57 protein-coding genes, 6 pseudogenes and 1 riboswitch (1 of these 64 only partly in view) are annotated in these 57,252 nt (G+C 39.6%); of the genes and pseudogenes, 41 read left to right on the top strand and 22 right to left on the bottom strand.

The window, feature by feature from the left end; translation table 11 throughout:
* Positions 1 to 80 carry the beginning of an S-layer homology domain-containing protein gene (locus ACZYRN_RS11220; protein ID WP_488911667.1) on the bottom strand. The gene continues 946 nt to the left of window position 1, outside the view, so the window shows 80 of its 1,026 coding nt (coding positions 1–80); it begins with the start codon at positions 78 to 80; its stop codon lies off the left edge, out of view.
* A gap of 284 nt (positions 81 to 364) precedes the next feature.
* On the opposite strand from ACZYRN_RS11220, the gene ACZYRN_RS11215 reads away from it, so the two are divergent.
* A complete protein-coding gene (locus tag ACZYRN_RS11215; RefSeq protein WP_488911666.1) occupies positions 365 to 1,321 on the top strand; it encodes an SH3 domain-containing protein in 957 nt (318 codons plus the stop codon).
* A 499-nt stretch (positions 1,322 to 1,820) separates the two neighbouring features.
* Positions 1,821 to 2,441, top strand: a complete 621-nt coding sequence (locus ACZYRN_RS11210; protein ID WP_488911665.1) for a DUF3298 and DUF4163 domain-containing protein — start codon at positions 1,821 to 1,823, stop codon at positions 2,439 to 2,441.
* Between the two features lie 99 nt (positions 2,442 to 2,540).
* On the opposite strand, the gene ACZYRN_RS11205 is transcribed toward ACZYRN_RS11210, so the two are convergent.
* From ACZYRN_RS11205 to tnpA, 5 genes and pseudogenes are all read right to left on the bottom strand, one after another.
* Entirely contained in the window at positions 2,541 to 2,960 is a 420-nt protein-coding gene (locus ACZYRN_RS11205; protein ID WP_488911664.1) for a cupin domain-containing protein, read from the bottom strand.
* Between the two features lie 84 nt (positions 2,961 to 3,044).
* Entirely contained in the window at positions 3,045 to 3,260 is a 216-nt protein-coding gene (locus tag ACZYRN_RS11200; protein ID WP_488911663.1) for a hypothetical protein, read from the bottom strand.
* Entirely contained in the window at positions 3,250 to 5,370 is a 2,121-nt protein-coding gene (locus ACZYRN_RS11195) for a sensor domain-containing protein (protein WP_488911662.1), read from the bottom strand. Before ACZYRN_RS11195 ends, ACZYRN_RS11200 begins: the two co-directional genes overlap by 11 nt.
* 427 nt (positions 5,371 to 5,797) lie before the next feature.
* Positions 5,798 to 7,282 carry a nuclease/transposase family protein gene (locus ACZYRN_RS11190; RefSeq protein ID WP_488911661.1) on the bottom strand — a complete coding sequence of 495 codons (1,485 nt, stop codon included), beginning with the start codon at positions 7,280 to 7,282 and terminating at the stop codon, positions 5,798 to 5,800.
* A gap of 16 nt (positions 7,283 to 7,298) precedes the next feature.
* Positions 7,299 to 7,628: pseudogene (gene tnpA, locus ACZYRN_RS11185) on the bottom strand (IS200/IS605 family transposase); the annotation flags it as partial.
* 398 nt (positions 7,629 to 8,026) lie between these two features.
* Between tnpA and ACZYRN_RS11180 the strand changes: the two are divergent.
* The 4 genes from ACZYRN_RS11180 (at position 8,027) to ACZYRN_RS11165 (ending at position 12,031) form a co-directional block, all read left to right on the top strand.
* A complete protein-coding gene (locus tag ACZYRN_RS11180; protein WP_488911660.1) occupies positions 8,027 to 9,580 on the top strand; it encodes a sensor domain-containing diguanylate cyclase in 1,554 nt (517 codons plus the stop codon).
* Between the two features lie 232 nt (positions 9,581 to 9,812).
* Positions 9,813 to 11,471 (top strand): ribulokinase, encoded by a 1,659-nt coding sequence (locus ACZYRN_RS11175; protein ID WP_488911659.1) that lies wholly within the window; start codon positions 9,813 to 9,815, stop codon positions 11,469 to 11,471.
* 106 nt (positions 11,472 to 11,577) lie between these two features.
* Positions 11,578 to 11,814, top strand: coding sequence for a hypothetical protein (locus tag ACZYRN_RS11170; RefSeq protein ID WP_488911658.1), 237 nt, complete (start codon positions 11,578 to 11,580; stop codon positions 11,812 to 11,814).
* Between the two features lie 10 nt (positions 11,815 to 11,824).
* Complete coding sequence (locus ACZYRN_RS11165) at positions 11,825 to 12,031, top strand: hypothetical protein (protein ID WP_488911657.1); 207 nt, start codon at positions 11,825 to 11,827, stop codon at positions 12,029 to 12,031.
* Positions 12,032 to 12,073: 42 nt separating this feature from the next.
* Here ACZYRN_RS11165 and ACZYRN_RS11160 read toward each other — a convergent pair whose 3' ends face one another.
* Both ACZYRN_RS11160 and ACZYRN_RS11155 read right to left on the bottom strand, forming a co-directional pair.
* Complete coding sequence (locus tag ACZYRN_RS11160; protein ID WP_488911656.1) at positions 12,074 to 13,072, bottom strand: SMI1/KNR4 family protein; 999 nt, start codon at positions 13,070 to 13,072, stop codon at positions 12,074 to 12,076.
* Between the two features lie 305 nt (positions 13,073 to 13,377).
* Positions 13,378 to 13,512: a hypothetical protein gene (locus ACZYRN_RS11155; RefSeq protein WP_280512828.1), complete on the bottom strand. Its 135-nt coding sequence runs from the start codon at positions 13,510 to 13,512 to the stop codon at positions 13,378 to 13,380.
* Between the two features lie 396 nt (positions 13,513 to 13,908).
* Between ACZYRN_RS11155 and ACZYRN_RS11150 the strand changes: the two genes are divergently transcribed.
* The 17 genes from ACZYRN_RS11150 to ACZYRN_RS11070 all read left to right on the top strand — a co-directional run bounded on the left by ACZYRN_RS11150 (position 13,909) and on the right by ACZYRN_RS11070 (position 30,154).
* Complete coding sequence (locus tag ACZYRN_RS11150; protein ID WP_488911655.1) at positions 13,909 to 14,217, top strand: nucleotide pyrophosphohydrolase; 309 nt, start codon at positions 13,909 to 13,911, stop codon at positions 14,215 to 14,217.
* Positions 14,218 to 14,359: 142 nt separating this feature from the next.
* On the top strand, positions 14,360 to 14,554 hold the full coding sequence (locus tag ACZYRN_RS11145) for a hypothetical protein (RefSeq protein WP_488911653.1): 195 nt from the start codon (positions 14,360 to 14,362) through the stop codon (positions 14,552 to 14,554).
* 92 nt (positions 14,555 to 14,646) lie between these two features.
* Positions 14,647 to 14,749: riboswitch (TPP riboswitch) on the top strand.
* 167 nt (positions 14,750 to 14,916) lie between these two features.
* Positions 14,917 to 15,603 carry a thiaminase II gene (gene tenA, locus ACZYRN_RS11140; protein ID WP_488911652.1) on the top strand — a complete coding sequence of 229 codons (687 nt, stop codon included), beginning with the start codon at positions 14,917 to 14,919 and terminating at the stop codon, positions 15,601 to 15,603.
* Positions 15,604 to 15,687: 84 nt separating this feature from the next.
* Complete coding sequence (locus ACZYRN_RS11135) at positions 15,688 to 16,299, top strand: ECF transporter S component (protein WP_488911651.1); 612 nt, start codon at positions 15,688 to 15,690, stop codon at positions 16,297 to 16,299.
* Positions 16,277 to 17,965, top strand: a complete 1,689-nt coding sequence (locus ACZYRN_RS11130) for an ABC transporter ATP-binding protein (protein WP_488911650.1) — start codon at positions 16,277 to 16,279, stop codon at positions 17,963 to 17,965. Before ACZYRN_RS11135 ends, ACZYRN_RS11130 begins: the two co-directional genes overlap by 23 nt.
* Entirely contained in the window at positions 17,959 to 18,738 is a 780-nt protein-coding gene (locus ACZYRN_RS11125) for an energy-coupling factor transporter transmembrane component T family protein (RefSeq protein WP_488911649.1), read from the top strand. The genes ACZYRN_RS11130 and ACZYRN_RS11125 overlap by 7 nt, the downstream gene beginning before the upstream one ends.
* A gap of 147 nt (positions 18,739 to 18,885) precedes the next feature.
* The gene (locus ACZYRN_RS11120) at positions 18,886 to 19,638 is read left to right on the top strand and encodes a 3-oxoacyl-ACP reductase (RefSeq protein ID WP_488911648.1); all 753 of its coding nucleotides are present in this window, start codon (positions 18,886 to 18,888) and stop codon (positions 19,636 to 19,638) included.
* A gap of 81 nt (positions 19,639 to 19,719) precedes the next feature.
* Positions 19,720 to 21,027 (top strand): LLM class flavin-dependent oxidoreductase, encoded by a 1,308-nt coding sequence (locus tag ACZYRN_RS11115; protein ID WP_488911647.1) that lies wholly within the window; start codon positions 19,720 to 19,722, stop codon positions 21,025 to 21,027.
* Positions 21,028 to 21,130: 103 nt separating this feature from the next.
* A protein-coding gene (locus ACZYRN_RS11110; protein WP_488911646.1) for an IS6 family transposase occupies positions 21,131 to 21,839 on the top strand; the annotation gives its coding sequence in 2 pieces (ribosomal slippage) (positions 21,131 to 21,262 and positions 21,264 to 21,839; 708 coding nt in all).
* Positions 21,840 to 22,129: 290 nt separating this feature from the next.
* Positions 22,130 to 22,657 carry a hypothetical protein gene (locus ACZYRN_RS11105; RefSeq protein WP_488911645.1) on the top strand — a complete coding sequence of 176 codons (528 nt, stop codon included), beginning with the start codon at positions 22,130 to 22,132 and terminating at the stop codon, positions 22,655 to 22,657.
* Positions 22,645 to 22,899 (top strand): hypothetical protein, encoded by a 255-nt coding sequence (locus ACZYRN_RS11100; protein WP_488911644.1) that lies wholly within the window; start codon positions 22,645 to 22,647, stop codon positions 22,897 to 22,899. The genes ACZYRN_RS11105 and ACZYRN_RS11100 overlap by 13 nt, the downstream gene beginning before the upstream one ends.
* 98 nt (positions 22,900 to 22,997) lie before the next feature.
* Complete coding sequence (locus ACZYRN_RS11095) at positions 22,998 to 23,168, top strand: hypothetical protein (RefSeq protein ID WP_488911643.1); 171 nt, start codon at positions 22,998 to 23,000, stop codon at positions 23,166 to 23,168.
* A gap of 258 nt (positions 23,169 to 23,426) precedes the next feature.
* Positions 23,427 to 24,014: a site-specific integrase gene (locus ACZYRN_RS11090; protein WP_488911642.1), complete on the top strand. Its 588-nt coding sequence runs from the start codon at positions 23,427 to 23,429 to the stop codon at positions 24,012 to 24,014.
* Positions 24,015 to 24,262: 248 nt separating this feature from the next.
* Complete coding sequence (locus ACZYRN_RS11085; protein ID WP_488911641.1) at positions 24,263 to 25,153, top strand: sulfurtransferase; 891 nt, start codon at positions 24,263 to 24,265, stop codon at positions 25,151 to 25,153.
* 318 nt (positions 25,154 to 25,471) lie between these two features.
* The gene (locus ACZYRN_RS11080) at positions 25,472 to 28,621 is read left to right on the top strand and encodes a choice-of-anchor I family protein (RefSeq protein WP_488911640.1); all 3,150 of its coding nucleotides are present in this window, start codon (positions 25,472 to 25,474) and stop codon (positions 28,619 to 28,621) included.
* A gap of 198 nt (positions 28,622 to 28,819) precedes the next feature.
* Positions 28,820 to 29,539, top strand: coding sequence for a 3-ketoacyl-ACP reductase (locus ACZYRN_RS11075; RefSeq protein ID WP_488911639.1), 720 nt, complete (start codon positions 28,820 to 28,822; stop codon positions 29,537 to 29,539).
* 114 nt (positions 29,540 to 29,653) lie between these two features.
* Positions 29,654 to 30,154, top strand: coding sequence for a thioredoxin domain-containing protein (locus ACZYRN_RS11070; RefSeq protein ID WP_488911638.1), 501 nt, complete (start codon positions 29,654 to 29,656; stop codon positions 30,152 to 30,154).
* Between the two features lie 77 nt (positions 30,155 to 30,231).
* Here ACZYRN_RS11070 and ACZYRN_RS11065 read toward each other — a convergent pair.
* The 3 genes and pseudogenes from ACZYRN_RS11065 to ACZYRN_RS11055 all read right to left on the bottom strand — a co-directional run.
* A pseudogene (locus tag ACZYRN_RS11065) lies at positions 30,232 to 30,462 on the bottom strand (methionine synthase); the annotation flags it as partial.
* Between the two features lie 22 nt (positions 30,463 to 30,484).
* Entirely contained in the window at positions 30,485 to 30,607 is a 123-nt protein-coding gene (locus ACZYRN_RS11060) for a hypothetical protein (RefSeq protein ID WP_488911637.1), read from the bottom strand.
* A gap of 104 nt (positions 30,608 to 30,711) precedes the next feature.
* Positions 30,712 to 31,626 (bottom strand): LysR family transcriptional regulator, encoded by a 915-nt coding sequence (locus ACZYRN_RS11055; RefSeq protein WP_488911636.1) that lies wholly within the window; start codon positions 31,624 to 31,626, stop codon positions 30,712 to 30,714.
* A gap of 611 nt (positions 31,627 to 32,237) precedes the next feature.
* Between ACZYRN_RS11055 and ACZYRN_RS11050 the strand changes: the two genes are divergently transcribed.
* Both ACZYRN_RS11050 and ACZYRN_RS11045 read left to right on the top strand, forming a co-directional pair.
* Positions 32,238 to 33,326, top strand: coding sequence for an N-acetyltransferase DgcN family protein (locus ACZYRN_RS11050; RefSeq protein ID WP_488911635.1), 1,089 nt, complete (start codon positions 32,238 to 32,240; stop codon positions 33,324 to 33,326).
* Complete coding sequence (locus ACZYRN_RS11045; RefSeq protein WP_488911634.1) at positions 33,323 to 34,441, top strand: alanine/ornithine racemase family PLP-dependent enzyme; 1,119 nt, start codon at positions 33,323 to 33,325, stop codon at positions 34,439 to 34,441. The genes ACZYRN_RS11050 and ACZYRN_RS11045 overlap by 4 nt, the downstream gene beginning before the upstream one ends.
* 296 nt (positions 34,442 to 34,737) lie before the next feature.
* On the opposite strand, the gene ACZYRN_RS11040 is transcribed toward ACZYRN_RS11045, so the two are convergent.
* Together ACZYRN_RS11040 and ACZYRN_RS11035 are read right to left on the bottom strand one after the other, a co-directional pair.
* Positions 34,738 to 36,159, bottom strand: a complete 1,422-nt coding sequence (locus ACZYRN_RS11040; RefSeq protein ID WP_488911633.1) for an FMN-binding glutamate synthase family protein — start codon at positions 36,157 to 36,159, stop codon at positions 34,738 to 34,740.
* A gap of 631 nt (positions 36,160 to 36,790) precedes the next feature.
* Positions 36,791 to 37,513, bottom strand: a complete 723-nt coding sequence (locus ACZYRN_RS11035; RefSeq protein ID WP_488911632.1) for a hypothetical protein — start codon at positions 37,511 to 37,513, stop codon at positions 36,791 to 36,793.
* Positions 37,514 to 37,662: 149 nt separating this feature from the next.
* On the opposite strand from ACZYRN_RS11035, the gene ACZYRN_RS11030 reads away from it, so the two are divergent.
* Both ACZYRN_RS11030 and ACZYRN_RS11025 read left to right on the top strand, forming a co-directional pair.
* Positions 37,663 to 37,815, top strand: a complete 153-nt coding sequence (locus tag ACZYRN_RS11030) for a hypothetical protein (protein WP_488911631.1) — start codon at positions 37,663 to 37,665, stop codon at positions 37,813 to 37,815.
* Positions 37,816 to 37,864: 49 nt separating this feature from the next.
* Positions 37,865 to 38,188 (top strand): hypothetical protein, encoded by a 324-nt coding sequence (locus ACZYRN_RS11025; protein ID WP_488911630.1) that lies wholly within the window; start codon positions 37,865 to 37,867, stop codon positions 38,186 to 38,188.
* Between the two features lie 85 nt (positions 38,189 to 38,273).
* Here ACZYRN_RS11025 and ACZYRN_RS11020 read toward each other — a convergent pair whose 3' ends face one another.
* Positions 38,274 to 38,462 carry an H-type small acid-soluble spore protein gene (locus ACZYRN_RS11020; RefSeq protein WP_488911629.1) on the bottom strand — a complete coding sequence of 63 codons (189 nt, stop codon included), beginning with the start codon at positions 38,460 to 38,462 and terminating at the stop codon, positions 38,274 to 38,276.
* Between the two features lie 29 nt (positions 38,463 to 38,491).
* Complete coding sequence (locus ACZYRN_RS11015) at positions 38,492 to 38,650, bottom strand: YfhD family protein (protein WP_488911628.1); 159 nt, start codon at positions 38,648 to 38,650, stop codon at positions 38,492 to 38,494.
* Positions 38,651 to 39,055: 405 nt separating this feature from the next.
* Between ACZYRN_RS11015 and ACZYRN_RS11010 the strand changes: the two genes are divergently transcribed.
* From ACZYRN_RS11010 to ACZYRN_RS11000, 3 genes and pseudogenes are all read left to right on the top strand, one after another.
* Positions 39,056 to 40,213 (top strand): glucose-1-phosphate adenylyltransferase, encoded by a 1,158-nt coding sequence (locus ACZYRN_RS11010; RefSeq protein WP_488911626.1) that lies wholly within the window; start codon positions 39,056 to 39,058, stop codon positions 40,211 to 40,213.
* A 148-nt stretch (positions 40,214 to 40,361) separates the two neighbouring features.
* Positions 40,362 to 40,565 carry a YozQ family protein gene (locus ACZYRN_RS11005; protein ID WP_488911625.1) on the top strand — a complete coding sequence of 68 codons (204 nt, stop codon included), beginning with the start codon at positions 40,362 to 40,364 and terminating at the stop codon, positions 40,563 to 40,565.
* 211 nt (positions 40,566 to 40,776) lie between these two features.
* A pseudogene (locus ACZYRN_RS11000) lies at positions 40,777 to 40,909 on the top strand (manganese catalase family protein); the annotation flags it as partial.
* A 355-nt stretch (positions 40,910 to 41,264) separates the two neighbouring features.
* Here the strand turns inward: ACZYRN_RS11000 and ACZYRN_RS10995 are convergent.
* Together ACZYRN_RS10995 and ACZYRN_RS10990 are read right to left on the bottom strand one after the other, a co-directional pair.
* Positions 41,265 to 41,411: pseudogene (locus ACZYRN_RS10995) on the bottom strand (thiol-disulfide oxidoreductase); the annotation flags it as partial.
* A gap of 302 nt (positions 41,412 to 41,713) precedes the next feature.
* A pseudogene (locus tag ACZYRN_RS10990) lies at positions 41,714 to 42,193 on the bottom strand (manganese catalase family protein); the annotation flags it as partial.
* Between ACZYRN_RS10990 and ACZYRN_RS10985 the strand changes: the two are divergent.
* Positions 42,192 to 42,422, top strand: a pseudogene (locus ACZYRN_RS10985) (cytochrome P450); the annotation flags it as partial. The pseudogenes ACZYRN_RS10990 and ACZYRN_RS10985 sit on opposite strands and share 2 nt — an antisense overlap.
* A gap of 118 nt (positions 42,423 to 42,540) precedes the next feature.
* Here the strand turns inward: ACZYRN_RS10985 and ACZYRN_RS10980 are convergent.
* Positions 42,541 to 43,050, bottom strand: a complete 510-nt coding sequence (locus ACZYRN_RS10980) for an immunoglobulin-like domain-containing protein (protein WP_488911624.1) — start codon at positions 43,048 to 43,050, stop codon at positions 42,541 to 42,543.
* 81 nt (positions 43,051 to 43,131) lie between these two features.
* Here ACZYRN_RS10980 and ACZYRN_RS10975 point away from each other — a divergent pair, with 81 nt between their 5' ends.
* Complete coding sequence (locus ACZYRN_RS10975; protein ID WP_488911623.1) at positions 43,132 to 43,758, top strand: LysE family transporter; 627 nt, start codon at positions 43,132 to 43,134, stop codon at positions 43,756 to 43,758.
* A 5-nt stretch (positions 43,759 to 43,763) separates the two neighbouring features.
* On the opposite strand, the gene ACZYRN_RS10970 is transcribed toward ACZYRN_RS10975, so the two are convergent.
* Positions 43,764 to 45,116, bottom strand: coding sequence for an amino acid permease (locus ACZYRN_RS10970; RefSeq protein ID WP_488911622.1), 1,353 nt, complete (start codon positions 45,114 to 45,116; stop codon positions 43,764 to 43,766).
* Positions 45,117 to 45,308: 192 nt separating this feature from the next.
* Here ACZYRN_RS10970 and ACZYRN_RS10965 point away from each other — a divergent pair, with 192 nt between their 5' ends.
* From ACZYRN_RS10965 to ACZYRN_RS10955, 3 genes are all read left to right on the top strand, one after another.
* Positions 45,309 to 46,526 carry an MFS transporter gene (locus ACZYRN_RS10965; RefSeq protein ID WP_488911621.1) on the top strand — a complete coding sequence of 406 codons (1,218 nt, stop codon included), beginning with the start codon at positions 45,309 to 45,311 and terminating at the stop codon, positions 46,524 to 46,526.
* Positions 46,527 to 46,724: 198 nt separating this feature from the next.
* Positions 46,725 to 47,567 (top strand): HAD family hydrolase, encoded by an 843-nt coding sequence (locus ACZYRN_RS10960; RefSeq protein ID WP_488911620.1) that lies wholly within the window; start codon positions 46,725 to 46,727, stop codon positions 47,565 to 47,567.
* Between the two features lie 144 nt (positions 47,568 to 47,711).
* Positions 47,712 to 48,461: an NADPH-dependent oxidoreductase gene (locus tag ACZYRN_RS10955; protein WP_488911619.1), complete on the top strand. Its 750-nt coding sequence runs from the start codon at positions 47,712 to 47,714 to the stop codon at positions 48,459 to 48,461.
* A gap of 117 nt (positions 48,462 to 48,578) precedes the next feature.
* Here ACZYRN_RS10955 and ACZYRN_RS10950 read toward each other — a convergent pair whose 3' ends face one another.
* The gene (locus ACZYRN_RS10950) at positions 48,579 to 48,905 is read right to left on the bottom strand and encodes a winged helix-turn-helix transcriptional regulator (protein ID WP_488911618.1); all 327 of its coding nucleotides are present in this window, start codon (positions 48,903 to 48,905) and stop codon (positions 48,579 to 48,581) included.
* A 132-nt stretch (positions 48,906 to 49,037) separates the two neighbouring features.
* Here ACZYRN_RS10950 and ACZYRN_RS10945 point away from each other — a divergent pair, with 132 nt between their 5' ends.
* The 4 genes from ACZYRN_RS10945 to ACZYRN_RS10930 all read left to right on the top strand — a co-directional run bounded on the left by ACZYRN_RS10945 (position 49,038) and on the right by ACZYRN_RS10930 (position 52,146).
* A complete protein-coding gene (locus tag ACZYRN_RS10945) occupies positions 49,038 to 49,448 on the top strand; it encodes a DoxX family protein (protein ID WP_488911617.1) in 411 nt (136 codons plus the stop codon).
* A gap of 17 nt (positions 49,449 to 49,465) precedes the next feature.
* Positions 49,466 to 50,314 (top strand): VOC family protein, encoded by an 849-nt coding sequence (locus tag ACZYRN_RS10940; protein WP_488911616.1) that lies wholly within the window; start codon positions 49,466 to 49,468, stop codon positions 50,312 to 50,314.
* A 23-nt stretch (positions 50,315 to 50,337) separates the two neighbouring features.
* A complete protein-coding gene (locus tag ACZYRN_RS10935; RefSeq protein WP_488911615.1) occupies positions 50,338 to 51,408 on the top strand; it encodes an LLM class flavin-dependent oxidoreductase in 1,071 nt (356 codons plus the stop codon).
* 324 nt (positions 51,409 to 51,732) lie between these two features.
* Positions 51,733 to 52,146, top strand: coding sequence for a hypothetical protein (locus ACZYRN_RS10930; RefSeq protein ID WP_488911614.1), 414 nt, complete (start codon positions 51,733 to 51,735; stop codon positions 52,144 to 52,146).
* A 253-nt stretch (positions 52,147 to 52,399) separates the two neighbouring features.
* On the opposite strand, the gene ACZYRN_RS10925 is transcribed toward ACZYRN_RS10930, so the two are convergent.
* On the bottom strand, positions 52,400 to 52,630 hold the full coding sequence (locus tag ACZYRN_RS10925; protein WP_488911613.1) for a hypothetical protein: 231 nt from the start codon (positions 52,628 to 52,630) through the stop codon (positions 52,400 to 52,402).
* Between the two features lie 268 nt (positions 52,631 to 52,898).
* Here ACZYRN_RS10925 and ACZYRN_RS10920 point away from each other — a divergent pair, with 268 nt between their 5' ends.
* Positions 52,899 to 53,684 carry an SDR family oxidoreductase gene (locus ACZYRN_RS10920; RefSeq protein ID WP_488911612.1) on the top strand — a complete coding sequence of 262 codons (786 nt, stop codon included), beginning with the start codon at positions 52,899 to 52,901 and terminating at the stop codon, positions 53,682 to 53,684.
* Positions 53,685 to 54,000: 316 nt separating this feature from the next.
* Complete coding sequence (locus ACZYRN_RS10915; protein ID WP_488911611.1) at positions 54,001 to 55,335, top strand: RNA-guided endonuclease InsQ/TnpB family protein; 1,335 nt, start codon at positions 54,001 to 54,003, stop codon at positions 55,333 to 55,335.
* A gap of 277 nt (positions 55,336 to 55,612) precedes the next feature.
* Here ACZYRN_RS10915 and ACZYRN_RS10910 read toward each other — a convergent pair whose 3' ends face one another.
* A complete protein-coding gene (locus tag ACZYRN_RS10910) occupies positions 55,613 to 56,491 on the bottom strand; it encodes an AraC family transcriptional regulator (protein WP_488911610.1) in 879 nt (292 codons plus the stop codon).
* Between the last annotated feature and the right edge of the window lie 761 nt (positions 56,492 to 57,252).

The following is a 57,252-nucleotide window of genomic DNA, read 5'->3' as shown; positions in this document are numbered from 1 at the left end:
GCAGCGGCTGACGTATCTGCGCCGAGTGTCGTGATGACCAATACAAAGGTCATCACAAAAGAAAAAATAATCTTCTTCACTAAATCTCCCTCTTTTCATATATATGGAAATAAAAATAGTTCTATATACATTGTACTATTATCCTTTTTAGCTTTCAATCCAGTTCTTTAAAGGGAATGACGTTAACAGAAGCTGCTAGTTAAGTAAACCGTTAAAATTGAACAGGACCGATGATGGAGAACCTTGAAGTCTTATAAAATAGAGGTAGTAGAGTAAATGACTTGAAAATAAAAGATGAATATAAAGGAAATAAGATATGGTATAATAGATGCTGTTATTTGAGAAATACAGTGGAGGGATATTTATGAAAAAAATGATGGGATGGATGATTGTTTTTCTTTTGTTGATCACCCTCATTCCCGTAAAGCAAGCCGAGGCAAGTACCGGACACCACACGGTCAATGTGAAGACGACATTAAACGTGCGTGAAAACCCAAGCCCGAGAGCAAAAGTAGTCGGTTCTCTCAAAAACGGAGCAGTTGTGTATGTATACAATATAGAACCGGGCGGCTGGTCCAAAATTAAATACAACAACAAAGCAGGTTATGTGGCATCCGGTTATTTAACGCCGAATGGATCGTCAAGCAATCCGGGTGGCGTACAAGCTACAGTGAAGACATCACCAAGCGTGGCTGTAAGAGCGAACCCGAGCCCGAAAGCCAAAATAATCGGTTCACTAAAAAAAGGTGCAAGTACATATGTGTATGGCAGCAAGCCAGGCGGCTGGTCTGAAATTCGTTACAATAATAAACCAGCCTATGTAGCGACTAGTGCTTTGGACATCAAACCGAATATGCCGTCCAGCTTCACAGCGAAATATCCAAAAGAAACGGTTTTAGATATAAAGCATATTGATTTGGATAAAGATCGTCAAAATGAAACCGTTATTTTATCAAAACAAGGAAACTTATTTTGGGTGAAGGGCAACACCGTCACACAAGCGGCGAAGGGCATTAAAAGTGACAACGGCTATCCGGCCGCGAAATTAACCATTTTTAACCCCGTCAAAAGTGAGTATCAAATTGTTACAACCTATGAATATGGCCCATCCAATACACAGGCCGCTGTATACAGAATGCAAAAAGGAAGTCTTGTAAGAATATTAAATGTAATGGGGGATCAAGGCATACGCCTTTCAACATCCGTTATTTATCAAGATTGGAAGAAGTACCGAAATGGAGGCGGATGGGATAAAGTGACCGCCGTTTATACGTGGGACAATAAAAAACAAAGATTTACGGCTTCTGGCGTTAGACCATAAAACGAGCATTCAACTAATATTTTAACAGATTACTCCGAAAGAAGTCTCCCTCTTCAATCGTGTGAAGGGTGTAGCCCAACGATAAGGGGGAGATGAATTTCGGGTAGGCGTTCGCCTGCGTTATTTCTCTAAGCCTTTACTCAATAATTCAAGAATTGTTACCGTTCTTGTAGCAATGCCATTTTCTTTTTTTGTCCAAGCATGGGCGCAAAAAACAATGGGCAGACTGATCTTTAACATTGACCCCCTGCAGCAGTTAACAAGTGCAGTAAAGTATGAAGAATTAAAAGAAAAAGTGGATAGGGTTATACGAGAGATGGGGAAAAAAGAATAGAAAAAGAAGACTCGTGTAGAAGTCTTTTGGTGGAGATTGCTAAAATTATCGTTAAAATAGAACTTTCAAGATCATCTATAATTGCGCTGGAACATAGTTTTCCTTTTGCACACCTTTCTCTTTTTAAGAATACGATGGGTTAAAAACAAAAAAGGATGGAGAAATGTGCCTAATACGTTACCAGTGAGCATCAAAACGATGAAAATCAACAGCGGGCCGGATAAAACCGTCTTTTATCCGAAGGTGACCGACATGCAAAATCAAGGATTAGAAAGATCCATTAACGGAATGATTGCTAATCAGACCAATCAGCTTATTCATCAGCAAGTTGGAAACATGCCGACAGCAGTCGTCCAAATGCTTGGTACTTATGAAATCAAAAATAACCAGCGCCAAGTTCTGAGTGTATCGCTGTCCAATTATGCGTACCACGATCATGCGGCCCACGGGATGACGTATATTAAGTCGTTGACGTTCGATTTGCAAAAAGGGAAGTTTTGTGAACTGAAAGACTTATTCAAACCGGGAAGTGATTATGTCAAAAAGCTCTCCACCATCATTCGCGCACAAATCAAACAACGTGATATTCAGCTTCTGGACGAATTTACCGACATTCAGCCCAATCAAGATTTTTACATTGCGGACAAAGCCCTGGTAATCTATTTTCAGTTGTATGACATCACCCCATATGTCTTTGGTTTCCCCATGTTTCCAATCTCCGTATATGATTTACAGGATATCATCGACGAAAACGGCCCCCTCGGACGGATGGCTGAGAATAATTAATGAGCTTTTCCTTGGAGATAAAACAGAAGCCATCAATCTTTCAGTAGAAAGGTTGATGGCTTCTGTTTTAAGTTCAATAAGAATAGAGAAGGGTTCCATTTACGGCTGTGTCTTTTCCCATAAGGCATCGAGTTCCGGGAGGAGAAGGACACTTTCTTGCTCACTTGGATCTGTACGAGCAATCAGTGCTGTACAAGATTCAAATTTATCGGGATTATAAGGAAGATGGGGCATGCCTGCTGGAATATATAAAAAGTCGCCTTCGTCCACGTTCATATGCTTCTCCAGTTTCTCCCCATACCACATGGCCGATTTCCCTTGAAGCATATAGATGGCTGTCTCGTGGTCTTGATGAAGGTGTGCTTTTGCTCGCTGTCCGGGTGGGATTGTCAACAAATGCATGCAGATCCCATTAGAACCGACGCTTTCTTTTGATATGGCTTCTGCATAGTCAAATCCCTGTTTGCCATGGTAGGTTTTGGACGAACGAATGAGTCGGCAAGTAGGTTCTGTATTCATATTATGTACCTCCAAGTATCATTAGAGTAGCACACATTAAATTGTCCCTAAATGATTCATATTCAGACAAGGACAGATTAATACCTATTGATGAAGAAATAAATGAATAGAATGACTAGGTAATAAAAGAGCATGATTCCTAAATGGAATCATGCTCTGATCATCACTTATTTCTTTTTCAGTTTCTTTGCTTGTGCTAAAACAGAAAAAGCAATAGTTTTCGCCTTTTCTCTGTTTTTTCATCTTTAAGTATGCCACTCGCTGTTGATACAATCTTTTTTGAATTTTTTTAAAACCCATTCGTGTCATCTCCTCTTCTTTTTATTTTAAATAAGAGGTCCATTTTTTCTGCCGGCATTGGTTTGGCAAAAAAGTAGCCCTGGGCTTCATCGCAGTTCATTTCTTTTAAAAAAGCGACCTGTTCGACCGTTTCAACCCCTTCTGCAAGAACCTTCATCTTCAAACTTTTAGCGAGTGCAATGATCATTGCGACAATGGCTTTATTTGTGTCATCCAATGTGTTGACGAAGGTCTGATCAATTTTAAGCCGATTAACTGAAAAATGACGGAGCGAACTGAGGGAACTATAGCCTGTCCCAAAATCGTCTATACTGACATGAATGGATAAGTCTTTTAATTTTTGCAACACAGAATGGAAAAACTCACCTTCAAGCGACATGCTTTCCGTTACTTCGAGGTCCAGCCAATCAGAAGATAAACCGGTTTGTTCCAGCACTTCTTTCACCATGTCGACAAAATGAGGCTGTGAGAACTGTCGCATAGAGACATTGACACTGATTCGGACAGCTGGAAACCCGGCATCCTGCCACTTTTTATTTTGAAGGCAGGCCGTTTGCAGCACCCAATGGCCAATCGGCACAATTAAGCCTGTTTCTTCGGCAAGCGGAATAAAGTCATCGGGTGACACTGTACCAAGCTCCGGATGTTTCCACCGGATAAGAGCTTCTACACCTAATAGGCGGCCCGATTGAAGATCAACTTGAGGCTGATAGTGCAAATGAAATTGGCGGCGTTCAAGTGCTTTATGCAACTCCCGTTCAAGTCTCATTTTCTTCGCATTTTTTTCCTCGAGTTCTTTTGTGAAAAACTGATAATTATTTTTCCCTGTTTCTTTCGCTAAGTACATCGCTGCATCAGCATGTTTAAGCAATGTCTCACTGTCTTGTCCATCATCGGGGTACATGCTAATGCCCATACTGGCCGTTACAAAAATTTCTGTTTCATGAAAGGTTATGCGTCTCTCAATATTACGGATGATGCGCTCTGCTATTTCCTCCGCTTCTTTGCGGGCTGTATTAGGCAATACAACAGCGAATTCATCACCTCCAATACGAGCGACCAGATCCCCTGGGCGAAGGCACTCATCAATCCGTATCGAGACGGATTTTAATACTTGGTCCCCCATATTATGACCCATCGTATCATTAATATTTTTAATGCGGTCGAGATCGAGGAACACAACCGCAAACGGCTCATTGCCGGCAGATTCAACTTTTTTCATGTTTTTTTGAAACAGACGGCGATTTGGAAGTCCCGTTAAGTAATCATAATGAGCTACACGGTAGATCGCTTTTTCGGCTTTTTTCCGCTCTGTAATATCGGTCGCTGTCCCGACTACTTCGACAATTTGGCCCTTTTCAAAGATAGGCGATAAGTAAATCAGAAACGTATACTTGAAAATTCTGATTTCGAAGTCGATGGCTTTTCCCTGATAGGCTTTAACAAAATAGGCATTTATTTTTTTGACCACTTTTGCTGGAAAAAGGTCATCTAGTTTCTTCCCTTGCACGGAATGAGTGGTATAGCCTAAAGACTCCGAAACTTTTCCTTCAAGCAATGTAAGCTGAAATTCGTCCTCATCGGTCTGTCTGTATTTAAAAATAGCATTTTGCAAGTTTTTCACGGTTTGCTGGAAATCATTTTTCAAGGCCAATTTCAGCTGTTCTTCGGCTTTTTTCCGATCGGTGATATCGCTTCGTATCGAAATAAACTGGTAAGGGAGGCCTTGATTATTGAGAAAGGGTACAATCGTTGTGTTCACCCAGTACTCTGAGCCGTCTTTCGCCCGGTTTTTGATATCGCCTTGCCAAATATCGCCCTGCTTGATCGTTTTCCACATGTGCTGAAAAAAGGATAGGGGATGAAAGCCGGAATTGATGAGGCGGTGCGTTTGTCCAAGGAGTTCATTCCGTTCATATTGGGAGATTTCACAAAAACGGTCATTCACATAGGTAATGATTCCTTTTTCATTTGTAATGGCTAAAATTGAAGACTGATCAAGTGCGTACTGAATATCATATAAATCTTTCATCACACGTTCATAATCAGGGGGAAAGGTCTCTTCGTGACGAACCGTCCTTAAGTAAAAAGAATTGTACAATTTGTCCATATATTCATCAACCTTCCATAGAAAGAAAAAAATACTTATTTTTTATTATAAGTTATGTAAATCTTTAAGACTAGAACAAAGGAATTGATGTGGATCCAATCTTTTTCAATCTATAAGAAAAGCCGACAGCCGATTCTTATTCTAAGTGATCGTATGTTCAGTAAAGACATCTCTGACAACTCCCACCGCTGAAGCAGTGGGGTTCTAGGGTACAGTGGATACATAGCATCTAGCAAACTTCTCAATGATATCCTTATCTTTCCTTGCGGAAAGAGTTTCTATCAAAGCACTGGTGTGCGTTCTCCTAGAACATTAACGGACGTATTGCGTATAGCAAGGCACTTCTCTCAATAAGCCTAAAAAGACTCTTGATGTGCTTATCGTTCCGAACTCTCTTGGGCGTTGTCACGACCAAGCAGATTTGTATTTATGCGACAAACCAACGTAATAGTTTACTGTTTGATTGTTTCAATCGTGCAATCTCACGATTATGCAATTCAACAAAGCGATCCCATTGTGCGTTGCATAAATCCACATCAACGGAATTGAGAGTTTCATTCGTATTGCCTATTAAGAAGGCACTATATAAATCACGTTGGATGCGGAACTCTCCAAAATCATTCCAACGTTCTGAGATTTGTTTTTTGTTGTATTCGCTAGTTAGATGATTGAACTGACTTGCTTTTGTAGAGTAGGTATCTATCTTGTTAATTGACCGTCCTTTATAACCAAGTTTACGATCAACAATCGTTAGTAGCATGGCAGGAGCATGGTTGGCGATTGATTTCCCGAACCGTTTCTTACGGTTAATCTTGCCATTCATCTTATTGCGAGTAGTATTCTTCGCACGTTTTTGTAGAGAGTGGAATCGCATGGTTTCCACTCGTATATCAGAACCAAGAACAAGAATATCGTTCCCTAATTTCTCGTGCGACATTTTCCGTCGGGTAGCCATTTTCCGATATAGTTCTTTGCGTTTCTGACGCAACTTCTCGTATCGGCTGGAAAAGTTCCAAGTTCGTCTACCTTTCTTAACCGTTCCATTGTTATTGAAATTGTCGGGATTGGTAGCTCGCTTAGATCTATCCATTTTGCGTTGGATACGTCGCAGTTCTTCTTCATCAGCATTACACTCTGGTGCAAGTTCACGAAGTTCTACTGTATTTTCACTACTAATTGCGATTGTAGATGAACCAATGTCGATCCCTACCCGTTTGGTTTCATCATCAGCGATCTTTCGATTGCGTTTTATTGGTGGGTAGCCTTCTTGAATGAGTTGAACGAAGTATCGCACCTTACCACGAACTTCACGTTTCAAGATACGCACGTACTTTGTCTTATCCATTAAGGCTAAATGAGCATATTCATCATTGGCTTTCGGTTCAGTTGGCATACACAGCCAATTCTTAGGTTTAGGATTTTTCTTTGTCGGTCTATCGCCCCAAAGAATATGGCCATCTGCATATCGCAAACCAGTGGTATTTGATTTATTCTCAACGGAAATATCATCACCAAATGCTTTGAAGTGTACTTTTTTCGCTTTTCCATAATGTAGTTTTTCTACTGCTTGAAAAGCCCTTGTAGCAAGTTTTTGCGCTTCAAAGCTTCCTATATTTTCTTTAAATTTGCGTTGAACAGCTTTCACAAAATCATGCAAAGCGTACTCAGAAAAGCCGTAGACTAAACGTATGTCTGATAGCTGTTTATCACGTTCTTTGGACTTGGGTTCGCTAAGCACAGCACGATACTCTTTATCAGCTTTCACACGTTTATGACGTTTGAGAGCTTCACCTAGACAAGAATTGTAGACGTTCCGAGCAATCTTGAATTTCTTTTCCAAACGGTGTTGTTGCCAAACAGGAATGTATAAAGCAAATTCGATTGTATAAGTTGGCGTACTCTTTCTTGCCATGGGTTTCAGCTCCATTCTAGTTACGCTTTTTCTGATTTTCAACGTATCGTTTGATCGTTGCACTCGATACATTTCCTGCGGTAGATACAACATAGGAACGTGTCCACAAACTAGGCAAGTGTCGTAGGTGCGGAAATTCTTCACGCAACTGTTTAGATGTCACTCCTTTAATTCTCGCCATTATGTTTGCAGGGCTTAGTGTGGGTAGTGTATTTAGAAACATATGTGTATGATCTTTGTCGCATTCTAAAGCAACAATCTCAATTTTTAGCGATTCACATATTTCATGCACCATCTCTTTAAACCTTTGATCTACTTTTTGATCAAGGAAAATCTTTCTTCTATATCATCCCATCCCTAAAGGGGTGCTGTCGCACTGTAATGGGCTTTCTCGTTCGGAAAATCTGTAAAAATGAAATTTCTGCTGTTTATCTTTTTTTCAAGAATGTGTATGAAGTAGGTAGGGGTCTAACTTTAGCTTGACTGTTTCACGAGGAGCTTTAGGCAAATATTGAGTTTATATTTATCTGAAATTTCAATTTAATTTATAATAACATAGAAATAGAATGAAATTTATCTTTATTTGATGAATTTCTGTTCAAATATTGGAATTTTAAGTTTACTTGCTATAATAGAAAGAATTGGCCATAGATTTTACTGAGAATAGCGAACGATGGCGAACGATAGGATGAAAAACAATGGATATAAAGACCTTTATCTATATTCTTGAAGGAGAAAAAGAGTATGCATAGACACAAATTGATGACACTTCCTTTCATCATTACTATGTTAATTTTACTGTCCGTCATAATGACAGCTACAGCGAGCGGTTATGCGGCATTCAAAGCGAATAAAGAGTCTTTAATTTCAAGTTATCTAGAAAGCAATCAAGGTTATGCCAAAAAACTTTCTTCTGATACAGATAGGATCGTCACAGTAATGATACAAAATATCAATTCGATCGCTAAAGCACAAGAACAGGGGATGATGACACAACAGTCTCTTAATCTTTGGATGCAATCCAACAAAGAACTATTTAATTCTATCTTTATTGCAGACAAGAGCCGTACAATTCAACTTTTCAGCTCTTCAACAGCTCGTCTAAATGCTGGAACTGTATTAACTTCTGAATCTTCACTGGAAGCCGTAACATTAAAAACACCGCTCATCTCAAAACCATATATCGGAGAAAGCGGACGGATACTTATTTTGATGTCTGCTCCTTTTTTTAACGAAGAAGGAGTGTACGAAGGTTTCATTGGAGGAAGCATTTATCTTCAAGAAGAAAATATACTAAGCAAATTGCTAAGTGATCATTTTCATCAAAATGACTCTTACGTTTATGTAGTGGATTCTAAAGGGAGGATCCTTTTTCATCCAGACCCAAAAAGAATCAATGACATTGCATTGGACAATATGGTTGTTCAAAAAGTGATCACGGGCAAAGATGGCTCGGAACAAGTGACAAACACATTAGGGGACGATTACTTTGCTGGTTATTCTTATATGGAAAGCACTGGATGGGGGATTGTTTCTCAAACGCCGAGTACGATTGTAAAAAAGCCGCTAAATCATTTAATTCATCAAATGTTTCTACAGTCTCTCCCCTTGTTTCTTATAATTATCCTAGGTGCGGTAGGAGTCGCTGTTTTTATTTCAAGTCCGCTGAATAAGCTGGCCAAATTTTCCGAAGAAGCAACATCCTATGGCTATAGCAAGAATGAACAGATGAATATGCCAAACATGAAACTGTCTATCTATGAAGTGCGGCAACTTTATCGGCATATTAGCAATTACTTGAACTTTTTATCTGCTGAAATTAGACGAGATGGATTAACAGGGTTAGCTAATCGAAGGGCATTTGATTTAACCATTCAAGAATGGATGGAAAATAGGCACACATTCTTTCTAATCCTTATGGATATTGACAATTTTAAGTGTGTAAATGATACGTATGGACATGTAGTGGGAGATGAAGTTTTAAAGTCTTTAGCCGCTGTAATGCGTAAGGTGTCTAGAAAACAAGATATTTGTTTTCGATATGGAGGAGAAGAGTTTTGTCTATTAATAGATAGTGAAAAAAGGGAAGTGACTTATGCGGCGGCAGAGGGGCTTAGGAAAGCAGTAGAGCAGATGGAGAATTCAACAGGGAAGCCTGTTACCATTTCACTAGGGATCTCAACGTATAAAAAAGATCGCCAGACGCCGGATCAATTAATTGAAGAGGCTGATTCAGCTCTTTATAAAGCGAAATCAGCAGGGAAAAACAAAACAATTATTTTTCAAGATCATTTGTAGGTCTTTTCTGTCTTTATCGATCCGTAAAACGGTTCGATAAAGGACCATCCGCTATCCACTTGTCAAAGAAAAGGAGGCGAAAAAAGAGAAGAAATGAACGAAAGCTAACTGCCTGGGGCTCTCTTGAGTACTGGGCTTTTGTTGGTAACTTAAATGAATTGGATACAGCTTTATAAGGAGATTTACTGCCATACATTTTTACGAATCAAGATGAGGGAAGGGGGGAAACGGTTTGACTAGAAAATATACAATTGGAGTAGATTTTGGAACGGAATCAGGACGAGTATTATTAGTTGACGTGATGACTGGGGAGGAAATCGCCACTCACGTAACTTCTTACAAACATGGAGTATTGGACGAGGCATTGCCGAATGGAAAACCTCTACCGCAAGATTGGGCCCTGCAGCATCCGCGGGATTATTTAGAGGTGCTGTACCAATCGGTCCCTAAAGTCATAAGCATGGCGAAAATAGAAAAAAGCGATGTCATCGGAATCGGAATTGACTTTACGTCGTCAACTATTCTTCCGTTAGACAATGTGGGGAATCCATTATGTTTTGATCAAAAATGGGAAAGCAACCCGCATAGTTGGGTGAAATTATGGAAACATCATGCAGCACAAAGCGAAGCAGATGAAATCACCGAGCTTGCAAAGGAAAGGAACGAAGCATTTTTAAGCCTCTATGGCGGGAAAATTTCTTCAGAATGGATGTTCCCTAAAATCCTTCAAATTTTAAAAGAAGCACCAGAGATTTTTGAGGAAACAGACTTATTTATGGAAGCCTGTGACTGGGTGACCTCTCGATTAACAGACAATCTTGTTCGCAGCAGTAATACATGCGGCTACAAAGCATTTTGGAGTAAGCAAAATGGGTATCCGGCAGCTTCTTTTTTTAAAGCGCTGAATCCTCGTCTTGAACATATTTTAGAAACTAAAATGCGTGGAGCGGTTCAATCCATTGGCGAAAAAGCTGGAGAACTGACTGAAGAAATGGCCGAGCGTTTAGGGCTTTTACCGGGAATTTCCGTAGCTGTCGGAATAATTGATGCTCATGCAGGAGTAGCTGCGGTTGGCGCCGTACATCCAGGACAATTTGTGATGGCGATGGGGACATCTACCTGCCACATGCTGATCGCAGATAAAGAGAAAAAAATGGAAGGTGTATGCGGAATTGTAGAAGATGGAATCATTCCAGGCTATTACAGTTATGAGACAGGACAAGTAGCTGTAGGAGATTCTTTTGCTTGGTATGTGGATCATGCAGTGCCTAGTTATATCGTAAAACAAGCAGAACAAGCAGGAAAGAGCGTGCATCAATTATTGGAGGAGAAAGCATCTGGCTATAAACCGGGGCAATCCGGCCTTATTGCCTTGGACTGGTGGAATGGAAACCGTTCTGTCTTAGTGGATGCCAATTTATCGGGAACGATTGTAGGGCTTACATTAGCGACGAAACCGGAAGAAATCTACCGGGCCTTATTAGAATCGACCGCATTCGGCACGAGAAAAATTATTGAAAATTATACGGATGCCGGGATCGAGGTTACTGAACTGTTTGCGAGCGGCGGGTTGCCGCAGCGAAATAAATTGCTTATGCAAATTTATGCCGATATTATGAATCGGGAAATTAAAATACCTGATTCTCATCAAACGACTGCTCTTGGTGCAGCCATGTATGCAGCCGTTGCAGCAGGAGAGGAAACGGGCGGCTACAAGACGATTTTCGAAGCAGCTGAGAAGATGGCAAAAGTGAAAGAAGAAACGTTCCGTCCGATCGCGAAAAATGTAAAAATATATGATGAGCTTTATCAATATTATGTAGAGCTTCATGATTATTTTGGCCATGAGAAATATGGCATCATGCATGGCCTAAAAAAGATAAAGAAATAGAATGGCTGACTGCTTCCATATAATCTTGTAATTCATTTTCTGGTCAAGGATTCCACAAGGATTGTTTGTTATAATGAAAAAATAAGCAATAGCCTGGAGGGAGAGTATGACAGATTATCGAAAACAATGGCGTGAAGGAATCGCGGCGCAGCCAAAATATGATGTATTTGTAGCGTATAGAGAAAAAGACGAGGATCTAGCTAAACATCTTTTTGACGTGTTTAATCAGCATGGCATCACGTATTCGACACCGGCAGATGAAGAACGGGCAAAAAAAAGAATTCATGAGAGCACTGCGGCCCACACCGGTGAGAGACAGTTACTTTTTCCTGTTACTCGATGAACCTGAGACCATGGACGACAACGTTATTCAAGGTTTGCAATATCATGCGGCGCTGTTAAATAAAAAACCGATTGTAGTGAAGGGGCAATCCGGCACTACTTATCCGGAATTCATGTGGAATGAAGAAACGAAACAAGACGTATTCCACAAAGTTGCCGAGTATATTTTGGAAAAAGACCGGGAAGACGAGTGGATATACGGAAAACGACGGGCGTAAAGCAGCGGATTTCTCCGCTGCTTTTCTTATTTTCTCCTTATATTAGGAAGACAACGGTTTTTTCCCTTCGAATCCTTCTCCATTATCAATGACACCTAACTCTTTAACAAAGTAATATAAAATAGTGATGTATTCTTTTAAGCTTGAAGCGAGGACGACCCGTTCATCATATTCATGATCCACTTCGACAATTTGCCCGTACTGTCCGTTTATGTCCGGATCCAGATCGATGGCAATAAAATTTCCGCCGCCGTCATGATGAATCGGAATTTTATTTGAAAGCATTTCATTGTTTTTTACAAACCCTGCAGGGATCGACTGAATTGGGTACTTGCTAACGACGTTACGCCCGGCGTACTTCACTTCATACGCTATTTCATTCAAGTTCATGAGCGGATTTCCGCCGATATGCGCGTAAGCAGTCCCTTCCTTATCAATCTGATTCAGCCATTCATCGGTATCATTTCCATCGCAAAGCGTATAGAGCGTGACGAAATCATCGATCGGCTCCGCTTCATATACGTCAAAAACCGATGCGGCTTGTTCCTTCTCATTTCCAGGCAGCAGCGGTATACACAATTGGCCAAACTTTTCTTTTAAAAATGCATCGTATTCGGTCCAAAGCTTATGAAATGATACATCCTTATATGTATTCACAAAATCCTCCATGCCTGGGACGGAGTGATAAACGCCATATTGGTGCTGAAATTGCGCCTTTTCTGTTTTCAAAACCAATCGCTTTTCTTCATCCATTAGTGTGAGCGGCTCGGTTTTACGCCAGACACACTTAAATACATCCCCATCTAAATCGAAATCCGCTGTCGCATATTTCAGGACATAATCACCGTATTGATATTCTAGTAGTTGATAAAGGTACGGTTCCTTGCTGATTGGATGAATAATCTCCACTTCACTCGCCGCGCGTAGCGGATTGTATCTCGAATTATATGGATTGGGTACATCTGACGGCACATTAAAGCCGTTTCGATCTGAAAACATATCATTGATATTATTAAAATAAATTCTCTGCCAGCCGTTCATGTACATAAACTCCATCCTCTTTTACTCGCATTCTTATCACTCATTTAAATAATAACATTTCCTGCTAAGGCATTGAAGCGATAGGATAAAGAGCAACGAATGGTATGAATATGGCGGATAGTGTTCCATTACAACTGTTTCTGTTCCCATAAGAATATGAAGGAATAAGGGAATAGAATGAAGAGGTAAGTAAGTGCTTGGAATGATTATAAATGTATCAGATCAAGCGGGCTGCTCTGCCGTTGAATGAAGGATAATAAAAAAGCATGATTCCTAAATGGAAGCATGCTTTACCTATTAATCACTTATTTCTTTTTTAGTTTTTTGGCTTGTGCTAAAACAGAAGAAGCAATATTTTTCGCTTTTTCCCTGTTCTTTTCATCTTTCAGCATGTCACTTGCCGTAGATACAATCTTTTTTGAATTTTCTTTAAGACCCATTCAGGTCACCTCCTCTTCTATTTTATTTTAAATAAAAGGATCTATTTTCTCACGGGATCTGTTTGAAGCACGAAACAATTGAAAATAGATAAGGAGACTAATGTAAACTTATCAAATTTGCTTGTGAAAGTACAATTTTATGCACGTTCGTCGATGCGGGTACAGGGACACTATGAAAAAGTGGGGATTGGGTAAACAAAACAGAACCTCCGTGCCTCTTCACAATGCGGACCGATGTAGGGGTCTTTTTTATGAAGAAGAATAAGGTGATTTTCTGAATAATAGAAAAAATAATCTGTTTCCCCGTATAATGAAATAAAATGGAACGTTCTAGATGAAAAAAGAAGCTTTAGTAAAAACAATTAGAATTTATTATTCGGTATGGGAGAGAGAAATATGCAGGCGATCTATCAAAAAATAATGGAGTTTCGTGATCAAAGAGACTGGAAAAAGCATCATAATGGAAAGGATTTAGCCATTTCAATTTCATTGGAAGCAAACGAATTACTTGAAAATTTTCAGTGGAAAAGCAGTGAAGAAGCAATCAGTGAATCAAAACAAAATATTAAAGAAGAGATGGCTGATATTCTTATTTATTTAGTACAGATGGCCGATAAGCTTGAAATAGACCTTGAAAAGGAAGTATATAAAAAACTCGAAAAAAATGCGAAAAAATACCCGGTGAAAGAGGGGGATTCTCAATGATATCATGCTATTCAGCCGGAGTGTGCTAACCAAATCGGACGGATTCATTCCGTCAATTCATCCAATAAGCTTTTAAAAAAACAGACCATTGGTGGAATAACAAAGTAAGGTTCAATTATGCAGCAAGAATAGGAGAAAGATAATGACAGAAATTAAAAAGATCTCTTTGCTGGCAATGATTGCTATGACCATTCTTTCATTTACTTCGCTATTCGGAATTCGTATTGCAGAAATAGCCGTTTTTGTCGGTATCCTATTTTTCTTTACTAATAAAAGATTGGAGAAACAAGATTCTAAGGGGGAGCGGGTTAGATGCAAAAGGATAAATCCGGGTTGATTTTAGGATATATATTTCTTGATACGATGGGTGGAAAATAAAAAACTTTGATTATACTGTCGATATATGGTAAGGTCATTTTAACTTAATAAGAATTCCACTAGGGGTGCTGTAATGGCTGAGATAAGGATTTTCCTTTATCCCTTTGAACCTGATCTGGTTAGTGCCAGCGTAGGAAAGTGGAGCCGGCTTAGTATATTTTATGAAAAATGCTAATGATACATAGATTCGAGTCGTAGTTTTCAAAGGCTTGAAACGGATTTAACATTTATTTTTTCAAAAAAGGTCGCTCCATTTCTGGAGCGACCTTTTTTGGGGTTTAAAATAGTAGGATTCTTTTTAAAAAATGAGGAGGTATTTTGATGAGTTTTTCAGAACAATTGCGTGAAAAAACGAATTATATTTTTGAGGCGTGTTACAATCATCCATTTATTCAGGGAATTGCAAAGGGCGAGGTTGAAAAGGAACAGCTGATTCACTATGTTAAACAAGATTATGAGTATTTAAATGCAATGATCCAAACGAAAGCTTATGGGATGGCAAAATGCACAAGTCGTGAAGATATGGAAATGTTTAATACGAGTATCGGTTTTATCTTGAATAGTGAGATTCATCCCCATCGTAATATTTGCGAAGTCGCAGGTGTACAGTATGAAGAGTTGCAAGGGTTTCCGTTAGCTCCAACAGCTTTACACTATATCAGCCATATGTTAAACGTTTCTCAAGCAGGAACACTTGGAGAAGCAATTGCGGTATCCTTGCCTTGTCCATGGATTTATTTGTATGTTGGTGAGCGTATTATGAAAGAATACAAGCCTGATCAAAACCATCCATTTTACGAATGGATCTCTTTTTACGGTGCACAAGAAGAACCAAGAATGAATGCTTATCTAAAAAAGCTAGATGTATTAGCGGAGCAGGCTTCACAAGAAGAGAGAGAGAGAATGGAAAATCATTTTGTGTTAAGTTGCGAGCTTGAATATATGTTCTTTGATATGGCATATAAGCTGGAAGACTGGCCTGTCCAACAAGAAAGTACAACAGTGTAAATTACTAGGCAGTTAAGTTGTTCAACGGGATGAGGAAACTTTGACCCCTTTTGAACGACCATTTCATAATAAAGGTGGATAATGATGAAAAATTCGAAGGCTTTAAATTTAAGAGAAATTGTTGTCATGGCGTCAATTTCAGTTGCTTTTGGTGTGTTATATCTTGGATGGATTTTCTTTGGCCAGTTTATTAAAGGGATATTTGGCCCAGTAGGCTGGGGTTTCATTTCAGGATTTTGGATTATGGCGCCTATTATTTGTGCATACATTATTCGAAAGCCTGGTGTAGCGTTAGGTGCGGAAATGATTGCGGCGGTTACGGAAATCTTAGTTGGTTCGGTTAATGCTGGAGCGGTACTCATACTTGGTTTAACTCAAGGTCTTGGTGTGGAGCTTGCGTTAGCGTTCTTTCTTTATCGAATCTATCGTTTACCTGTTCTAATGCTAGCGGGTATGTTTGGAGTCTTGGCTAACTTTGTTACGATTTACTTTATGTATGGATATAGTCAATACTCTTCCATTATGACTGGACTGATGTTTGTGTCGATGCTGGCGAGTGGAGCTTTATTAGCTGGCTGGGGAAGTAAGAGTGTTTCAGATGCATTATGCCGAACAGGCGTATTGGATAACTTTGCATTAGGGAAAATTCAACGTAAACAAAGGATTGAACAGAATGCAGTATCTCAAAACCAATGATTTAACCGTACGCTACCCCTTTCAAAACAAAGATGTGCTGAAAGGGGTTAACTTACATATTCAGAAAGGTGAAAAGGTATTGATTCTTGGACCGAGTGGCGGGGGGAAAAGCACGCTAGCTCTTGCTCTTAACGGAATTATTCCAAAATCGATCGAGGTTGAAATGAGTGGGACTGTAGTGATTGACTCTCATAATCCAATAAGTGTAAGTTTCAGTGAAATATGTAAGCATATCGGTATTCTTTTTCAAGATCCGGATACGCAATTTTGTATGTTAACGGTTGAAGATGAAATTATTTTCGGCTTAGAAAATCTTCGCCTTTCAAAAGAAGAAATGGATGAGAGAGTGAAAAGAAGCTTACAATTAGTAGGATTGACAGATCAGAAAAAGGCTCAAATAAAAGAGCTCTCAGGCGGGATGAAACAAAAGTTAGGGATTGCCTGTTTAATCGCTATGGATCCCGAGGTATTCATCTTAGATGAGCCGACAGCGAACCTAGACCCTGCAAGTACGAAAGAGATTTTTGATTTAATGATAAGGCTGTCCTCTGAATTAAATAAAACACTGATATTTATTGAGCATAAACTTGATCAGTTATTACCGTATTTAGAGCGAGTGATTGTGCTGGGAAAAACGGGGGAAATTATTGCTGACGATACACCGCGTTATATTTTTAGCCATTGTTTCAATGAACTTACAGATCAAGGAATTTGGGTGCCGAAGATTTGCGCCTATGCCAAATCTTTAGAAAAAAAGGGAATGGAATGGAGTGAATTTCCTCTTTCAAAGGAAGAATGGCAAAACGAATATAAAAAAAGAGGCCTTATGATATCGGATTCCATAATCAAAGCAAGAGAGGAATCCCCGGTTAGTCATACTGCCGATCCTCGTACACCGATCTTACAAGTAGAACATGTTTCTTTTTCGTATAAAGACCATCACGTTTTAAAAGATATTGATTTTTTAATACAATCAGGTGATTTCGTTGCCGTTTTGGGTCCGAATGGGACGGGGAAAAGTACACTCGCTCAAATTTTAATCGGGCTTTTAAAACCTGGGAAAGGTAATATTTATTTTAATAACGTTCCTCTACACGAGCTAAAGGTACAGGAACTTATGCAGAAAGTCGGATTTGTTTTTCAAAACCCTGAGCATCAATTTGTTTGTGATACGGTAGAAGAGGAGCTCGCCTATGGATTGAAAATCCTTGGTTGGGCAAAGAAGGAGTGGCAGCCGCGTGTGAATGAGCTTCTCGAGCAATTTCATTTAGCCGAACAAAGGGCGTCTAATCCGTTTTCGTTAAGTCAAGGACAAAAGCGCCGCCTTTCAGTCGCGACAATGCTAACCAACGATCAGCAGCTTGTTATCTTAGATGAGCCGACTTTCGGTCAAGACCAGGTCAATACGGAAGCCTTGATGGGTTTATTAACACAACTTAACCAGAATGGAAAAACGATCATGATGATTACGCACGATATGGAATTAGTTGCTGAATATGCGAATAAGGTTTTGCTTTTACATGATGGGAAAGTGGCATACGAAGGGGAGGTGCTTCCGTTCTTTGAAGAAAGAGAGTTACTTGCGAAAGCTTCGATTAGAATTCCCATTTCATATACATTACAGCAATGGGTCAAGGTGTTTGAGGAGGCGAAGCTGTTATGTTAGATCATTACCAGAAAGGCGAATATTTTTTGCAACAGGTAAACCCAACGCTAAAGTTAGTTAGCATGTTGATCGTCATTATATTTATGATTCCCGTCTTTGACCCTTGGACCCCGTTAATTTTACTAACTTTAACGATCATGGCGATTTCTCTATTTGGAGGTGTTTCACTTCGCTTTTTATTGATTCTTCTTCTTCCGTTTAGTTTATTTGCCTTTAGCTTTATATGGATTAATGTCGTCTTTCCGAATGAGCGTGGTGAAACGATTCTTTTTAACATTGGAAGTATGCCCGTCGCTTTAGAAAATGTATTGGTAGGCCTTTCATTAGGGCTTCGTTCGTTCGTATTTGCGTCATGGTCCCTTTTATTTGTCCTCACTACGGAGCCTACTAAATTTATGTTAAGCCTAGTTCAGCATTGTAAACTGCCGCCTCGTTTCGGTTACGGCATGATGGCTGCCTACCGGTTTTTGCCTTTGTTTAAACAAGAGTTAACACAGGTTCGGGTTGCGCATCAAATCCGCGGATTAGGGGAAGCAAAAGGTATAAAGGGACGAATAAAGGAGACGAAGCGTTACATTATTCCCCTTTTAGCCAGTGCAATACGAAAGGCTGAAAGAGTGGCCATTGCAATGGAATCTAAAGGATTTGACGGAGATAGGCAACGCAGCTATTACTATAGAGTCTCATGGAGTAAATATGATTTGATTTTCGGAATCGGACTCATTGTTCTTTACAGTGGAATGATTGTACTGAGAAAAACGTATTTTATGTAAGGCTGTGAACCTCTCCATCAAAATCTTTGATTTAGGTGGAGAGGTTCACCCATGCCTTAAAATCCACAGTTGGCACTTGAATCATTTGTTTTACATAAATTTAATTATTTAAATTTCATCAAAATTAAAAATATAGGAGTGGTTATGATGACTAGAACAGTATTAGTAACAGGTAGTAGTAGAGGTTTAGGAGCAACTATTGTAAAGACATTGGCACAACAAGGATTTCAAGTGGTCATCAATTACTATAAAAGCAAAGATGCTGCTGAGAAGCTCGTTTCTGAGATTGGTGAAGAGAATGCTATTGCAATTCGGGCTGATGTAACAAATCGTAAAGAAGTAGATAATTTGATAAAAAAAGCAACGGAATATTTTGGTCAAATAGATGTTGTGGTCAACAATGCATTAGTAGACTTCAAATTTGATCCAAACAAACAGAAATCCTTCACAGAACTCACTTGGGATGATTATCAAAAACAACTAGATGGTACTTTAAAAGCAGCATTTAATGTAGTTCAAAGCGTCATACCTCAATATATTGAACGACGAATTGGAAGTATTATAAATATAGGTACTAATTTATATCAAAATCCTGTTGTACCCTACCACGAATATACAACAGCTAAAGCGGGATTAATAGGTTTTACACGTAATGTCGCTTCTGAATTAGGACAATATGGCATAAGAGCGAATGTAGTTTCAGGTGGATTATTAAAAACGACTAACGCCAGTGCTGCTACAACACCAGAAGTATTCGATTTAATTGCTCAATCAACGCCATTGAAGAAGGTGACCACACCTCAAGATGTAGCCAATATGGTCGCTTATTTATCTTCGGAAAATGCAAACGGTATTACAGGTCAAAATTTCACAGTAGATGGCGGTTTGACAATGAACTAATAGCTTAAATTACAATAGATAATCCTTCAAAAACGGAGTATACAAGACAGTTAATAATGATGTATTTTGAGGTGTAAACAAATGACAAAAATTAAAGAAAAACAACTACACTTAGGTGTTTTGCTGTATGGTTGTGGACACCATCAAGCTGCTTGGTTAATGCCTGACTCAAGCATTGAACGTATTGGAGACATTTCCTATTATCAGTATTTGGCACAGTTAGCGGAAAAAGGTTACTTTGACGCAGTATTCTTTGCTGATAATCAATCATTTCAGGCTAAAGATTTTAGTGATATGCCAGCATTTTGGTTTGATCCAGTAGTCAATTTAACAGCTATTTCTCAAGTAACAAATCATGTAGGATTAGTTTCAACAATTTCAAGTACTTTTTCTAATCCTTTCACAGCTTCACGACAACTATTAAGTTTAGACCATATTACAAAAGGACGTGTTGGTTGGAATCTCGTTACGTCAATGACTGATTTAGAGGCGTTAAATCACAGTATGGAAGAACTACCTTCTCATGACAAACGCTATGAGAAGGCGGATGAATTCGCTGCTTTAATGAATAAGTTATTTCTTTCATGGGACAGTAATGAGTTTCTACATCATCGAGAAGAAAGAAAATTGATAAATCCTTCAAACATTCAGCCTTTTAATCACGATGGTACCTATTTTAAAGTGTATGGCCCATCCACCACACCAAAAAGTCCGCAAGGCAAACCAGTATCAATGCAAGCAGGGGCATCTAAACAGGGCATTGCATTAGCCGCAAAATATGCGGATGCAGTCTATTCAGTGTCGTGGAACTTAAAGCAAGCAAAAAAATTTCGTAAAAAATTAGATGAACAAGTTAAACAAGGCGAAGACAGCAATAGACATATTAAAGTATTTCCAGGCATAGTAACCTATGTAGGTCATACTCATGAGGAAGCTTTAGCCAAAAAAGCAGCATTAGATGAGCAATTACCTCTTGAAACAGCTTTAAAACAGTTGAGTTTCTTTATTCAACAAGACTGTTCTAATTGGGAAATTGATAAAGAAGTACCTCAATTACCCCCAGTAGAAGAATTTACTGGTCCAGTTGGACGTTACGAAACAATACTAGAAATTATTAATGATACACAACCTACAGTAAGAGAATTATTAGGATATCTTAATGCAGGCGGTGGACATCACACGCTGATAGGTACACCTAAAGAAATTGTGGATCAGATGGAAGTCTGGTTTGAAGCTGGTGTGGCTGACGGATTTAATCTTATGCCTCCTACATTACCCGGTAGTTTAGAAGACTTTGTTGAACTAATTGTTCCTGAAATGCAAAAAAGAGGTATTTTCAGAAAGAAATATGAAGGTCATACCTTCCGTGAACATTTAGGATTAACATAATAAGTTTTATAGGTTCTGGTGCAAAAACTTAGGGACAGTTGCAAATCATCTTTAAATCTTGGACATGCTGATACTATTACTTTAAAAAAGGTGCGTGATCAGTATGAAAAAGCAAAATTTATTCAAGTGGAAACATTATCAGCCTGATATTATTTTGTTAACAGTGAGGTGGTACCTGCGGTACAACTTGAGCTTTCGTAATATGGTGGAGATGATGGAAGAACGGGGGCTTATCGATGGCTCACACAACGATTATGCGTTGGGTTCATCAATATAGCCCGGAATTAGATGAAAGAGTACGGCGTCATCTTCGACCAACAAATGACTCTTGGAGAGTCGACGAAACGTATATCAAAGTAAAAGGTCAATGGATGTACTTATATCGTGCAGTGGATTCCAAAGGAAACACGATTGATTTTTGCCTTAGTAAAACAAGAGACAAACAAGCTGCAAAGTGCTTCTTTAAGAAAGCTTTGCGGTCTTTTCATGTTTCTAAACCTCGTGTCATAACAGTAGACAAGAATCCAACCTATCCTGTAGCAATTAAAGAGTTAAAAGAAGAAAAACGTATGCCGGAAGGCATACAAATAAGACAAGCTAGATATCTCAATAATATAGTAGAACAAGATCACCGTTTCATTAAGAAACGTGTGCGCTCTATGTTGGGATTCAAGTCGTATAAAACAGCCACTTATATATTGAGTGGCATTGAAGCGATGCATATGATAAAAAAAGGGCAAGTTCACCAAGGAGAGAAGTCTGCCCAAAATGAAGTTGAACTCATACATAAGTTGTTCGGGATAGCATCATAACTCGTAAGTTAGCGGGTAATATAGGTTCTATCTTTTTATCAAATTATTTTCGCACCAGAACCACTGATACAAAGTAGTTCTTATTTTAGATTACGCATTCGGAAAAGACTGTGCCTAGAGATCAGGTTTGATCGGGATTTGGACATTGTAAACCATCTTAAACAGAATGATTGGTCATAAGAGTGGTTTGCGTAAGCATATATATGAAAATATGTTCGTGCGTTCCTGTTAAATATAATGCTAGATTATGGTACAATGGAAGTACGAATAAAGAAAAGAGAACGGTTATTATGCTTATAAAACACCCAACAGGCGAGTGCATTCCTTTTTATTTTCGCAAAGTTGAAAGAGCGGAAATTCAACAAAAACAGTATAATGAATCAAATGGCTGGCAGTTTGACTGGGTACATCCATTTACTCGGGGTTATGAAGTTTACGCTTTAGTGACAGAGGAATATCCGGATGACGTTCAAGGGCTGATTGCCATTATCCAAAACACAGACCCAGACTATAACTGTGTTGAAATTGAAATCGTGGAATCTGCTCCACAAAATAAGAAGCTTAAAGAAGGCAGGCTTAATATAGGGCGCAGATACTTAGGCACTGGAAAATGCTTAATTGCTTTTGCTTGTCAGTATAGCATCAACCATGACTTTGACGGGTATGTTGGATTAACATCCAAAAGCTCTAAATTTAAGTTTTATGAAGACATGGGAGCTTTTCGTACAGCTGGGCAGAGATATATGTTTTTTGATACAACCGCCAAACAACTTGTACAAACTTATTTTCCAGGAGGTGTAAAATGGTGGGAAAGGTAATTGATGACGTTTATACTCCGATAAAAAAAGGGTACACTCTTAAAAAGGGGCGTGAAAGGATGCTACGTAAACAACTTAAAGAGTTTGACGATGCATTTCCAGACGGGGTTTTTGCTTTTCCGCCAAAACCAGAAGAGCCTCGGGTTAAAATTCGTGCCTTAGGTGAGTACTGTAAACAACAAAATGTTCTTCCAGAAGATCTTTCTAAAGAAGAAATGGCTCAATTCCTTGTTTATGAATAAACCTGCCAAAGAACGCCATATATATAAATAAGATAAGAAGAATCAGGCGAGAGCAATTTGCTCTCGCTTTTTTATTTTGCAAGCAGAGGAGAATCAAAATGATTGTTACGTATGCTGATGAAAACAAAATTGTATATATTGAAATTGCAGCAGGTGAAAAGGTTCAGGAGAGTAAAAATGGGCGATATTTTATCCTTGTCACTTTTGTACTGGTCAATGGAGAGCGAGTTTACGATGAGAAGTTTACCGACATAAAAGAGAAATGTTAGGATTTTCAAAAGATGCTAACTGATTAAATGGAAGGAAACTCATTAGTTATAACGATATCGGATTGTTTTTACTGTTTAGCAGTCCTTTCTTAACGTGAAATCCTCTAAAATCATCCTAACTATAAGATCAAAATTAGTCAAACTTTGCGTAAAATACGATTGATACGCAAAACACAAACGTATGTACGTGTATTTGGGTTTAAATATAGAATTTCTTAACTTTTTTTGTTTTCGTAAAAATTGAATGGAGTTGTAACAATGGCCAATACAAGGCAGCACCAAATGCACGAAAAAATGCTGGAAGAACTGATTAAGACGATGCCGTATTATGTGGTGGAATATGTTGACCAGAAAATAGGTATCCGGTCACCCTCTACCCTTCTAAATTATGTTCAGGACTTTAAACTATTTTTCGAATGGCTGATTGCTGAAGGAATTTCGGAAGTTATTCGCATACAAGATATACCGATGGATGTGCTTGAAAACCTTAAACTCATTGAGGCTCAAGGCTTTATCCGCTTCCTTGAGCGCCGTGATATTAAAGTATCGAAAAATGAAACTAAAAAAGCTGAAAAAGTGTCGATTAACCGAAAAATCTCAGCTCTTTGTTCACTATTCAAGTATTTAACAACGCAGACCGAAAATGAATATGGAGAGCCCTACTTCTACCGGAATGTAATGCTGAAGATTGAAGCGACCAAAGTAAAAGAAACGCTTAATTCTCGTGCTTCGCGCATTTCAGCCAACATTTTTCATCGGGATGATGATATTAAATATTTCGAACGAACGTATCCACAAGATGATCGTCCAAGAAAAGCGAAGGTAATAGAGGGACTGAAAAACTAGTTGCCTCTTTTTTGCTATGAAAATTCAATAGGCATTTCATTTCTTTACATTGAATATATAACTGTCTAAAAAATAATGAATAATAGAAAATGAAAACGGGAAAAGTTTTGACAGGGACATGTGTAACGTTTCACGGGGTAAGGAGAGAAGAGAAGCAGGTACTTCGCTTTATGGCTAAGGCTAAACCTCAGTAATTCGATAAGAATTATCATATAATGTGCACGATACAAATTCAAGGAGGGAATGCAATGAGTACTATACCATTAACTGTTAACACGGATTGGCTGGCTCAAAGATTGAATGACCCGAATTTGCGGCTGCTCGATGCGACTACTTTTCTACAGCATCCAGAAGGCGGCAGCGGTTATTATAAAATTTGGTCCGGCCGGGAAACGTATGATGAGAATCATATTCCGGGAGCGGTCTATGCGGATCTATTCAAAGAGTTATCCGATCCGAATGGGAAACACGCATTTACGATCCCTTCACATGAGTATTTCGCTGGAAAAATTGGTGAACTAGGCGTAGGCGACGACGGTACATATGTCGTCGTTTATGATCAAGGTATTGGTCCATCTTATTGGGCATCTAGACTATGGTGGCAGCTTCGATTTGAAGGCTTTGACAATGTTGCTGTTCTTGATGGCGGATTTAAAAAGTGGGTGGAAGAAGGTCATCCGGTTACGTCAGAACCTGGTTCTTACCCAGCAGCAAAATTTAAAGGAGAGCGCCGCCCTGAACTGCTTGCGACGGTGGACGACGTAAAACAAGCCATCGGTGATGAATCTAAAATTATCGTCGATAGTCTTTCTCCCGACGATTACAACGGAGTAAACAACACGTACGGAAGAAGAGGGCATATTCCGAGCAGCATTAACATTTTTGTTGCCTCACATAGTAATCCAGATACAAATACATTGCTGGATGAAGCATCATTGAAGCAGAAAGTAGAATCAACAGGCGTCCTTGATCCGAATAAAAAGGTCATTACGTATTGCGGCAGCGGGATTGCGGCAACGTGGAACGCCCTCGTATTAAACAAACTTGGACAAAAAGATGTAGCGATTTATGACGGTTCCATGACAGAATGGGCCGCTGATCCATCTCTGCCTTTAGAAACGGGCGAACCGACAAAATAACGTGCTTTTAAAAATGAGGAATTGCTTTGATGTGGTCCCCTTCTTGTGTAGACCGATAAAAGAACTTTATCGTCTAACATTAGGAGGGGATTTTTCTATGGGTATATTTTCGGGCACATACGATCTATCATTGGTAAGTCATTTTATCGTGTCTATTTACAATTTCTTAACTATATCTTTACTTATATTTACCAAAAGAATGTAGTAGATTGGGAGGGAGTAGAGTACGATAAATTTTGACTAATAGAAAAAGCATGAGCCTATTTACATAGAAAAGACGAAAATGAAAAATACCTATTTAAGAGGAGTCTTAATCAGATGAAAAGTAGAAAAAAACGGTTTTCTAAACAAGTTATTTCATCTGCACTTGCACTATCTGTGTTAACGCCAGGTATTGTTAGTTATGCGGAGAATGGTCAGAATGCAGCTGTGCAAGGGACAGGATTAATCATTAATGAAGTGTATGGCGGGGGCGGAAAAGCTGGAAAAGACAATACACCTCCGTATGCACCCTATATGTATGATTTCATTGAAATGTATAACCCCACCAATCAAGACATAAGCCTTAAAGGATTATCATTAACTTATACGAATAATTCAGGCGGAACCGTACAAACATATGAATTTAAAGAAGGACAAATGATTAAAGCGAATGATTACTTTCTGTTACGTGGTGAGGCTACTTTAGGGAACGAAGGGGATAAAGGACACGGAGCCGTGTTTAATGCGGATGCTTTTTTCGATACACCTGAAATGGGCATAGGGATGTCGGATGCAAAAGGAAATGTGCAGCTTATAAATGGAGAAACGGTAATTGACGCGGTTGCATATGGTGATCCTGAAACAAACAAAGGGGAAGGCGTATCCATAACAGGTATTGACTATTTAACAGCGGTTCAACGAAACAACTATGTGGACACAAACAACAATCAATCTGATTTTAAAGTGGTAGCCCCATCTCCAACTATGTCAGGCGCTAAAGAAGGGGAAGTGGCGTTGTTAGAATTTAACAAAGTTGCAGAATTAAAGTCAGATAAACGTTTGATCGGCCAAACGGTTTCAATCGAGTCTACTGTAACAGCAGCGGATTTAAAGACAAAGGAAGACGCTATGCCCCTTGGCTATGTTCAGGATTCAAGTGCTGGAATTGCAGTTGAGAATTTAACCAATGTGAAAGTAGGCCAGAAAATATCGGTGACAGGTATTTTGAAAGAGGTAAATGGTGAAAAGAGAATAGAGAGCAAAGAAGTAAACATTCTTAATGATATGGAAGTGCCTGTTTCTGTTCAAACATTAACGACGGCACAAGCGCTAACATTGGATGGATTGCTTTCGAATATCACGGGTGTTATTACAGCAAAAACAGATCATACGATAACGCTGAATAATGAATTAGCCGTCTATATAGATCCTGCCATCCTATTAACGAAAGAATTAACAATTGGACAAAACGTTACGGTAAAAGGGATTGTTGCTGTCGTTGACAATGCCCATCGTCTAGTCGTGAGAAACGATCAGGACATAACCGTACAAACGAACGGGATAGAAGATACAATAGATGTTTCTAAAATTGCAGGTTACGATACGGGACTTACGGATGAAGATGGCGGTGTTGCCGAAATTGTTAAGTATAATACAGATAACAGTAAATTTTACTTAGTAAATGGCAAAGCTCAAACCATTGATATCGTCAGTCTAAGTGATTTAACAAGCAATGAAGGTCAAACACTTTCAAAAGAAAAATCGATCAATATAGCAGATGCCGTTAATTCCGATCAATTTACATATGGTGATCTGACGAGTATCCATATTAATACGAAGAAAAAGGTTATTGTTGTGGCTGTTCAAGAGAAAGATTACACAAAAAAAGGGAAAATTGCGGTCTTGAATTATGATGGTGAAATATTGCGCACATTTGATACAGGTGTGCAGCCAGACATGATCAAAATGAGTCAAGACGGGCGATTTATTTTAACGGCTGATGAAGGAGAACCAAGGAATGGTCTTGCGGATGGTGTTGATCCTGAGGGGTCTGTTACAATCGTCGACGATGAAACAGGTCTTGTAAAGCATGTTAAATTTGACGATAGTAGTGTAATTGAAGACGATGTTCATATTCGAAATAAGGCTGGTAAAGATTATGCAGTAAAAGATTTAGAGCCGGAGTACATTGCATTGTCAGATGATGGAGAGAAGGCTTATGTAACGTTGCAAGAAAATAATGCAATCGCAACAATTGATGTTAAAAATGGTGCAGTATCTTCAGTAAAATCATTAGGCTATAAAGATCATTCAAAACAAGGCAATGAATTAGATGCAGCAAGAGATGGCCAAATCAATATAACAAACCTGCCTATTTTAGGCGCGTATATGCCGGATTCTATCTCGCAGGTAACCATTAATGGAGAAAGCTATTTAATAACGGCAAACGAAGGTGATGCAACGGAATGGGAAGAATTCGAAAACATTGCAGAGTTTGGTGATGTAAAAGATTCCATTGAAATAAATAGTGACCTATTTAAAGGGATGAGCATTCCTGAAGCACAAGAAAAACTAAATGAAATGAAAGCCAACAGTGCGTACAATAAGCTTGAGGTACTGACGGATATGGGATCGGACGCTGTATACACATTAGGAGGACGTTCTTTTTCTATGTGGAAAGCAGATACGATGGAACTCGTTTTTGACAGCGGCAGCGATTTTGAGACGATCACTTCACAACGATTACCAGAAGTATTTAACTGGTCGAATGACGATAACGTTATGGACAAAAGAAGTGCAAAAAAAGGACCTGAACCGGAAGATGTGAAAGTTGGAAAAATGGGCGATAAAACATACGCATTCATCGGTCTTGAACGAATCGGAGGCGTGATGACCTATGATATTTCAAATCCAGAGAAGCCTCAATTCGTAAACTACGAAAATACACGTGATTTTACGCAAAAAGTTGCCGGTGATGTAGCGCCTGAAGGGCTTGAATTTATTGCAGCTGAATCAAGTCCCACTCATCAAGCATTACTTCTTGGTGCAAATGAAGTTTCAGGGACGGTTGCGGTTTATAAGTTGGGTGAAGAAACGGTTGAGAACCCTCATCCATCAGAACTGGAAGTAAGCAAAACCTATACACTTAATCAATTTACAACGGACACATTAGTAATTAAAACACCATACTCTTTAGTAGATTTGGATAGTACGTCTGTCATTCGTACAGGCATTCTTGTCAAAACGTCCGCTACATTAAAAGGAGCGGGATTACAGAATACAACCGTGACGATCCAGCCAACGGAAAAAGAGGCCATTATTGATTTTAAAGGTGCAGAGGTTAAAGAAGTAGTAATTGCTAGCAGCAATATAAAAGAAATTAGAGGCGCTGAGAATGTTAAAGGATGGACAATAACAGACGGCGTTGATGTATCTGAGATAAAGATTTACAAGTCAAACGGAGAAAAGATCAGTATTGGAAATTAAGTAGAGGAGAATGATCCCTTTCTAGCAGATCGATAAAAGAACTTTATCGTCTAACAGAGGAAGGGATTTTTTCTGTCGGTTAAGTTGAAGCTGCCTAAATCATCCCTTTTCGTTTGATGAAGTACATAGGGGGAATAAATGAGGTAGAATGTCTTTATCTGTACCGAATGGATAGAGAAGGAAAGGAGAACGATTATTTTGACACAATCGATAAACGGAAAAATGGCCATTGTAACAGGAGCAGGGAAAGGAATTGGGCGGGCAGCCGCGATTGCTTTAGCGAAGGAAGGAGTAAACGTAGGGTTAATGGCCCGAACAGTGTCTGATCTTACAGAAGTCGCCAGTGAGATAGAGAAGCTTGGAGGACGAGCCGCTTATGCGACGGCTGATGTCTCTTCGTTAGAGCAAGTAGAGCAAGCGGTTGAAAAGATAACAAGCGAGCTTGGAACGGCTGATATTTTAATTAACAATGCCGGAATAGGGAAGTTTGGCTCCTTTTTAGACATCGATCCAAAAGACTGGAAAACGGTGGTTGATGTAAACTTAATGGGCGTTTATTATGTGACACGTACCGTTTTGCCTCAGCTTCTTGAAAAAAATAAGGGAGATATTATCAACATTTCCTCAACGTCAGGGCTGAGAGGGACGGCCGGTTCCAGCGCTTATAGTGCGTCTAAATTTGGTCTTCTCGGTCTGACTGAATCGTTGGCACAAGAAGTACGTAAACATAATGTTCGGGTTTTTGCTTTAACGCCTAGTATGGTCGCGACTGGATTTGCCTCTAAAGAGAATATGGATAACGATTCGGAGAAGTTTATGCAGCCGGAGGATTTAGCGGATTATATGGTGGCTCAATTAAAACTGCACCCGCGTGTTTTTATTCCGTCTTCCAGTCTTTGGGCAACGAATCCATTTTAATCATGAATATTCTGTCTTTTAATGTTGACAACTTTAGTGAGAATTATTATACTTTGTGAAAATAAGCATTACATTTTTCCGGGAAAGCGAGTGAGAGAGATGGAGAATACACAATTGAGTTTTGGACAGAAAGAGGCACCTGTAAAGGTGGAAGTATTTTTGAATTTAACGTGCCCGTATTGCGCTACTTTTTTTGGCATCGCGGAAGAAGTGTTAAAAGACTACTTGGATGAGGGCCGCGTTGAATTTATCGTCAAACATTATGACAAGCCAAGAGAGATGCTGTTAAATGGAACATTAGTCAACTTATTCCTTGATTATGAGAATCCTTCACGCGTCAAAGAAATTTTAAAGGAATTATTTGAAACACAGGCACAATGGGATCAATTGAATAATCAAGAAATCAAAACGCTATTAGCGGAAAACTATCAATTAAAAGAAGAACCGCAAAATACGGACATTAGCTTGAACGTCACGGCAGAGGCGATCCAGAGAAACGTGAAAATGGTGCCGACTGTTTTTATTAATAACAAAGAATTTCAATACCCTGTTGAATTATCTGCAGGGGAATTGAAAGCGGAAATCGAGGCAGCCCTCACAACGAAAGTGGTATAATTCATTCGCCCAGTCCGATGATTACATATAACATAAAAAAAGACAGGAGAAAGGTTATTACTCCTGTCTTTTTTTACTTATTTCCACACGTCTTCCGTAATCTCTTTAATGAAGCGCAGTTTCGCCCATTGCTGTTCTTCGGTTAAAATGTTGCCTTCTTCTGTTGAAGCGAATCCGCATTGCGGGCTTAAGGAGAGCCGATCAAGCGGCACGTATTGGGACGCTTCTTGAATGCGCGCAATGATCTGTTCTTTCTCTTCAAGTTCCCCTATTTTAGAAGAAACAAGCCCGAGCACGACGTTTTTCTCTCCTGTCACAAATTGAAGCTTTTTAGCTCATCGGCTGTGATTTCATTCTTTTCAAATTTGGCCGTGCCTTTTTTAATGTTTCGGGGCGTAAAAAGCTTCCCACAATATCAAATCGAAATGGTGCTGTTTTTGTCTGTGTTGTCATGTGTGTCTCTCCTTCGCTATGTTGAACTTGTATGTATCATAGCATGAGGGAGAAGATATAGCGTAACTGTTAATGCTGATAGTTAGTTATAGTCAAAAGCTATATCAAGGAGCGGCGTAATAATCAATGATTTCTTTTAATTCCTGCAAATAGAGCGTAGCCATTCGGCTTAACCGCGTTTTTTTGTGGACAATCCAGCCAACCGAAATCGTTTCCTTTTCCTCAAGAGGCACAGACACAATGTTGGACCCATTCAAATCAACGCTTAAAATACCAGTTGAAATCGTATAGCCATTCAGCCCAATCAGCAAGTTAAACAACGTCGCCCGGTCGCTTACGTGAATGCTTTTTGGATGAGGGAGCGTACTGAACATTTCTTCTGCATAATAAAAAGAATTAAATTCGCCCTGTTCAAAAGAAAGACGTGGATACGCTTCTAACTCTTCCAGCGTCACCGATGCTTTTTTGGCAAGCGGGTTGTCGGCACTGACAAAAATATGCGGTTCCGCTTCAAAAAGCGGGTGGAAGTCCAATCCTTCTTCCTTCAGCATTTGCTTCATCACTTTTTCATTAAACGAGCTGACATACAAAATCCCGATTTCACTGCGCAAATTTTTGACATCTTCAATAATTTCATACGTTCTCGTTTCTCGCAGTGTAAATTGATATTCAAGGGCACCGTGTTTTTTGATCATTTCCACGAACGCATTAACCGCGAACGCATAATGCTGGGTGGAAACAGAGAACAGCTGCCGGGAAGGGACAGTGTTAAAATAGCGGTTTTCAAGCAGTTCCGCCTGTTCGACCACTTGCCGGGCATACCCGAGAAATTCCGCCCCGTCGGTTGAAAGCGTGATTCCTTTAGAGGTACGGATGAAAATATCAATCCCCAGTTCTTTTTCGAGTTCTTTTACCGCTTTGGATAAGCTCGGCTGTGACATAAAAAGACGCCGGGCCGCTTCGTTAATAGAACCGGAAAGCACAATTTCAATGACATATTTCAGCTGCTGCAACGTCATCTTCACAATCCTCCTTTTCTTTACACTTTTTCTGATAATCCATGTAAAGCCATATGTTTAAGAGTAAGAGGAATAGGACCATAGCACAAGGAATAAACCATAAATTCTTGCTATCTATTGTCCATCCAATGGCCGTAATGAATATAGATATAATGGTGCCATTATATAATAAGCTTTTGTATTGTAAACCCAGACAAATGGGAATAAATGCGGCTTATTATAACGGATCATTCATTTTTGATTTCCTTTAACTTTAATTATACATCCCACTTTCTCAGCGATCTCGTTTCCTATTAACTTCTATACATTTCGTATAATTATAGCATTAATTCTTAAGTACTTTGTTCATAAGCGAGCTATTCTTTATCTTCCAAAAAGACGAATTGACGATTCATCATGCGGACGAAGGTATCTTATTTTCAAATATGTGGTATACTTAAAATTAAGGTATGGAAAAAATTTGATATTAGAAAAACACCTTCCGTGATTAGTGTACGGGCTTTTAAGCCTGTTTGTTGTCTTCTATTTATGGTGAAGGTGTTTTTTGTATAAAAATATAAAATTTCCTCTGATCTGAATGGATAAACGTAAAAAAGGGATGGGGAACTAGAATGAAAGAAACGGCTATTCTATATTGTGAAAATCATTTTGGAACGATGGACGGGAAAACTGCCAATGGACTTGTGAGAAGTTCAAGAAAATATCAGATTGCTGGAGTCATTGACAGTACGAAGGCTGGGATGGATGCAGGGGAGTGTCTTGATGGCAAAAAAAATGGAATCCCGATATTCAAAAGCCTTGATCATGCGATTGATCAATTATCCTATGTACCAAGTCATTTCATTTACGGCATTGCGCCTGCGGATGCCTTTTTAAAAAAGGATGAAAGAATGATCGTGATGAAAGCAATAGAGCGCCAGATGAATATCATAAATCCACTTCATGAATTTTTTACAGAAGACACGGAGTTTTTAAAACAATCCATTCAATATGGTGTGACCATTCATGATATTCGAAAACCGCCTCAAAGTAAGGATTTACACCTTTTCTCAGGAAGGATTTTAAATATTCAAATCCCGATCGTAGCCGTACTTGGAACAGATAGCGCAGTTGGCAAGAGAACGACTTCTGTTATTCTGGAAGCTGCTTTATTAGAAAAGGGGTTAAAGGTTGCTTTTGTGGCGACCGGACAAACAGGCCTTATTCAAGGAGCTAAATATGGGGTGGCAATCGATGCGATGCCTCTGCAATTTATGATTGGTGAAATTGAAAATCAAATTATGAAAGCCTATGATGAGGAGCATCCTGACATTATTATCGTGGAAGGTCAAGGTGCCTTAAGTCATCCAGCCTATGTAAGCTCTTGTGGGATTTTACGAGGCTCAAGACCTGGAGCGGTGATTATTCAACATCCTCCGAAACGAAAAAATTTAGGCGATTTTAGCTTTATGGAAATGCCAACGATTAAAAGTGAAATTGAGCTAGTTGAAAACTTTTCCAGCGCAAAGGTCATTGCGATTACGATTAACCATGAAAACATGTCAGATAAAGAAATTGAGGATGTTGTGACAGAGTATGAAGACCAAATACAACTTCCAACGACTGATGTTTTAAAACATGGGTGTGACAAGCTCATCTCTAGCCTTTTTGAAGCCTTCCCAGAAATGGGGAATAGGAAGAATAGAGTGTTGGCTAATTGATTGACCTGATCACACCAAGGATTGAAGTTAATCTTGGTAAGCTTGCACACAATGCAGAAAAACTCTTCCATTTGTGCACTTCAAAAGAAATGAGCATTATGGGTGTGACAAAAGGGATTTGCGGACAGCCGGAGATTGCAAACGTTCTTGTGAATAAAGGCATTCGCATGTTGGCCGATTCAAAAATAATCAATCTGAAGAAAATGCGTGATGCCGGTATTCAGGCAGAATTTGTGTTATTACGAACCCCAGCTTTAAGTGAGGTGGAGTTAGTCATAAAGTATGCGGATATTAGCATGAATACCGAGATAGCAGTCATGAAGAGTCTTTCAGAAACCGCAATGAGAAACAAAACAGTGCATAAAATTATCCTCATGATCGAAATGGGTGATTTAAGAGAAGGGATCAGGCCGCTCGACCTTGATTGGTATGTTCAAGAGATCGTGAAACTTCCCGGAATTAAATTGGTCGGGGTTGGAGCCAATTTTTCTTGCTTTGGAGGAGTCAAACCGAGTGACGGGAAGATGAGAATGTTGTCTTCACTCGCTGTCCAAGTGGAGCAAACATTTGCAATACCGCTTCTTTATGTTTCAGGAGGAAATTCAGCTAATTACAATTGGTTGATGACGGCTAAAAATAGAGGGAGCATTAACAACTTAAGGTTGGGAGAATCCATCTTTTTAGGAAGAGAAACGCTTGGCCGTAAAAAAATATCCGGATTATTTACAGACGTTTTCACCTTCATATCGGAGGTCATCGAATTAAAAATAAAACCGTCGGTACCTGATGGGCAAATAGGCCAAAATGCATTTGGCATTACGCCAGCATGGCACGATCGCGGTCTTATTAGAAGAGCGATCCTTGGGGTTGGCATTCAGGATGTGCTCGTGAGTGGACTCACACCAAAATTAGATATAGACATTTTAGGATCAAGCAGTGACCATATGATTCTTGATGCAAAAAAAGTGAATTTGAAAGTAGGAGACGAAGTAGCATTCAATCTTGACTACGGAGCTCTACTCTCGATTATGACTTCCCCCTATGTGATGAAAAAATATATTCATCCTATTTATGATGAAAGAAAAATGGCCAGGGAGCTTTTGGCCCTGCAGTAAAACGTATCAGGAACATATGGATCAGCGGAGGGCATCCGCACACGTACTACATCCGGTAAGGATGTAGTTTTTTCGTATTTAAATGAACCTTATCGATTTCTTATTTGTATAGTAAATAAAGAAAGGAAAGCGAGATGAATCGTTACATTAATCGTTGCGGATGTTTTAATAGCACCCATTTTAGCAGATTGCAATTCCAAAGAGCAGTAAGTATGTTGTCCCTAAAAAATGAACATATTTTTGGGCCGTTTCTTAAAAATCAGGCCCAAGCGTGGACACCTGTCTCGATTATTTAATTAGTTTCGCGGTTGCTCTTTTTCCGAAGATTCAAATGAAAAGGGAATTCCAATCATTTGAGCGGTCAATTCATCGTAGGATACTAAATCTTTTTTTGACAACTCTTTTAAAGAGCGTTTACCCATCGCTCTTAACGCTGTTTCGATTTCTTCTGTACAGGAAGTTAAGAATTTTTCCGCGGCTTTCACTCCATCTTCGACCTTGAATTGATCCTTAAATTTCCCATTGTACCAGACACCTTGCGTAGGCGGTTCAAATGGGAGGGCATTGAGGGACTGCGTATGCGAGACAGCAAATAACATCGCGGAGCCTACATATACAGCATCTGCCCCGAGTGCAAGCACTTTTAAAAAGTGTCCAGGTACTAAAAGTCCCCCTGAAACAATTAAACTAATATGTCCTTTCAGCTTTCGTTTTTCGAGATGGTTAACAGCCCGAACAACTCCATGCAATGTCGGGATGCCAAAGTCATCACTTAAAATAGGCGGCGCTTCTTTCATGGCCGCTTGTCCGCCATCAATCGCAATAAAGTCAACGCTCATGTCAATTAAATGATCAATATCTTCTTCAATTTTCCCCCCGGTCCCTATTTTTACCCCGATCGGAACACCACCTGATAGATCCCGCAGTTTCTCAACAAGTGCTTTCAAATCTTCTACTGTTTGATTTTCATAAAAATGTTCAGAAATGACGGCCTCTTCATTTTCCTTCAGCCCCATTATCTCACGAGCTCGCCCGGTTAAATCTTTCGGTGGGAATTTCTTACCTATCCCAAACACAGAACCTTGCCCTAATTTAATTTCAATCATGTCGGCTCGCTTAATACTGTCAATGTCCTTTGCCCATTTTGTTTTGGAAAACTGTAAAATATATTTTCCTGCTGTGTCTAATTCTTCAGGCAAGATTCCCCCTTCACCCGAATTAATCGCGGTTCCTGTATTTTTTGCAGCTTCCGCCAAAGAAAGCCTTGCTTGTTCGCTTAGTCCAACCCCATAGCCCATCCCGCTGATCATAAGCGGAATTTTGATTTGCATTGGTTTTTTAGCTTTTGGTCCAATGGTTACTTGTACATCCACATCTTCTTCACTATCAATGGGAAAGGGGGTCGTCTGTGCGGGGATAAAGGTAATCTGATCAAGATTTGGCCATTTTTGTGAAGAGCCGCCAAGCGGGCGAAAAAGGACCTTACCTGTCTCTGCACGTAAGCTGTTTTCAATCACATTTTGAATGCCCATATGCCGAAGCCCCGGCATTAACTCCATAATATTTTCTTGATAGCTGTCGGTTAAAGCGATTTTTCCAGCTGCCTTCACTACTTTTTTCATCAACCAACGCCAAAAAACAAGCATGAATAAAGCCACGATAAATAAGATCGATATCATGATAAAAGACAAATAAAATAAGATGTTTGGATTTGGCATCGTCACTTCTCCATAACTACATAAATTTTGTTTATAGATGCTACTTGTTAAATAAACAATGACCTCTTCAATTTTGCCAAATGCCTCCCTTTTTATACGAAGAGGAAGGGCCAACGGATGATATGCGCGCTTTGTATTTATTCTGTTGATAAATTGAGATTTTGTTTAAGAGGATAAAAAATAGCGGGGAAGCTTTTGAGCTTGCTGTAAAAAGCATCAGAACACATGGATCAGCGGGTGGCATCTGCATATCCTGTATCCGGCAATGGTGTTATATTTTGTATTTGACTGACCCTTTTTGCCTTTTGGTTTGTATAGTTAGTAAAGAAAGGATGTTCAAATGGATACAGGTTGGATTGTTTCACTGCTGACATCGAATGATCAGGTGAAAGAAAGCGATCTTCCGGCTAGGTTAGCCAGGCCGGTAAGACGAGCGCTTAAAGGGGCTGGATAGGATAGACTTGAGCCGATTGCAAAGCTCACGGAAGCCGATGTTTTGCGGTTGCATGAGATGGAGCCAAAAGCATTGGATCAACTTCGCCGTGCTCTTGTCGAAAACAGTTTATCGCTTGCTAAAGATGAGTGAGTCTGCGTTTTGATGACGGAAAGAAAAGCTTAAACAGAAAAGCCATTACGGCTTCTGAATGTGTTCAATCGTTAAGAGTGATTCATTCCACTGCCTGTTCATCGCCTGAGTGGATGCCCATAAGTTTCCGAGCAGTTTTGCCATCATTTGCTTGGAAGGAATGAACTCGTATTGCTGAAAATAAACGAAATACTGCAAATGAAGAAAAGCGGCAGCGGGCAAGTGAATGTGCTGCAAATAGTAACGGTTTTCCGTAATCGTGGCGATGGAATACGTTTCAAAACCGGATAAGAAACGGGTCCGCTGGCCATTATGCGTGTTTTCAATGAAGTGAACGGTTTGGACGACTGCTGGATCATCTTCACCATCGGCATTTGCGATGCGCAGCTGCTTGCTTAACGGGACGTTATCCAAGTTATCAGTGAAGACGGTTGTATGGACAAATGCTTTGTCGAAATCAGCCATTTGAGGCGTGACACCTAATTTAGCTAAATAATCGATAAGTTTTAGCGTTGTGTTTTCGTCCACATAAGAAGGACGATGAACATGCCGGGCATATTTGACGTCGGTTAATGTGCTCCATTCCCAGCGAATAGCGAAATACCACTGTTTCTTGTCATCCATCATCACCGAATGAGGATGTGTTTGATGGCGATAAATGGTAAATCGCACCGGATGATCAAACATATAAGGCTGAATATGAAGCTGTCTATACCCAGATAAGGGACCTGGATGTTTAATGGGGACGACCACATCGCTATAATACATGAAGAAAAACACTCCTTTACACTTATGGAAATATGACATTATACTGTACCCTGTCAATACGTAGATCATGTCTTCCTTTCTTTGCCTTCCTTATCGTTTGTCTTCTTATATAGTATAATAGGCTTGCGACAGAAGGAGGTAAAGTCAAGATGGATCCGTTCATATGTCCGAATTGCCATGTAGATTTAGTAGAAGATGCAGCAGAAGATCTTACAATAGATGAAAATGGTAAGGTCACAGTAGACGGTTTCTTAGCGTATGTGTGCCCGAATCAGTGCGGCTATTGGAAACCGTATACCTGAAATGAGGATATCGGGGCGATAGACCGATAGGCGCGGAAATTGGGGATATGTGCCGAATCAAAATGGAGGCTTTCAAGCGTTCTGGTGGGGACAGCATTCAAACAGTCCGTATTATTTTCAGATCGAAGAAACGCGTCTTTGTATTAAAATTGTGGAAGAACAGAAAGAAAAACAGCGAACAGCCCGTGAAAAGGGGATGGCTTCCTTGTTACGTTTGCCTCTTTTGCAGGAGCTATCCTTTCGAAAGCCGCATAAATCGGGATTGGGAAAAACGATGACCGTTCTCGTAAAAGATGATTATGTGCAAACAGATGATCACCGTATCGTTAATATGCCTAAAACGATTGAGCTGTTAAAACGGCTGAATGTTTGAACAGAGCCTTTTATGAAGTATCGAGTATTGATTGTATGTGGAAAACAACCATCCTTCACAAAAGAAAGGATGGTTGTTTTGTTCGTTAATGTGTAATTTCTTCAAGGTCTTCTATACCGACTTCGGTTCGTTCTTCTCCCGGTCCGCGTAAATGGACCGTCGCTGTTTTCCCATTGTCATGGATTTCATCAATCCAGACGGAAACACCGTTAAATTGAACGTCTACATCGGATGATGGAGTAGACACAATTTGTTTTGCTCGTACTAAGTCCATGCGATCTCCTCCTCAAACGTAACAGCACTTTATTTTTTTCGTGCGTTTTTTCGTTCCCGGTTAGTGATTCCAGTGAGTTCAGTGGAAAACTCCTCATTGAATTGATCTGGAAGTATTTTTGAATGTTTTGGTGTTTGTGGCAATGAATTTTTATTACGGTTGCCTTTTTTATTCCCGTCTCTTCCCATCTCGATTCGTCTCCTTTCGCCTCATTCAAACTCGGGTGCGCGCGTTCCCGCTCCTATAGTATGGGAAGAAGGAATAAAATTATCAGCGGATTTTTTATAAAAATAATGGGAAAATAACGGTCAAAGAAGGCTTAGCAGGTTTCAGGCTGTATAAAAGAGGAATTTCAGTAAATCAGAAAGACAACATATATACGGACTAAAGGGTCTCTTTTTTTAAGAAGACTCTTTTTTATGTTGTTGTTTTATCCATTTACTACTCAAAGGTGTATGAACAAGCTGCCAAGGTGAATAATGCACTGGAAGAAATAGGTGAAAGGCAATAGGTTTACCCTTATTCAAATAGGGTATGTTAAAAAATACGAGTATTTTTGACTTTACAAAAGAGAAAAAGGGAGATCTTACACCATGAATAAACAAAAATGTATCGCAATGCTCCTTGCGGGAGGAAAAGGGAGTCGATTAAAACAATTGACTGAAAACATCGCAAAACCGGCAGTGCCCTTTGGCGGAAAATATCGTATTATTGATTTTCCTCTTTCCAATTGTGCTCAATCTGGAATTGATACAGTCGGCGTTTTAACCCAATACCAACCACTCGTGTTAAACTCCTATATCGGTATTGGCAGTGCATGGGACCTTGACCGCAGCCATCATGGCGGGGTGACGGTTCTTCCCCCATATGCTAGTTCATCTGAAGTGAAATGGTATTCTGGCACAGCCCATGCTATTTATCAAAATTTTGATTATATTAACCAATATGACCCAGAACATGTATTGATTTTATCAGGTGACCACATTTATAAAATGAATTATGATTTGATGCTGGATGATCACATACAGAAAGAAGCTGACGCCACGATATCGGTTATTGAGGTACCGTGGGAGGAAGCAAGCCGTTTTGGCATTCTGAAGACAGACGATTCTTATCGTGTGACACATTTTGATGAAAAACCCGCAAAACCGGAAAGTAATCTTGCGTCGATGGGTATTTACATCTTCAAATGGTCCGTACTGAAAAAATATTTGGAACAGGATGCTAACAATCCAGATTCCACTAATGACTTTGGCAAAGATGTGATTCCAGCCATGCTGGCGGCTAAAGAGAAATTGGTGGCGTATCCGTTTAAGGGATACTGGAAAGACGTTGGAACGATTCAAAGTTTGTGGGAAGCAAATATGGATTTGTTGGACAGAAAAAAGAAACTGGATTTATATGATCCTTCTTGGCGCATTTATTCCGCTCCATCCAATTACCCGCCGCAAATGGTGGGCGATCATGCGATTGTCAGGCATTCGCTTTTAAATGAAGGGTGTATTGTGGATGGCGAAATTCAGCAATCAGTTATTTCTCAAGGGGTCGAAGTGGAAAAAGACGCATTTGTGAAAGACTGCGTTATTATGCCAAATGCCCGCATTGGACGTGGCTCTTTTATTGAACGGGCCATTGTTATGGAAAATATGCATATCCCGGATAATACAGTGATTTATAATCAATCAGCTGATATATTGCTGATCACAGAAGCTTTCTTAACCGAACATAACCGGGAATTGATGAAAGCATAAAGAAAAGCAGTGGGCTTTTCTTTATATAGTAGGCTCATCATATTAAAGCTCGTTTCATCTTTAAGGATGGATCGGGTTTTTTATTGAGGAAACGCTCCTCTTTTTGAATAAGTCTTCTTCATTTGAAGAAAATACGGAGAGGAAAGGAGTGGCTGCATTGAAAAAAGAATATAAGGAAAACACCTCGACGATTCGGAATTTTGAAACCGAGGATTACCATAAGAATAATGACGTTTCAAAAGGCCTCGCTACGACTCATGAGCAAGTTAGTGATACCTACATGTCAGGGGAAATTGTACCGTCGAAATATGAAAGGACTCTGCCAAGAAATACGGCAAAAAAACCTGAATAACGTTCAATCCCAGTGATCAATGAAAAGGCATGCCGATATGGGTGCATTTTTCATTGCCGTCCCAAAGGGCTGCCTATTCCCATAACAGAGTGCAGCCGAGTTAAAACATAGCACGTTTCCTCTCATTCATTGCCCTTACTAAAAATCACTCCTTTTAAAGTTGCTGCATAAAGTAGTGGGGCAGTGACTATTTTAAGATGGAGTGTGAGCGATGATTTATCATGTGAAAGAATGACAGTATCACGCTAAGCCAGAACGTCCAGACCCCGTCTATGCAAAAAATTGCAGGAAGTGTTGGGGGATAATTTTGTGAGGTATCGGCAGCACTTCAGTATTTATTTCAATATGTAGCACCTCGTGCCATTTGTAAAAGCAACGGCATTAAAATAGGATATCCCTCTATCCATGCTGAAGAGCAATATAGCTTCGTCGCCAAATATGTGTTAACTTTTTCTTTTTCAAGAAATCAGATGAAACCATGGAAGAAGTTTTACTTATAAGGGTAGAGGAGACCTCCTCTTCCATGAAGAAAATACAGCCAGGCTAAACTCATTCAAAGGATAGGTACAGAAGACCTTCCACGGAATGGCAGATGGCATATTTCCCTTTTTTCTTGAAAGAACAGCCTTATTACGAAAAAATGAAAAGAAGGACCGGCTTCTCCTTTTGAGAAATCGATTCTTCTTCTTTTATCCTACTTTACAAAAATCGTTTTCGAATACTTGGCGGCGGCAGCATACAGCTTTCTTTTTGATCAACCCATTTATAACGATTCTTGGCAATCTAATCATAAACGATATGCCGAATCGGACGTGGAATAAGGATAAAGGCGTGAAATAATTTCCAGCAAATAAAATGGTTGAATTCATTCTAATCCTTCTAGAGAGAGTCATGTTGGAACCTTCTTATATAGAAGGTTTCAATCATAATCTCCTTTTTGTTCCATAAGTAGAGGCAAAAATGTGGGGAGGGGAGGAAAGAGTCTGAGTAAACACTTCGGATAGGCCATCCTTTAGTTTTTATCAATTGTCTTTTTCCATGAACAGGAAGAGCAGAAGCAAAATGCCTCATTCAGGCATTTTGCTTCTGCTCTTATATGTTCCTTGTTCCGTATCGAATTTATTGGGTTTCTCCCAAAGAGAGTTCACTTATTTAGAAGTTACTTTTTTAGCATCTAAATCATGATGTAAGGCAGTAGGTGGAATTTCTGGATTAGGAATCTGTCCTTGCGCTACGGGTTCCATAACGTAGACGTAATCGCCTGTTCCATCTGGTGCGCTTCCTGTTGCCCAAAGGCCTTCAGCAGATTCTGCCCCTTCCGAAAGATTCCAAAATTCATACGCTTGAGGCTGAGATTCCATTTCGGCTTCCGGAGGGAATGAGGCCGGCACAACCACGCCATTTTTCTCTTCAAATTCTTGAATCGCAGCCATCCACTGGTATTGATGGTAACGGTCGCGAGCCAGCATTTTACGGAATGTCGCCCGTACTCCTTCATCTTTTGTCATATGGTATAAACGAGCGACTTGAAGACGTCTCGCTACAATATATGCGCCATTCCAAGGCACACCATTGGAGTTGGTTGGCAGTCCGCCAAGACCGCTCACAAGTAAATGTTGAGGATTAAGCTTATTTGATTTTATTCCTCAAGGCGGGGGTGACGCTGCGAAAGGGCACCGCTGTCCGGGTGAGGGTATTACTATCGAAGTAATGAAAGCGAGCCTGGATTTTCTCGCGAACAAGGTGGAGTTTGAAGTCCCGGATCAAGATTTAAGCTACAGTTTGGTCAAAATGCCGACATTGCCTGAAAGCGGATTTGTCATGTGTAAGATTAGACAAAGAGGCTTCCTTTCGTAAGGATAGCTTTATACAGATAAAATGGTAACGGATTCGATTAGCGGCCTCATTTTTGCTCTGTGTCCCACACATAGAGCAAGTTTCACCTCTATTTTCATACATATTGAAGGACAGGAGGTTATTGAACTACTGTAAAAGGGACCGCCAGTATAAGTTTACTTTTTTTAGTACTTGATTTGGAATTAAGAAGATCCCCGAAAAATTTGACGAGCCGGTATTTCCCTGGTGGAAGGTCATTTTCTAAGTAAGGATCGAGAGAAACCGTTTGGGCAAATGATTCATATGGACGGAGTGAAATACTTCCGGTTTCAAATGCATTTGTTTTAAAAGGAACAGAGTACCATACCCCATTGATGTTTTTTTCGATCGCAAAAGGTTCACCATGTGTAAGCTCAAACTCGCTTTCGTTTAAGATTGTAAACGTGATTTCTTTCTCCGACGTTTTATACCGTTTCTTTTCTATCTTTAACATGACTCCATTTTGTGACTGTAGGATCTGTTGAATGGGGGCTTTTTCAGTCCGTTTTTCATCGGCTGTTGCGGTCGTTTTCCCCTCGTTTAACTGACAGGCTGTTAAAAAAAAGACAGTTAGCAGTAAAAAGAGGAAAAGAATAATCGGTCTGTTCATCAAAATTTCTCCTTTAGGCAGTCGTACAAGCTGTTCCCTCTGAATAAGATGCAAAGACACATTTTAACGGAGGGCTACTTTATGAATTCACTCTTGACCTATCTCTTTTTAGGCATATCGTTAGCTGCACCGGTAGGCCCTGTTAATGCGGCGCAATTGGATACGGGCATTAAAAATGGGTTTTTTCATGCCTGGGTTTTTGGTCTTGGTGCTTTAGCAGCTGATGTCCTGTATATGATCCTAGTTTATTTTGGCGTCGGCCAATTTATTGGGCTGCCGTTTATGCAAACTCTTCTCTGGTTATTTGGCTGTTTTGTTCTCACGTATACCGGTATCGAAAATTTACTGACGTTGCATAAAATTGAGATGGACATACGATTCGGCAGGAATATCCCACTTAGACGATCCTTGCTATCTGGATTTTTTATGTCTTTGTTAAACCCGCTTACAATCCTTTTTTGGCTGGGCATCTATGGTTCGGTTCTGGCGGAAACAGCCGACGCCTTTACAAAAAATCAAGTCCTGATTTCCAGTATGGCTATTATATTGGGCGTTCTTTTATGGGACTTAACGATGGCCATTCTATCCAGCGGTGCCCGGAGCGTTTTATCCACTCCATTGTTGAAAACCATTTCTATTGTTTCTTCTATCTCCATGATAGGCTTCGGCATTTACTTTGGTATTGAGGCATATCAGGTACTATTTTGATCCGATTACGCAGGGCTTTCCTTCATCTCTTCTTTTTTCCATCTTTTACGAAGGAACAAGACGACAACACCGATTACAGTGATAAAGCCTAAACTGATAAAAAATCCAGGCCGGCTTGTCGGGTGAAAAAGGGTGCCGCTAACGGCCAAAAAGACAAGGATCATCCCGATTACTCTTTTCACTTTGTCCCCGGAAGACAGCTCAATTAACCGATGATAAAACAGTAAAATAAAAAACCAATTATAAAGCAGCATAAGCCCCGCCGCGGTTGTAATGTATTCATACACTTTATCGGGCAATAATAAAGAGGAAACAATGGAAAGAATAAGCCCAACGGACGTTAAAGCGACAGCAGGAAGCGGTACTTTTAACTTCTTTTTCGTTTGTTTACTAAAGATCGCTGGCGCGTCTCCTTCTTCCGATAACGTCAACAAAATCGTCGTAACGGAAAACAGCGAAGCAGACATCGTTGAAAACCCGGCAATAATGATTGCTCCGTTAAACACGTGCGGGAAAAAGTCAAGATTATAAGTAGCTAATGCGACAACAAACGGACTTTTATCCGCTTCAAACGCCGTCCAAGGAATCAATAATAAGGCTAATGAAAGAGCCGTCACATAAATTAATGCGAGCAACCCAAGCATCACTTTTCCCGATTTCGGCGCATCTTCTTTATTACGGAGATGGATGGCCATGACGCCCATTACTTCAATTCCTCCATGGGCGTAAAAGGCAAATAAAAGAGAACTCCAAAAACCAATTCCGCCATTCGGAAAAAAGGCATTTACCGAACGGGGAAGGCCTTCTTTTGGACTGCCATCGATCACCCCTGTCAGTGCTAAAACGGCAATGACAATAAACATAAAAATAGCAGCCGTTTTTGTTACGGCAAAAATACTGGCTAATTTGCCAAATGCCTTTGTTCCAATAAAAAGAACAAGGAGGCCACAAACGGCAAATCCTAATGCAAGCATCCATAAAGGAATATAAGGAAACCAAAACTGTGACAAAAGAGAAATCGCCGTAAGCTGACTGCCGATGATTAACATTTCCGAACACCAATATACCCAGCCGCTGCTAAACCCGGCCCATCGTCCATAGGCTTTTTTGGCATAGGAGCGAAAAGAGCCTTTTTGCGGATCTTTTGCGGACATTTTAGCCAGCGCTTGAAAGACAATATACGTTCCACATGAAGCCATTAAAAACGCTAAAATGACAGAAGGGCCTGTCATTTGAATAGCGATGCTGGACCCGAGGAAAAATCCTGTGCCAATAATACAGCCTACCCCAATAAGGGAGAGCTGCCACCAGGAAAATTTTTCTTTATCTGTACTGCCGCCGCACACATTTTTCTCCATATGTATACACCTCCTCATGAAAATAGGCTCTCACAAGGAAATGGATTTATGTAAATGAAGTGTTGGGAAAAAATGAGGTTAGTCCCTTATAAAACAAGTCAGAAACCTGTACCTATCTGTATAAAAAGAATAAGCGGGGAAAGCATACAGGTAATGTTCAAAGATAAAGTACAGTTGAATTGAGGGGCATGTATGGAGAAAAGCGCAGACAAAGTGAGTATATGGTGTGTGGTAAGTATGGCCTCTATCCCTCTTGTGATGACACTCGGAAATTCCATGCTTATACCGGTGCTGCCGATATTGGAAAGAAAGGTTGGGATTACATCCTTTCAATCGAGCATGATTATTACAAGCTATTCGGTAGCGGCTATTTTACTGATCCCTGTAGCGGGCTATTTATCAGACCGTTTAGGAAGGAAAAAAGTGATATTGCCCAGTTTGATTCTGGCGTTAATGGGGGGGCTCATTGCCGGGTTTGCTTCCTGGAAAATGGAAGACCCTTATACATGGATTATTATTGGAAGGGTTTTGCAAGGGATAGGGGCATCAGGGGCTATGCCGATTATCTTGCCGCTTGTAGGCGATTTATATAAAGATGATGACGAAAAAACAAGTTCCTGTTTAGGTATTATCGAAACGTCCAACACATTTGGAAAAGTATTAAGTCCCATCTTGGGTGCCGTATTTGCAGCGGTTTTATGGTTCTTACCGTTTTTCTCCATTTCCGTGTTCAGTTTGATTTCCATCGCCCTTATTTTTTTCTTTGTGAAAGCACCGAAAGAAAAAGAGGAGCCAAAAAAGTTAAAAGAATTTGTGGGCAATACGAAAAAAACGTTTAAAAAGGAAGGAAAATGGCTGCTTGCCGTCTTTCTTATTGGTGCTTTTGTCATGCTGATTTTATTTGGCGTGTTATTTTTTTTATCTGAAAACCTGGAAAAAATGCATGATTTGAAAGGAATAAAGAAAGGATTCGTTCTAGCCATTCCGCTTTTTTTTCTATGTGTCGCTTCTTTTATTACCGGCCGCAATATTAAAGGGAATTTGTCAACAATGAAAAAAATGATGATCATTTGTTTAATTGTCTTGTCAGTGAGTGTCGCTTTTGTTGGCTTTACAAGCGAAAAACTGATCTTGCTTTTAGTTGTTACGAGCATTGTCGGGATAGCCATCGGCGTATTGCTGCCTATTCTCGACGCCATTGTAACAGAAAACATCGAAAAGCAGGAGAGAGGCACGATCTCTTCTTTTTACAGCTCGTCCAGATTTATCGGGGTAGCGGCAGGTCCGCCAATTATGTCGCTCGTGATGAAAAATTATCTTAATGTCAGCTATATCACAGCAAGTGTATTAGGAATCTTCTTTTTATTCATTGTCATCAAATTTATTAAAGTCGATGAAATCGAGAACTAAAGGAATATAGATAATAAATAATAAGGGCCAAACAGCCGTGTGGGCTGAATTTGGTCCTTTTTTGTGTAGGGTATGAAGATGTTGAAATGAGCATAAATAGAATAAGAGAAAATAATTGAAATTGTCAGTAGCCTATGATCTTATAGAGAGTAGGCTGTTAGTATTTTTAGTACATAATCCGAATTTTTGAGGTGAGGTATGGCTTATAAAGCAATTGTACTGGATCTGGATGGTACCGTATTAAATGAAACTAATAAGGTGAATGAAACGCTGAAAAAGTACTTAATCGAGCTTAGAGAAAGTGGAAAGTTGATTTTTATTGCAACGGGAAGAACGTTAAAAGAGGTAAGAGACGTTTTGCCAATTGATTTGGAAGTGGACGGATTGGTGACTGCAAATGGAATGGCCGCATTCATTGGAAAGAAGCAGATTGTCGAACATGCTTTGCCGCCCGAACTTGTCGAAGAGTTAGTTGCCAAAGCGGCAGCGGGAGAAATTTATTATGAAGTTCATCCGAATGATGGGGCAAGAATGGCGTTGCTCCAAGATAAAGACTATATGATTAAACAGATTATAGAGCCAAAGCCGGAGACAGTTGAAGAAAATGAATGGCTGTCAAGGCAGGATGCGATGCAGGGGAAAATAGACTGGCTAAAGCAGTTGGATGTAAAAAGTGTCGCCAAGATCTATTTTTTCAGCAGAGACATGAAAGCGATTCAGGAATGGAAAGCAGATTTGGAGCAGCTAAAGAAGCATACTCCTTTTACAACAGCTTCATCTACTCATCACAATGTGGAAGTAACAGTGGAAAATGTGTCCAAAGCAACAGGCATCCAACTGTTTCTTGATCAATTCCAGCTGTCCAAAGAAAATATTCTGGCGATAGGCGATGGAGAAAATGATCTTCCTCTGTTTAAGCTCGCTGGGCATTCCGTTGCTATGAAAAACGCTACTGATTTTGTGAAAGAACAGGTAGATGAAGTGACAAAGTATCCTTATACCGAAGATGGGTTATATCGTTTTTTGAAGGAAACGTTTTAGACGTTAAGGAGAAAGAGCCCAATGTTCTGACCACTCCGAAGGCTAAAGCCATAGGTTTTTTTTACAAACGTCCCACTTGCAACATCCCGACTGTTTGACGTTTCGCGTGATAACGAGTGTAGATTATGAAAGGAGGAGCATAACGTGAACGAAGTAATTCAAGTGTTGAACAATCATCGATCAATTCGCGATTTTCAACCAAAACCTGTAACAGAAGATCAAATCGCCGTCATGATGAGGGCAGCTATGGCCGCGCCGAATTGGGTGAACGGACAACAGGTGACGATTATCGAAATTCAAAATAAAGAAACGAAACAGGAACTGTCTGTTTTGGCTGGCAATCAAACATGGGTGAAGGAAGCCCCTGTCTTTTTTGTGTTTTGTCTAGACTTTTACCGGGCAAAGCTCGCAGCAGAAAAACATAATCGGTCATTGGAAATCGTCCATAATATTGAATTTGCGCTTGTCGGATCGACCGATGTAGGCATTGCATTATCAAATACGATCGCAGCAGCGGAATCAATGAACCTAGGTATTGTTCCGATTGGAGGGATTCGCAAGGATGCTCAAAAAGTGATTGAACTGCTCGATTTGCCGGAGTATGTTTTTCCTGTGACGGGTCTTGCCGTGGGGCATCCGGAGAGTTTTCCGGATCAGAAACCAAGACTTCCCATTCGTGCCGTTCATCATAAGGAAAAGTACCGAAAAGAACATGTACAACAGGACATAGATGCATACGATACGACGTATAGCCATTATTTAAATGAACGAACGAATGGAAAAGAGTCGGCGAATTGGTCCGAGAAAACAGCGGCTTTTTATGATACCGGTTTTGAAGCGTACGAAAAAAATGTGCCTCCTGCGTTGAAAAAACAAGGCTTTACCTATGAGTAACGTACATTCGATCATGTAACAAAATAGCTAAATAAGAGAAAAAGGGTTACATATTCGGTTGTTCCGGATTGTAACCCTTTTTCTATTGAATAAAATTTTTAAAAGACGTGCTTCATCTTATTTTTCTATACTCTCTGTTTCCACCCATGATTGAGACCATTTTTCTATTTCTTTCAAAATCGGTTCTAACGAGAAGCCTTTTTCCGTTAATGAGTATTCGATACGAACGGGTGTTTCTGGTATGACATCACGCTTTACAATGCCCTGATGTTCTAGATCTTTTAATCGTTCTGACAAAACTTTTCCGCTGATCGCAATAGAAGATTGAATGGTGCCGAACCGTTGCGGACCGGACAATAATTGATAGATAACCAAAGCCGTCCAACGCTGACTTAGAAGCGAGATGGCTTTTTCAAATCGTGGACAAATAATGGATTGATTCATGTTCTCACTCCTCATATACAGTATATCATATTATAATTTGATATTAAGTTATTTTTTATAATGAAATTACTTGACGTAATGAACTTATAAAAATATAATAACTTACATAAAGTAACTAAGGAGGAGAATAACATGATGAATACGCATGAAGCAGGTACCGTTCTTTTGCGTGCTATTTTAGGTCTTACTTTTTTCATTCACGGATTATCGAAGCTTCAGGGGGGAATAAGTAATACGGTTGGCTTTTTTGACAGTATTGGCATTCCAGGGTTTTTAGCTTATATCGTTGCATTTGTAGAGTTAATCGGTGGTATTGCATTGATACTAGGATTGGGAACACGAATTGTTTCTATATTGTTCGTTGTTATTATGCTTGGAGCCATTTTTTCAGTGAAACTCTCTGCAGGATTTCTTGGCAACGGTCAAACAGCAGGGTATGAACTGGAATTAGTATTGCTCGCTATGTCCATTTATTTTGCTGTTGCAAACGGTTCTCGTTTCTCACTAGATAACAAATTCTTTCGTTCTGGGGAAGAAAAATAAAACAGGGGGTCATCAATATGGGATTTCATCGTAAACCAAATACGTTTGTAGGTCATGTATCGATTAAGGTGCAAAACTTAGATCGTTCTCTAACGTTTTATCAAAACGTGATCGGCTTTCAAATTTTAGAACAAACGAAAACAACAGCTAAATTAACTGCTGATGGCAAAACGAGTGTGTTGTCAATTGAACAACCAGAAAACGTTGAACCGAAACAAGGAAAGACGACAGGCTTATATCATTTCGCCCTGCTTCTCCCTAAACGCTCTGATTTAGCTAAAATTGTGCAACATTTTGCGGAGATCGGTTTGCGATTTGGGTCATCAGACCATCTTGTAAGTGAAGCTCTATATGTATCCGATCCAGATGGAAATCAAATTGAAATCTATATAGACCGCGATCCTTCCGAATGGGATTGGCGTAACGGTGAAGTGGCAATGGCCGTTGATCCATTGAATTTTGCAGACCTTCTTTCTGGTGGGAAGCAGCAGTCATGGAAAGGCTTACCGGCTGATACAGTTATGGGACATCTTCATTTACATGTATCCGAATTGAAAAAAACAGAAGAGTTTTATGTTCAGGGACTTGGTTTCGAAGTGGTGAACCGATACGGTACTCAGGCACTTTTCATCTCTACAGGTAAGTACCATCATCACATCGGATTAAACACATGGAACGGCGTTGGAGCTCCTGCACCTAAGAAAAACAGTGTAGGACTCAGCTCGTATACGCTCGTTTTTGCAGATGAAGCAGCGAGAAATAAAGTGATTGAGCAGCTGCGGCAAATAGGCGCTGCCGTGACAGAAGAAAATGATGTTTATGTCACGGCTGATCCATCAGAAAATGAAATTCGTTTAGTCATATAAAGTCCTACTTGGAGGAAAGTATAATGAAGGAAGAGCGTGCATTAAACAACTCCAGTTTTGAAATCGGTATTTATACGCTTGCCGATATAGGGCCAGATCCTTATACCGGTAAAGAAATTAGTGCAGGACAGCGTTTGAAAGAAATCATAGAAGCTGCGAAACTCGCTGATGAGGCTGGACTTGATGTTTTTGGGGTTGGTGAACATCACCGTTTAGATTATGCCGTCTCTGCACCGCCGGTTGTTTTGGCTGCGATTGCGCAAGTAACGAAACGGATTAAATTGACGAGTGCCACGACGGTATTAAGTACAGTCGACCCTGTCCGCTTATTTGAAGACTTTGCGACGTTGGATCTGCTGTCAAACGGACGTGCTGAAATCATCGCCGGACGAGGGGCGTTTGTAGAATCCTTCCCGCTATTTGGCTATAACGTCAATGATTATGACGAATTATTTGAAGAAAATATTGAGTTGTTTTTAAAACTGAACAATCATGAAAAAATCACATGGAACGGCCGCTTTCGCCCAGCACTTCGGCATGCTGAAATTGCACCTAGGCCTGTTCAACAGCAACTGCCCCTATGGATTGGGGTGGGCGGAACTCCTGAGAGTGCTGAACGAGCAGGCAGATTGGGAACAGGTATGGCTTTAGCAATCCTCGGCGGAGATCCGATTCGTTTTAAGCCGCTCGTGGATATTTACCGCAGAGCAGGCCTTGCATCCGGACACAATGTGAACGATTTGAACATAGGTGTTACGGGGCACGCATACATTGCGGAAACAACTGAGCAAGCAAGAGAAGAATTTTATCCTTACTATTCAAATTATTGGGGATATGTAAATCGTCAGCGAGGAATGAACACACGAATGTCTCGAGCAGATTTCGAGCAGATGTCAAGTACAGACAGCGCCTTATTCGTTGGCAGTTCACAGCAAATAATCGAAAAGGTTATGCATCAATACGAATTGTTCGGGCATCAGCGATTTATCGCTCAAATGGATATCGGCGGGCTGCCGTTTACTAAAGTCACCAAAAATATTGAACGATTAGCAACAGAAGTCGCTCCAGTTTTGAGACGGGAAATCTGCAAGTGATCATGATAGAAAATGATGAATAGAAAGGACTCTGCAAAGTATTTGCAGAGTCCTTTTACATATTTCAATAACGGATTTTGGGCACATATTGCGAGCCATAAAGCAGGACTCGGCAAGCCACCGGCCTGAATAGAGTAAACGTGATGTGGCTGCCTCAAAAACAGTGAATACTTGCACCTAACGCTTTTTGAATAGGCTCTTTTAAACAATAGTGTTGATAAAATGAGCCAGAAATCAACAGAGGTATGTAACAGATTTTTTGAATAAATAAAAATATACAGGGCAAGCCTTGTAGGATGAATGATGATAAAAGGAGATGAAGACATGTTTTCATTGCGTGGGGATGTTCATAAAATTTATCTACGGCTAAAAAAAGTAGCTGAAGAGGAACATACTTTTAATCAGATGAAGGAACTGAAGGAAATTGATGAAATTCAGTGTCTTTATCAATCGATTGATAGCTGTATATTAAAAAAAATTCACTATCGCATGATCAAAGAAAAAACGGGTTCGGGGACTATTCCGATTTTTGTCACGGCTATCCCGTGGCTTTGCTTTCTGTTTGCTAAACAGCTGCAACAATTTCTTTTCGATGGGGGGGGCCTGCTTTGGGTTTTTTTTGTTGTCATTTATATTACGATCCTTGTCATCAGTGTCATTCTTCACTTTCATGAAAAATCATGGGCAGCTGTTCATATAGAAATCATTCAAGATATATTAAAGAAAAGAAATGAATAATCCTTTACCTAAACAGATAAGTAAAGGAAAGAATGGTACCCATGACGACGAGCAGCGTAATAAGCACAATGAAGATTACTACTTTATGTCCTTTCAACTTAAAGCCTCCTAGAATGGTGACAGTCGTGACCGCAGATACTGATTGGACTGCGTATTAAAAGGGAATGAGAGTCATCGATAAGGCGAAAAAGGATAGAATAAAGCGGATGAGGTCGCTTTGCTCTATCCTTTTTTTCGACTTGTTTCATAGCTCTTATCCTTTATTTTTGAGACGAACGACTTCTTGTTGAAGCCAATCTTCAAACACTAACCAATTTTCTTCTGCTGGACGCGTCAAAAATTCCTGGTAGCAAATGGAGTGGAGACCAGAGAGCATCCCATAGGTTATTCCTTTATTGAATTCATCATCCTGCTGCTTGTCCAATTCCCGGGACTTCATCCATTTTTCAATTAAGTGGACCTTTGCTTTTTCGTATTCCGTCATTCCTTATACCCCCAGTATGTCCATTTTGTTCACGAGTTCATTTTACCATAGGACTAGCAAAATACTCTACTCTCAATGCCTATGCCAGCCATGAATTCACCTTCCTATTTTAGGTGTTCAATAGGCAGCAGAATGTTTTGATCCACCATATTATTTGTCAAACATTGTCGGAGGCGTTATGATTTGGAGTGAACGTGATCCCGTATGCTTCACGTATAAGTTGCTTACAATAAAAGTTCATTTAGTTAAACGAGGAGGAGTTTTGCAAATGAGTAAACGTTTTGACGGTAAAGTCGTATTAATGACAGGTGCAGGTTCTGGTTTAGGTCAATCGTCTGCTTTACAAGTCGCAAAAGAGGGTGCAAAACTTTCGCTAGTGGATTTAAATAGTGATTCTTTAGAGGCAACCAAAAAATTAGTGTTAGAAGCGGCACCAGAAGCAGAAGTGCTTCTTATTACAGCTGATGTATCGAATGAAGAAGCGGTTCAAAATTATGTGAATAAAACAGTTGAAAATTACGGCAAAATTGATAGCTTCTTTAATAACGCAGGAATTGAAGGAAAGCAGAACTTGACGGAAGATTACGGCATTGACGAGTTCCGTAAAGTCGTGGGCGTGAACTTAAACGGTGTCTTCTTTGGGATGAAATATGTGTTAGAAGTGATGAAAAAACAAGGCGCTGGATCGATTGTAAATACAGCGTCTGTTGGGGGAATTCGGGGTGTTGGGAATCAGTCCGGATACGCAGCAAGTAAGCACGGTGTTGTCGGATTAACAAGAAACTCGGGCATTGAATACGGACAATACGACATTAGCATTAACGCGATTGCGCCAGGGGCTATTATGACGCCAATGGTTGAAGCGTCATTGAAACAAATGAGCGAGGACAATTGGGAAGAAGTTGGAAAAGAATTTGTTAGTGTCAACCCAATGAAACGTTTCGGAAAACCAGAAGAAGTCGGCCATTTAGTCGCGTTCTTATTATCCGATGAAGCAAAGTTTATCAATGCAGCGGTTATTCCGATCGATGGCGGACAATCTTACAAGTATTAAAGTGAACGAATTGTAAAGAATAGAGAACTTTAAAAATAAGGAAGAACACATATGATCTCTAACTAATATGTGTTCTTCCTTGATCTTTTTAGGATGCATTTGACTGATCGGTTATGCGATTCGGCGAATTTACAGATTTTCCGAATGGGGAAGCCCATCGTCTTTAGACAGAGGATGAGAGTGAGGTCGAACAAGGGGTGTCCTTTTGACACGTTAATTGTTCGAATTTTTTGTTTTTTTTTGGCGCTTATCCTTTGCGGTAAGAACATATATTCTGTTATAATGAACGTATCAAACAAGGAAGGAGGATACCGATATGTTTGTCACACATTCTTTTCGAATTCCTTATGATTCAAACCTATACGACGAATTAAGAATGATGCAGCGGGAAGCCGCCTCTGTCTGGAATGACATCGTTCGAGAAGCGACTTCTTATTATTTCACGTGTAAAAAGTGGCTGAGTAAAACAGAGATTCAAGCCATCCGAAAACAAACCTACGATCTTCATTCTCAAACCGTTCAAGCGATTGCGGATAAATACGCGGCGAACCGTGAAACGATCCGGCAGCTGCGAAAGACGGACAAAAAAGCCAAATATCCGTGGCGAAAAAAATATTATTATTGTATTCCGTTAAAAAAAGCGTCCATGACCATTTCAAAAGACGCCATCACGATCAAGAAAGCGGAATATGGATACGCTCTTTCAGACTTGTTAACAAAAAAGAAAAAGAACGCGTGGACGGAAAAGGTTCCAAAGAAAAACATGGCAGTGGTCATTCCCAATCGATCCGAAGAAGACTTGGAAACGTGCAACTATGCAGAAATCGTGTGGCGAAACGGAGCGTATTGGTTTTGTTATGCGGTTTCTGTTCCTGAAAAAGATCTTTCTGTGTATGACAGGAAGGTAGCCGGTGGCGATTTAGGGGAAATCCATGTGGTCACGGTAGCAACAGAGGAGAAAGCCTTGTTAGTATCCGGACGGGCGATGCGCAGTCTTTCCCAATTTCGTGTAAAGGCATTAGCGGATTTAAGCAAGAAAATGTCTCACTGCAAAAAAGGATCGAACCAATGGAATAAATATCGGCAAGCGAGAATACGTATCCGTCAAAAAAGCAAGAATCAGCTCGAACAATTGGAACATAAGACAACGAAAGAAATTGTGGCGTTTTTAGAAGAAGAACACGTCACGAACTTTGTGATCGGGAATGTATCAGGCATCGAAAAAAACACGAAGGAAAACAGCCAAAAGAAACGAAAGACAAACAAAAAACGAAGACAACAGCTTTCTTTGTGGAATCAAGGGAAAATCAAGCAAAAACTCACATATAAAGCACAGTTAAAAGGCATCCAAGTAGAAGAAACAGAAGAAAGCTATACGTCACAAGACTGTCCATTTTGCGGCGGCCGGCACCATGCCAAAGGACGAAATTTCACTTGTGCTGTTCACAAAACAGAAATCCATCGGGATGTAAACGGCGCGCAAAACATTGCCCGTAAACAACACCACGTGGACGTGAAACCGCTTTTATCGGTGATCTACAAGCAGCCCGTTTGGTATAAACGGTTTTTGTCAGAGGAACAAAGACAAAAAACAAAATACCGAAACGATCGACCGAAAAAAGAAAAATGTATCGCCAGTCGGATGGCGTAGTCGGCACAGACCTTGTCCTCTTGAAGGACTGTTTTTCTCTCGAGAGTTGTTCGCCTAAGTTTCACCTCTGCCTCTTTCGATGAAAGAAGGTAAGTGGGATGTTCGCGAAAAAGAACCCCATGGCTTCAGCCGTGGGGAGTGGTCAGGGTAGATGTTCAACACGCTTATGAAGCACGGAAACAATAAACGTAAAAGAGGGTAAAGGTCTCGTCTAATAAACGAGACCTTTACCCTTTCGATATAGTTGGTTCAAGAGAAAATCGCTTACTGTTGTAATTCAGCGCTTTTTGAGAGATGTCCCCTTGTTATAAGTTCTATATTCTTTCGGTGATTTCCCAGTGACTTTTCTGAAAATTGTTGTAAAGTAGTTACAATTGCCATACCCTACTTGTTCAGCAATCTCATATATTTTCAAGTTTGTTGTTAATAATAAATGTTGTGCTTCAGCGATTCTGCAATGAATTAAGTAATCAATTGGTGAATAACCTGTGAACTTTTTGAAAGTACGAGACATGTAGTATTTACTTATATAAAAGTTCTCAGCAATATCGTCTAAAGAAATATTCTTTTTCAAGTTTTTCTGAATGTATGTTTTAATTTCGATCGTTAGTCCCTCTTCTTTATTTGTTAGATACGTATAATCTTTTAATTTTGTGATCCGTAGTAACAATACAATTAGATTTACTAGCAAATTGTCACATATACTTTCAAATCCGATTAGCCGAGAAGCGTTTTCTTCAAATATCTCTGCCATGTAACGTTCAATTTTATGAGAATATTCTTCTCCAGTATGAATGACTGGTTTTATGTCTAACGGGATCAAATAACCCTCATCTAATCCTTCTATGAGAAGATTTTTTACTCCGCAAATATAGGTTTCTAACGGATCGAATGGGTGGGAAAACTCCTCATGTGCTACTCCTTTGTTATAAATAAGAATATCGCCTTGCTGGGCATAATAGGATTGGTTATTAATAATAAATGTACCTGATCCTTTACTAATATAAATAATCTCACAAACGTTCTCATGTTTATGACTAGAGTATTTCCAATCAGGTTCATTACTAACTTTCCCTGTATAGTCAAGAGAGGGCAAATTCCCTGAATTGAAAATTTCACTTTGGTTAGAATAGTTTGTTTTTATTATCTCCAACATGGTTACAATCCCCCTCTATAAAGTTTATTGGCAATTATAGGACCGAGAGACAATCACTCCGATTTACCCTTTACTTTTCAAAAAAAACACAAAGGATGAACAAGATAAATATAATTTAAAACAATGATTAAAAATATATATAGTATTTAGAAAAATGTCAAAATATTTATTTAAGTTCATGTAAAAAGATATATTTTGCTAAGTGTATGAATGGATTATCAATTCGAGGAAAACTCCATCCCATATTATGCTGCCTATCAATTTGATGATAGACGTTATTTATGTATCTATAAGATCGTTCTCTCCCCATTTTACTAATTAGTGTATTAAAAGAGATAAGCTTTGTTTTTCGCTATGGACTTTAATTTATTCGGCGATTAATAGTCTAACATACGTGTGAATATATAGTTATTTTGATGAATTAATATACATATGGAATAGCCGATTGATAGGGAATTTTTGTTTCGAAAAACGGTAATAATAAGCTTTATAAGACATGAAGGTCTAAAGTTTCAAATTTCATGCGAGAATTTTTATTCAAAAAAATGTTGTTTTCATATCGATTTTTAAATTGCTGAAAATTGAGTTTAAAATAGAATGTCAATAATGGTTAAGGGCAAGATAGTGTAGTTTTTGAAAAAAAATGACAAGATACTTAATTTTAAAAATTTTATTTGTCAACTAGAATACAGTCATGCACCAAGCAAAGAATGATACGAAAGAGGGGGCATAAAGAAGCGATTTGTGTTTATGAAAAGAGA

It is taken from the genome of Domibacillus sp. F004, assembly GCF_057814295.1.
This window is presented reverse-complemented; position numbering and strand designations above follow the sequence as displayed.

Bases quoted from the DNA above. Each gene is read 5' to 3' on its own strand.
- ACZYRN_RS11215 (WP_488911666.1), top strand. From the start codon at position 365: ATGAAAAAAATGATGGGATGGATGATTGTTTTTCTTTTGTTGATCACC.
- ACZYRN_RS11205 (WP_488911664.1), bottom strand. From the start codon at position 2,960: ATGAATACAGAACCTACTTGCCGACTCATTCGTTCGTCCAAAACCTAC.
- ACZYRN_RS11200 (WP_488911663.1), bottom strand. From the start codon at position 3,260: ATGGGTTTTAAAAAAATTCAAAAAAGATTGTATCAACAGCGAGTGGCA.
- ACZYRN_RS11195 (WP_488911662.1), bottom strand. From the start codon at position 5,370: ATGGACAAATTGTACAATTCTTTTTACTTAAGGACGGTTCGTCACGAA.
- ACZYRN_RS11190 (WP_488911661.1), bottom strand. From the start codon at position 7,282: ATGGCAAGAAAGAGTACGCCAACTTATACAATCGAATTTGCTTTATAC.
- ACZYRN_RS11180 (WP_488911660.1), top strand. From the start codon at position 8,027: ATGCATAGACACAAATTGATGACACTTCCTTTCATCATTACTATGTTA.
- ACZYRN_RS11170 (WP_488911658.1), top strand. From the start codon at position 11,578: ATGACAGATTATCGAAAACAATGGCGTGAAGGAATCGCGGCGCAGCCA.
- ACZYRN_RS11165 (WP_488911657.1), top strand. From the start codon at position 11,825: ATGGACGACAACGTTATTCAAGGTTTGCAATATCATGCGGCGCTGTTA.
- ACZYRN_RS11160 (WP_488911656.1), bottom strand. From the start codon at position 13,072: ATGAACGGCTGGCAGAGAATTTATTTTAATAATATCAATGATATGTTT.
- ACZYRN_RS11155 (WP_280512828.1), bottom strand. From the start codon at position 13,512: ATGGGTCTTAAAGAAAATTCAAAAAAGATTGTATCTACGGCAAGTGAC.
- ACZYRN_RS11150 (WP_488911655.1), top strand. From the start codon at position 13,909: ATGCAGGCGATCTATCAAAAAATAATGGAGTTTCGTGATCAAAGAGAC.
- ACZYRN_RS11145 (WP_488911653.1), top strand. From the start codon at position 14,360: ATGACAGAAATTAAAAAGATCTCTTTGCTGGCAATGATTGCTATGACC.
- tenA (WP_488911652.1), top strand. From the start codon at position 14,917: ATGAGTTTTTCAGAACAATTGCGTGAAAAAACGAATTATATTTTTGAG.
- ACZYRN_RS11135 (WP_488911651.1), top strand. From the start codon at position 15,688: ATGAAAAATTCGAAGGCTTTAAATTTAAGAGAAATTGTTGTCATGGCG.
- ACZYRN_RS11130 (WP_488911650.1), top strand. From the start codon at position 16,277: ATGCAGTATCTCAAAACCAATGATTTAACCGTACGCTACCCCTTTCAA.
- ACZYRN_RS11125 (WP_488911649.1), top strand. From the start codon at position 17,959: ATGTTAGATCATTACCAGAAAGGCGAATATTTTTTGCAACAGGTAAAC.
- ACZYRN_RS11120 (WP_488911648.1), top strand. From the start codon at position 18,886: ATGACTAGAACAGTATTAGTAACAGGTAGTAGTAGAGGTTTAGGAGCA.
- ACZYRN_RS11115 (WP_488911647.1), top strand. From the start codon at position 19,720: ATGACAAAAATTAAAGAAAAACAACTACACTTAGGTGTTTTGCTGTAT.
- ACZYRN_RS11105 (WP_488911645.1), top strand. From the start codon at position 22,130: ATGCTTATAAAACACCCAACAGGCGAGTGCATTCCTTTTTATTTTCGC.
- ACZYRN_RS11095 (WP_488911643.1), top strand. From the start codon at position 22,998: ATGATTGTTACGTATGCTGATGAAAACAAAATTGTATATATTGAAATT.
- ACZYRN_RS11090 (WP_488911642.1), top strand. From the start codon at position 23,427: ATGGCCAATACAAGGCAGCACCAAATGCACGAAAAAATGCTGGAAGAA.
- ACZYRN_RS11085 (WP_488911641.1), top strand. From the start codon at position 24,263: ATGAGTACTATACCATTAACTGTTAACACGGATTGGCTGGCTCAAAGA.
- ACZYRN_RS11080 (WP_488911640.1), top strand. From the start codon at position 25,472: ATGAAAAGTAGAAAAAAACGGTTTTCTAAACAAGTTATTTCATCTGCA.
- ACZYRN_RS11060 (WP_488911637.1), bottom strand. From the start codon at position 30,607: ATGACAACACAGACAAAAACAGCACCATTTCGATTTGATATTGTGGGA.
- ACZYRN_RS11055 (WP_488911636.1), bottom strand. From the start codon at position 31,626: ATGACGTTGCAGCAGCTGAAATATGTCATTGAAATTGTGCTTTCCGGT.
- ACZYRN_RS11050 (WP_488911635.1), top strand. From the start codon at position 32,238: ATGAAAGAAACGGCTATTCTATATTGTGAAAATCATTTTGGAACGATG.
- ACZYRN_RS11040 (WP_488911633.1), bottom strand. From the start codon at position 36,159: ATGCCAAATCCAAACATCTTATTTTATTTGTCTTTTATCATGATATCG.
- ACZYRN_RS11035 (WP_488911632.1), bottom strand. From the start codon at position 37,513: ATGTATTATAGCGATGTGGTCGTCCCCATTAAACATCCAGGTCCCTTA.
- ACZYRN_RS11030 (WP_488911631.1), top strand. From the start codon at position 37,663: ATGGATCCGTTCATATGTCCGAATTGCCATGTAGATTTAGTAGAAGAT.
- ACZYRN_RS11020 (WP_488911629.1), bottom strand. From the start codon at position 38,462: ATGGACTTAGTACGAGCAAAACAAATTGTGTCTACTCCATCATCCGAT.
- ACZYRN_RS11015 (WP_488911628.1), bottom strand. From the start codon at position 38,650: ATGGGAAGAGACGGGAATAAAAAAGGCAACCGTAATAAAAATTCATTG.
- ACZYRN_RS11010 (WP_488911626.1), top strand. From the start codon at position 39,056: ATGAATAAACAAAAATGTATCGCAATGCTCCTTGCGGGAGGAAAAGGG.
- ACZYRN_RS10980 (WP_488911624.1), bottom strand. From the start codon at position 43,050: ATGAACAGACCGATTATTCTTTTCCTCTTTTTACTGCTAACTGTCTTT.
- ACZYRN_RS10975 (WP_488911623.1), top strand. From the start codon at position 43,132: ATGAATTCACTCTTGACCTATCTCTTTTTAGGCATATCGTTAGCTGCA.
- ACZYRN_RS10970 (WP_488911622.1), bottom strand. From the start codon at position 45,116: ATGGAGAAAAATGTGTGCGGCGGCAGTACAGATAAAGAAAAATTTTCC.
- ACZYRN_RS10965 (WP_488911621.1), top strand. From the start codon at position 45,309: ATGGAGAAAAGCGCAGACAAAGTGAGTATATGGTGTGTGGTAAGTATG.
- ACZYRN_RS10960 (WP_488911620.1), top strand. From the start codon at position 46,725: ATGGCTTATAAAGCAATTGTACTGGATCTGGATGGTACCGTATTAAAT.
- ACZYRN_RS10950 (WP_488911618.1), bottom strand. From the start codon at position 48,905: ATGAATCAATCCATTATTTGTCCACGATTTGAAAAAGCCATCTCGCTT.
- ACZYRN_RS10945 (WP_488911617.1), top strand. From the start codon at position 49,038: ATGATGAATACGCATGAAGCAGGTACCGTTCTTTTGCGTGCTATTTTA.
- ACZYRN_RS10940 (WP_488911616.1), top strand. From the start codon at position 49,466: ATGGGATTTCATCGTAAACCAAATACGTTTGTAGGTCATGTATCGATT.
- ACZYRN_RS10935 (WP_488911615.1), top strand. From the start codon at position 50,338: ATGAAGGAAGAGCGTGCATTAAACAACTCCAGTTTTGAAATCGGTATT.
- ACZYRN_RS10930 (WP_488911614.1), top strand. From the start codon at position 51,733: ATGTTTTCATTGCGTGGGGATGTTCATAAAATTTATCTACGGCTAAAA.
- ACZYRN_RS10925 (WP_488911613.1), bottom strand. From the start codon at position 52,630: ATGACGGAATACGAAAAAGCAAAGGTCCACTTAATTGAAAAATGGATG.
- ACZYRN_RS10920 (WP_488911612.1), top strand. From the start codon at position 52,899: ATGAGTAAACGTTTTGACGGTAAAGTCGTATTAATGACAGGTGCAGGT.
- ACZYRN_RS10915 (WP_488911611.1), top strand. From the start codon at position 54,001: ATGTTTGTCACACATTCTTTTCGAATTCCTTATGATTCAAACCTATAC.
- ACZYRN_RS10910 (WP_488911610.1), bottom strand. From the start codon at position 56,491: ATGTTGGAGATAATAAAAACAAACTATTCTAACCAAAGTGAAATTTTC.